At 69.6% G+C, this 57,495-nt stretch carries 49 protein-coding genes (2 of these 49 running past the window's edge); 34 read left to right on the plus strand and 15 right to left on the minus strand.

Annotated features, from left to right (window positions below; translation table 11 throughout):
- Positions 1-7,231: the 5' portion of a non-ribosomal peptide synthetase gene (locus M2351_RS15220; RefSeq protein ID WP_264656961.1), read on the minus strand. 374 nt of this gene lie to the left of the window's left edge; 7,231 of the gene's 7,605 nt are visible here — the first part of the coding sequence; it begins with the start codon at positions 7,229-7,231; the stop codon falls past the left edge of the window.
- 435 nt (positions 7,232-7,666) lie between these two features.
- On the opposite strand from M2351_RS15220, the gene M2351_RS15225 reads away from it, so the two are divergent.
- The 3 genes from M2351_RS15225 (at position 7,667) to M2351_RS15235 (ending at position 8,808) form a co-directional block, all read left to right on the plus strand.
- A complete protein-coding gene (locus M2351_RS15225; protein WP_264656962.1) occupies positions 7,667-8,086 on the plus strand; it encodes a PRC-barrel domain-containing protein in 420 nt (139 codons plus the stop codon).
- Between the two features lie 232 nt (positions 8,087-8,318).
- Entirely contained in the window at positions 8,319-8,579 is a 261-nt protein-coding gene (locus tag M2351_RS15230) for a GlsB/YeaQ/YmgE family stress response membrane protein (RefSeq protein WP_264656963.1), read from the plus strand.
- 4 nt (positions 8,580-8,583) lie between these two features.
- On the plus strand, positions 8,584-8,808 hold the full coding sequence (locus tag M2351_RS15235; RefSeq protein WP_264656964.1) for a hypothetical protein: 225 nt from the start codon (positions 8,584-8,586) through the stop codon (positions 8,806-8,808).
- 51 nt (positions 8,809-8,859) lie between these two features.
- On the opposite strand, the gene M2351_RS15240 is transcribed toward M2351_RS15235, so the two are convergent.
- A complete protein-coding gene (locus M2351_RS15240; RefSeq protein WP_264656965.1) occupies positions 8,860-9,264 on the minus strand; it encodes a four-helix bundle copper-binding protein in 405 nt (134 codons plus the stop codon).
- 150 nt (positions 9,265-9,414) lie between these two features.
- On the opposite strand from M2351_RS15240, the gene trxC reads away from it, so the two are divergent.
- Positions 9,415-9,858: a thioredoxin TrxC gene (gene trxC, locus M2351_RS15245; protein ID WP_264656966.1), complete on the plus strand. Its 444-nt coding sequence runs from the start codon at positions 9,415-9,417 to the stop codon at positions 9,856-9,858.
- Between the two features lie 8 nt (positions 9,859-9,866).
- On the opposite strand, the gene M2351_RS15250 is transcribed toward trxC, so the two are convergent.
- Positions 9,867-10,535, minus strand: a complete 669-nt coding sequence (locus M2351_RS15250; RefSeq protein ID WP_264656967.1) for a class I SAM-dependent methyltransferase — start codon at positions 10,533-10,535, stop codon at positions 9,867-9,869.
- 255 nt (positions 10,536-10,790) lie between these two features.
- Here M2351_RS15250 and glpD point away from each other — a divergent pair, with 255 nt between their 5' ends.
- From glpD to gltA, 11 genes are all read left to right on the plus strand, one after another.
- Positions 10,791-12,344 (plus strand): glycerol-3-phosphate dehydrogenase, encoded by a 1,554-nt coding sequence (gene glpD, locus M2351_RS15255; protein WP_264656968.1) that lies wholly within the window; start codon positions 10,791-10,793, stop codon positions 12,342-12,344.
- A gap of 59 nt (positions 12,345-12,403) precedes the next feature.
- Positions 12,404-13,519: an ABC transporter ATP-binding protein gene (locus M2351_RS15260; RefSeq protein ID WP_264656969.1), complete on the plus strand. Its 1,116-nt coding sequence runs from the start codon at positions 12,404-12,406 to the stop codon at positions 13,517-13,519.
- Between the two features lie 22 nt (positions 13,520-13,541).
- On the plus strand, positions 13,542-14,627 hold the full coding sequence (locus M2351_RS15265) for an ABC transporter ATP-binding protein (RefSeq protein WP_264656970.1): 1,086 nt from the start codon (positions 13,542-13,544) through the stop codon (positions 14,625-14,627).
- Positions 14,627-15,511 carry a carbohydrate ABC transporter permease gene (locus M2351_RS15270; protein ID WP_264656971.1) on the plus strand — a complete coding sequence of 295 codons (885 nt, stop codon included), beginning with the start codon at positions 14,627-14,629 and terminating at the stop codon, positions 15,509-15,511. The genes M2351_RS15265 and M2351_RS15270 overlap by 1 nt, the downstream gene beginning before the upstream one ends.
- Positions 15,512-15,528: 17 nt before the next feature.
- Positions 15,529-16,326, plus strand: coding sequence for a carbohydrate ABC transporter permease (locus M2351_RS15275; protein WP_264656972.1), 798 nt, complete (start codon positions 15,529-15,531; stop codon positions 16,324-16,326).
- Positions 16,327-16,342: 16 nt separating this feature from the next.
- A complete protein-coding gene (locus M2351_RS15280) occupies positions 16,343-16,624 on the plus strand; it encodes a DUF2160 domain-containing protein (protein ID WP_264656973.1) in 282 nt (93 codons plus the stop codon).
- Between the two features lie 59 nt (positions 16,625-16,683).
- The gene (locus M2351_RS15285) at positions 16,684-18,435 is read left to right on the plus strand and encodes an ABC transporter substrate-binding protein (protein WP_264656974.1); all 1,752 of its coding nucleotides are present in this window, start codon (positions 16,684-16,686) and stop codon (positions 18,433-18,435) included.
- A 140-nt stretch (positions 18,436-18,575) separates the two neighbouring features.
- A complete protein-coding gene (glpK, locus tag M2351_RS15290; RefSeq protein WP_264656975.1) occupies positions 18,576-20,069 on the plus strand; it encodes a glycerol kinase GlpK in 1,494 nt (497 codons plus the stop codon).
- Between the two features lie 16 nt (positions 20,070-20,085).
- On the plus strand, positions 20,086-20,856 hold the full coding sequence (locus tag M2351_RS15295; RefSeq protein ID WP_209764750.1) for an SDR family NAD(P)-dependent oxidoreductase: 771 nt from the start codon (positions 20,086-20,088) through the stop codon (positions 20,854-20,856).
- A 14-nt stretch (positions 20,857-20,870) separates the two neighbouring features.
- Positions 20,871-21,335 carry a flavodoxin family protein gene (locus M2351_RS15300; protein ID WP_264656976.1) on the plus strand — a complete coding sequence of 155 codons (465 nt, stop codon included), beginning with the start codon at positions 20,871-20,873 and terminating at the stop codon, positions 21,333-21,335.
- 105 nt (positions 21,336-21,440) lie between these two features.
- Positions 21,441-22,778 (plus strand): citrate synthase, encoded by a 1,338-nt coding sequence (gene gltA / locus M2351_RS15305; protein ID WP_264656977.1) that lies wholly within the window; start codon positions 21,441-21,443, stop codon positions 22,776-22,778.
- 44 nt (positions 22,779-22,822) lie between these two features.
- On the opposite strand, the gene M2351_RS15310 is transcribed toward gltA, so the two are convergent.
- Positions 22,823-23,689, minus strand: a complete 867-nt coding sequence (locus M2351_RS15310; protein ID WP_264656978.1) for an aldose 1-epimerase family protein — start codon at positions 23,687-23,689, stop codon at positions 22,823-22,825.
- A gap of 22 nt (positions 23,690-23,711) precedes the next feature.
- Positions 23,712-24,338 (minus strand): MarC family protein, encoded by a 627-nt coding sequence (locus M2351_RS15315; protein ID WP_264656979.1) that lies wholly within the window; start codon positions 24,336-24,338, stop codon positions 23,712-23,714.
- 211 nt (positions 24,339-24,549) lie between these two features.
- Here M2351_RS15315 and M2351_RS15320 point away from each other — a divergent pair, with 211 nt between their 5' ends.
- Genes M2351_RS15320 through M2351_RS15375 form a run of 12 tightly spaced genes read left to right on the plus strand, consistent with a single transcriptional unit; the run spans position 24,550 to position 35,660 of the window.
- Entirely contained in the window at positions 24,550-24,945 is a 396-nt protein-coding gene (locus M2351_RS15320) for a response regulator transcription factor (protein WP_264656980.1), read from the plus strand.
- Complete coding sequence (locus M2351_RS15325) at positions 24,945-25,583, plus strand: chemotaxis protein CheC (protein WP_264656981.1); 639 nt, start codon at positions 24,945-24,947, stop codon at positions 25,581-25,583. Before M2351_RS15320 ends, M2351_RS15325 begins: the two co-directional genes overlap by 1 nt.
- 39 nt (positions 25,584-25,622) lie before the next feature.
- On the plus strand, positions 25,623-27,593 hold the full coding sequence (locus M2351_RS15330) for a methyl-accepting chemotaxis protein (RefSeq protein WP_264656982.1): 1,971 nt from the start codon (positions 25,623-25,625) through the stop codon (positions 27,591-27,593).
- Between the two features lie 22 nt (positions 27,594-27,615).
- Positions 27,616-29,172 carry a chemotaxis protein CheW gene (locus M2351_RS15335; protein WP_264656983.1) on the plus strand — a complete coding sequence of 519 codons (1,557 nt, stop codon included), beginning with the start codon at positions 27,616-27,618 and terminating at the stop codon, positions 29,170-29,172.
- A gap of 3 nt (positions 29,173-29,175) precedes the next feature.
- A complete protein-coding gene (gene cheB / locus M2351_RS15340) occupies positions 29,176-30,288 on the plus strand; it encodes a chemotaxis-specific protein-glutamate methyltransferase CheB (RefSeq protein WP_264656984.1) in 1,113 nt (370 codons plus the stop codon).
- A 36-nt stretch (positions 30,289-30,324) separates the two neighbouring features.
- Positions 30,325-30,936: a HEAT repeat domain-containing protein gene (locus tag M2351_RS15345; protein WP_264656985.1), complete on the plus strand. Its 612-nt coding sequence runs from the start codon at positions 30,325-30,327 to the stop codon at positions 30,934-30,936.
- Positions 30,937-30,948: 12 nt separating this feature from the next.
- Entirely contained in the window at positions 30,949-31,806 is an 858-nt protein-coding gene (locus tag M2351_RS15350) for a CheR family methyltransferase (RefSeq protein WP_264656986.1), read from the plus strand.
- 11 nt (positions 31,807-31,817) lie between these two features.
- The gene (locus M2351_RS15355) at positions 31,818-32,237 is read left to right on the plus strand and encodes a response regulator (protein ID WP_264656987.1); all 420 of its coding nucleotides are present in this window, start codon (positions 31,818-31,820) and stop codon (positions 32,235-32,237) included.
- Positions 32,234-34,435 carry a chemotaxis protein CheA gene (locus M2351_RS15360; protein ID WP_264656988.1) on the plus strand — a complete coding sequence of 734 codons (2,202 nt, stop codon included), beginning with the start codon at positions 32,234-32,236 and terminating at the stop codon, positions 34,433-34,435. The genes M2351_RS15355 and M2351_RS15360 overlap by 4 nt, the downstream gene beginning before the upstream one ends.
- Positions 34,435-34,683 carry a hypothetical protein gene (locus M2351_RS15365; RefSeq protein WP_264656989.1) on the plus strand — a complete coding sequence of 83 codons (249 nt, stop codon included), beginning with the start codon at positions 34,435-34,437 and terminating at the stop codon, positions 34,681-34,683. Before M2351_RS15360 ends, M2351_RS15365 begins: the two co-directional genes overlap by 1 nt.
- Before the next feature lie 54 nt (positions 34,684-34,737).
- Positions 34,738-35,181 carry a type II RES/Xre toxin-antitoxin system antitoxin gene (gene parS, locus M2351_RS15370; protein ID WP_264656990.1) on the plus strand — a complete coding sequence of 148 codons (444 nt, stop codon included), beginning with the start codon at positions 34,738-34,740 and terminating at the stop codon, positions 35,179-35,181.
- Entirely contained in the window at positions 35,178-35,660 is a 483-nt protein-coding gene (locus tag M2351_RS15375; protein WP_264656991.1) for an RES family NAD+ phosphorylase, read from the plus strand. The genes parS and M2351_RS15375 overlap by 4 nt, the downstream gene beginning before the upstream one ends.
- Here the strand turns inward: M2351_RS15375 and M2351_RS15380 are convergent.
- From M2351_RS15380 to M2351_RS15400, 5 genes are all read right to left on the minus strand, one after another.
- On the minus strand, positions 35,653-36,051 hold the full coding sequence (locus M2351_RS15380) for a response regulator (RefSeq protein ID WP_264656992.1): 399 nt from the start codon (positions 36,049-36,051) through the stop codon (positions 35,653-35,655). The genes M2351_RS15375 and M2351_RS15380 overlap by 8 nt on opposite strands.
- On the minus strand, positions 36,048-37,916 hold the full coding sequence (locus tag M2351_RS15385; protein WP_264656993.1) for a sensor histidine kinase: 1,869 nt from the start codon (positions 37,914-37,916) through the stop codon (positions 36,048-36,050). The genes M2351_RS15380 and M2351_RS15385 overlap by 4 nt, the downstream gene beginning before the upstream one ends.
- Complete coding sequence (locus M2351_RS15390) at positions 37,897-38,538, minus strand: chemotaxis protein CheC (protein ID WP_264656994.1); 642 nt, start codon at positions 38,536-38,538, stop codon at positions 37,897-37,899. Before M2351_RS15390 ends, M2351_RS15385 begins: the two co-directional genes overlap by 20 nt.
- A gap of 392 nt (positions 38,539-38,930) precedes the next feature.
- Positions 38,931-40,082, minus strand: a complete 1,152-nt coding sequence (argE, locus tag M2351_RS15395) for an acetylornithine deacetylase (RefSeq protein WP_264656995.1) — start codon at positions 40,080-40,082, stop codon at positions 38,931-38,933.
- 187 nt (positions 40,083-40,269) lie between these two features.
- On the minus strand, positions 40,270-40,617 hold the full coding sequence (locus M2351_RS15400) for a hypothetical protein (protein WP_264656996.1): 348 nt from the start codon (positions 40,615-40,617) through the stop codon (positions 40,270-40,272).
- Positions 40,618-40,949: 332 nt separating this feature from the next.
- Here M2351_RS15400 and M2351_RS15405 point away from each other — a divergent pair, with 332 nt between their 5' ends.
- Complete coding sequence (locus tag M2351_RS15405; protein WP_264656997.1) at positions 40,950-41,534, plus strand: DUF2934 domain-containing protein; 585 nt, start codon at positions 40,950-40,952, stop codon at positions 41,532-41,534.
- 63 nt (positions 41,535-41,597) lie between these two features.
- Here the strand turns inward: M2351_RS15405 and M2351_RS15410 are convergent, their stop codons facing one another.
- The gene (locus tag M2351_RS15410) at positions 41,598-42,890 is read right to left on the minus strand and encodes a family 4 glycosyl hydrolase (RefSeq protein WP_264656998.1); all 1,293 of its coding nucleotides are present in this window, start codon (positions 42,888-42,890) and stop codon (positions 41,598-41,600) included.
- A gap of 174 nt (positions 42,891-43,064) precedes the next feature.
- Between M2351_RS15410 and M2351_RS15415 the strand changes: the two genes are divergently transcribed.
- From M2351_RS15415 to M2351_RS15430, 4 genes are all read left to right on the plus strand, one after another.
- Positions 43,065-44,396, plus strand: a complete 1,332-nt coding sequence (locus M2351_RS15415; RefSeq protein ID WP_264656999.1) for a GH1 family beta-glucosidase — start codon at positions 43,065-43,067, stop codon at positions 44,394-44,396.
- 223 nt (positions 44,397-44,619) lie between these two features.
- Entirely contained in the window at positions 44,620-46,770 is a 2,151-nt protein-coding gene (locus M2351_RS15420) for a glycosyltransferase family A protein (protein ID WP_264657000.1), read from the plus strand.
- 13 nt (positions 46,771-46,783) lie between these two features.
- Entirely contained in the window at positions 46,784-48,403 is a 1,620-nt protein-coding gene (locus M2351_RS15425; protein WP_264657001.1) for a DUF6212 domain-containing protein, read from the plus strand.
- 101 nt (positions 48,404-48,504) lie between these two features.
- Complete coding sequence (locus tag M2351_RS15430; protein ID WP_264657002.1) at positions 48,505-50,295, plus strand: ABC transporter ATP-binding protein/permease; 1,791 nt, start codon at positions 48,505-48,507, stop codon at positions 50,293-50,295.
- Between the two features lie 5 nt (positions 50,296-50,300).
- Here M2351_RS15430 and M2351_RS15435 read toward each other — a convergent pair whose 3' ends face one another.
- Positions 50,301-52,370 carry a tetratricopeptide repeat protein gene (locus M2351_RS15435; RefSeq protein WP_264657003.1) on the minus strand — a complete coding sequence of 690 codons (2,070 nt, stop codon included), beginning with the start codon at positions 52,368-52,370 and terminating at the stop codon, positions 50,301-50,303.
- A complete protein-coding gene (locus tag M2351_RS15440) occupies positions 52,367-53,731 on the minus strand; it encodes a GH1 family beta-glucosidase (RefSeq protein WP_264657004.1) in 1,365 nt (454 codons plus the stop codon). The genes M2351_RS15435 and M2351_RS15440 overlap by 4 nt, the downstream gene beginning before the upstream one ends.
- A gap of 116 nt (positions 53,732-53,847) precedes the next feature.
- Here M2351_RS15440 and M2351_RS15445 point away from each other — a divergent pair, with 116 nt between their 5' ends.
- Positions 53,848-55,212, plus strand: coding sequence for a GH1 family beta-glucosidase (locus M2351_RS15445; RefSeq protein WP_264657005.1), 1,365 nt, complete (start codon positions 53,848-53,850; stop codon positions 55,210-55,212).
- A 179-nt stretch (positions 55,213-55,391) separates the two neighbouring features.
- Complete coding sequence (locus M2351_RS15450) at positions 55,392-55,859, plus strand: MucR family transcriptional regulator (RefSeq protein WP_264657006.1); 468 nt, start codon at positions 55,392-55,394, stop codon at positions 55,857-55,859.
- 83 nt (positions 55,860-55,942) lie between these two features.
- Here the strand turns inward: M2351_RS15450 and M2351_RS15455 are convergent, their stop codons facing one another.
- Both M2351_RS15455 and M2351_RS15460 read right to left on the minus strand, forming a co-directional pair.
- A complete protein-coding gene (locus M2351_RS15455) occupies positions 55,943-56,980 on the minus strand; it encodes a polysaccharide deacetylase family protein (protein WP_264657007.1) in 1,038 nt (345 codons plus the stop codon).
- Between the two features lie 495 nt (positions 56,981-57,475).
- On the minus strand, positions 57,476-57,495 hold the 3' end of the coding sequence (locus M2351_RS15460; RefSeq protein ID WP_264657008.1) for an SDR family NAD(P)-dependent oxidoreductase. Its footprint extends 742 nt past the window's final position; only the last 20 of its 762 coding nucleotides appear in the window; the start codon falls outside the window, past its right edge; its stop codon occupies positions 57,476-57,478.

The following is a 57,495-nucleotide window of genomic DNA, read 5'->3' on the forward strand; positions in this document are numbered from 1 at the left end:
GCGCCTCGCCGCCGGTGACGAGGGTGCGCAGGCTGGGCAGTTCCGCCCCGCCGAACAGGCGCAGGTAGGTGGGCGTGATGTCGGCGACGGTGACGCGCCGCTCCGCCAGGAAGGCCCGCAGGCGGGCGGGCGACCCCAGCAGGTCGGCGGGCACGGGGCAGAGCGCCGCGCCGAAGGCCAGCGGCACGCCGATGTCCGACAGCGACACGTCGAAAGAGGGCGAGGCGAACATCAGCGTCCGGTCCTCGGGCGTCAGGCCCAGGATCTCGCCGGCGCTGAGCACCATGTTCACGTAGCCGGCGTGCCGGACCAGCGTCCCCTTGGGCCGCCCGGTCGAGCCGGAGGTGTAGAGGATGTAGGCGATGTCCTGGGGGCTGCCCGGCCGGCCCAGCCGGTGGGCGTGGGTGCGGCGGAAGGCTTCGGTCAGTTCCTCGGGCCGCAGGACGGGCGTGCCGGCCAGTGCGTCGGGCACCGCGACGCCATCGAGCGCCAGCAGCAGCCCGACCGACGCGTCGGCCGCCATGAAGGCCAGCCGTTCCGGCGGCAGGTCGGCGGCGAGCGGCAGGTACACGGCCCCCGCCTTCCAGACGCCGAGCAGCGTGGCCGGCAGGTTGGCGGAGCGGCCGGTCAGCACGCCGACGACGGTTCCCGGTTCCACCCCGCGCGCGGCGAGCGCGTGACTCAGCGCGTTCGCCTCCTCCTCCACCATGGCGTAGGTCAGGGTGCGGTCGGCGGCGATGACCGCCGGGCGGTCGCCCTGGCGCGCGCCGGGACGGTCGAGCGCCTGTTCGAACAGCTCGTGGAAGCGCAGGGCCGGGCGGGCGATGGCTGGGCCGTGGTCCCAGGCGGCGAGCCGGACCTCCTCGTCGGGGAGCAGGGCGGGCGGGGCCTCGTCGGCGCGGGCGGCGTCTTCGGCGAGCCAGCGCGCCCAGCCGGCCAGGGCGGCGAGCCAGGCCTCCGCCGTGTCCTTGGCGTAGAGCGCGGCGTTGACGTGCCATTGCAAGAGCAACCCGCCGTCCGGCAGGCCTTCGTGGATCAGCACCATGTCCTGGCCCGGCGAATGGCCGGTGCGCTCGTAGGCGACATCATCAGCCACGGTCGTCAGGCGGGCGAGGCGCAGGGCGGTGTCGGCGGGGCGGCTGTCCGGATTCTCGGTGACGGCGATGTCGAACAGCGGGTAGCGGGCGGGGTCGCGGTGCTGCGGCCGGGCCTTCCAGAAGGCCGAATACAGGCGCGCGAAGGGATAGCGCGCGTGCTCCAGCGCCTTGGCGAGGGCGGTTTGCGTGGCGCGCAGATCCGCGGCGAAGGGCGCGCCGGACACCGGGCGGACGGCCAGGGGCAGCATGTTGACGCCGTAGCCGACGACCTGCGCGTCGGCCGCCGTTTCCCGCGTGGAGGCGGTGGTGCCCAGCGTGAACTCCGCGCGCCCGGTGCGGCGCCGCACCTCGCGGGCCAGCAGGGTCAGCAGCACGGCGTGCAGGCTGGCCTCGTTGCGGCGGGCAAGCGCCTTCAGGCCGGCGGCGGTGGTGGCGTCCAGGCGGAGGTCGAAGCGGTGGCTTCCCGGCTCCGCGCCGGGCGCGCGCGGCGTGTCGAGCGGCCAGTCCGCGAAGGCGCCGTCGGGCAGGGCGGCCAGCAGGGAGTCCCAGTGGCGGGCATCGTCGGTGCAGGCGGGACCGGCCAGATAGGCCTGCTCCCGCGCGGCCATGGCGGCGAAGCGGGCGGTTGGCGGCGGCAGGCGGTCCCCGAGCAGAAGGGCGAGCAGCAGGGCCGTCAACTCCTCCAGCAGGATGCCGACGGAGCGGCCGTCGCCGACGCTGTGGTGCATGGCCAGCCAGAACAGGCGCTCGCCCGTGTCCTCCACGGCGACCAAGCCGGCGCGCCACAGCGGGGCGGCGCCCATGGCGAAGGGTTCCCCCTGGCGGCGGCGGATGTGGGCCAGCGCGGCGTCCCGGTCGGGGGCGCTGGCGGTCTCCAGGCCGTCGTCGAGCGTCGGGACCACGTGGCGGCGCAGGCGGCGGTCGGCGTCTTCCCGGAAGGCGGTGCGCAGCCCGTCGTGCCGCGCGACGAGGTTCGCCCAGGCGGCGGCCCAGCGCTCAGGCGCCGGCATGTCGCCTTCGACGCGGCGGATCACCGGAATGGTGAAGGGGCGGGTGTCGAGCCCCGCGGCCTCCGCCACCCAGAACTCCCGCTCGCCCTCGGTGGCGAGGTCATCCTCGATGGGGGCGGTGGCGGCGGGGGTGTCCGCGCCGCGCAGTTCCGCGACCTTGCGGGAGAAGCCGGCCAGCGTCGGGGCGGCGAACAGGGCACGGGCAGGAACCGCGACGTCGAGGTCCGCCGACAGCCGGTGCGCCATGGTTACGGCCAGCAGGCTGTTGCCGCCAAGCGCGAAGAAATTATCCTCACGGGCGACGTCGGTGCCCAGCAGGTCGGTCCACAGGGCGGCGATGCGCGTCTCCAGGTCGCCGGCCGGCAGGTGGCGGGCGGCCGTGCCAGGGTGCGGCTGGGCGTGGGCGAGGCGCAGGAGCGCATCGCGGTCGACCTTGCCGGCGGCGGTCAGGGGGATGGAGGTGACCGGCGTGATGCTGGCCGGCACCATGTAGACGGGCAGATGGTCGGCCAGGAAGGCGCGCCAGTCCTCGTCTTGCGAAAGGGAGTTGCCGTCGGCCGGGCGTACGAAGGCGCGCAGGGACTTGGTGCCCTCCGCCGCGCGGTCCAGCAGGACGACCGCTTCGGCCACGCCCCGATGGTCGCGCAACGCCTGTTCGATCTCGCCCAACTCGACCCGCTGGCCGTGCAGCTTCACCTGATGATCGATGCGCCCGCACAGGACGAGTTGGCCGTCGCAATCCCAGCGGCCGAGGTCGCCGGTGCGGTAGAAGCGGCCCCCCGCCGTCTCCACGAAGCTCCGGGCGGTCAGGTCCGGCTGGTTCAGGTAGCGGCGGGCGAGGCCAGCACCGCCCAGCCACAGCTCCCCCGCCACGCCCGGCGGCACCGGCGTGCCGTCGGGACGGCGCAGAGAGACGCGCGTGTTGGGCAAGGGCCGGCCGGCCGGGACGAGGGTGCCGGCGTCGGGGCGGATGCGGCCCATGGAGACGAGGATGCTCGCTTCCGTCGGGCCGTAGGCGTTCCAGAAGGCGATGTCGGCCGCGTGGTGGCGGGCGTCGTCGGCGTTCGGCGCCTCGCCGCCGGTCAGCAGGACGCGCAGGCCCCGGAAGGGCGTGTCCTGGCTGACCCGCAGATAGGAGGGGGAGTGGAAGGCGACAGTGACGCCGAGGTCGGCGTAATGGGCCTTCAGCGCCCAGGGATCGTCGCGCAATTCCTGCGAAATGGGGACCAGCGCCATGCCGTGCAGCAGGGCCAGCCCAAGCTCCCACAGGGAGGCGTCGAAGCCCGGCGTGGCGGCCAGTGACAGGCGGTCGTCGGAGCGCAGGCCCACCGCTTCCCCGGTCGACAGCACGGAATTGACCAGCCCGCCGTGCGGCACCGCGACGCCCTTCGGCTGGCCGGTGGTGCCGGAGGTGTAGATGATGTAGGCGAGGTCGCACGCCGTCCCGGCCACGGCCGGGCGGGTTGCGGCGCCGTCCAGGGAATCCGAGCGCAGCGTCGCCTCGACCGCCTGGGTGAGGGCCGGCGGCACGGGGTGGCCGTCCAGCGCGATCAGAATCCGGGCGCCCGCGTCGCGGGCCATGAAGGCCAGCCGCTCCGGCGGCAGGTCGTGGGCCAGCGGCAGGTAGGCGGCTCCGGCCTTCCACACGCCGAGCAGGGCGGCGGGCAGGTCCGCCGACCCGTCGGCCAGCACGGCCACCGGCTCCTCCGGCCCGACGCCGTGGTGGAGCAGGGCGTTGGCGATGCGGTTCGCCTGAGCATCCAGCGCGGCGTAGGTCTGGACGCCGTCGCGCGTGACCACGGCGGGGCGGTCGGGCTGGCGGTCGGCCAGGGCCTCGAACAGGGTGTGGGCGCGCTGTTCGGGGCGCGGGCGCTCCTCGCCATGCTCCCAGCGCTCCAGCAGCGCGGCCTCGTGCGGGAGCAGGGCGGGCAGGCGCGCGTCGAGGCGGGCGGGGTCGGCGGCCAGCCAGCGCGCCCAGGCGGCGAAGCCGGTCAGCCAGGCGCGCGCCGTGTCCTCAACGTAGACGTCGGGGTTCCAGAGCAGCATCAGCTCCAGCCCGCCCTCATCCTCCCCGGTCAGCGGTTCGTGGCTGAAGGCGAGGTCCAGGCCGGCGGCGGGAACGGCCAGCGCGCCGGGCAGCCGGCGCGGGGCGAAGGACAGGCCGGACTGCGGGTCGAGGCTGACGCGCGAGGGGTTGGCGGTCAGCGCGACGTCGAACAGCGACGTGCGCGACGGCGGGCGGGCGCCGGGATGACGTTGGCGGAACTCCCGTTGGATCAGGCCGGCGGGGTGGTCGGCGTGCTCCACGGCCTCCGTCAGGCTGGCCTGCGCGGCGCGCAGCTGCGCCGACAGGGTGCCCTCGGCGGCCGGCAGGATGATGGGCAGGAGGTTGACGAAATGGCCGACCGCGCCGTCGGTGCCCACGGGGCGGAGCGAGACGCCGGTGCCCAGGATCAGGTCGGCCCGGCCGGTGCGCCGCCGTGCCTCCGCCGCCAGGATGGCGAGCAGCAGGCCGTGCAGCCCCACTCCCTGCGCCTGCGCCAGCCGGGTCAGCGCCTGGACGGTGGCGGCGTCCAGCCGCTCGGTCAGCGGCGGGGCAGCCCGGCCGCTCGGCGCGTCGGGGCGGCGCAGGTCGGTGGGCAGCTCGTCGAAGGCCTCACTGCGCCGGTCGACCAGGGCGTCCAGCCGGTCGCGCCAGAAGGCGAGGTCGCGTGCCGCCCGGTCGGTGGCGAGGTAGCGCTGCTCGGCCTGGGCGGCGACGGCGATGCCGTGCCCAACCGGGGGAAGGTCGCGGCCGAGCAGGAGGGCCAGCATGTCCTCCTGCACCGTGCGGGCGGACAGGCCGTCCACCACGGCGTGGTGCAGCACGAACCAGAACAGCGTCTCGTCGCCGGATTCGATCCGCAGCAGGCCGGCGCGGGCCAGCGGCGGCGCGCCCAGCACGAAGGGCGTGGTGGCGTAGCCGGCGACCAGCTCGCGCGCTTCCTCCGGCAGGTGGTAGCGGTCGAAGCAGACGCGGGCCGACGGCGGCAACGCCTCCGGGGTGGCGGTGTGCCAGAGGACGCGACCGTCGCTGCCGGTGGCGAAGCCCGTGCGCAGCGCCGGGTGGCGGGCGAGCAGGGCCGTCCAGGCGGCCCGCCAGCGTTCCTCCTCCGGCACCGGGCCGCGAAGGGACAGCACGCGCACGATGTGCGACCCGGCGGCGGGAAGGCCGAGGCCGGCGGCGATCCAGAAATCCTCTTGCCCGGCGGTGGCGGGGCCGCCGTCCGTATCCGGCGCGTTCCCGTCGTCGGATTGGGCGGCATCCGACGCGATCCGGCGGGCTAGCGCGGCGACGGTCAGCGTCGCCAGGATGCTCTGCACCGGCACGGAAAGGCCAAGCGCGCGCAGGCGTTGCCCGACCTGGATGGCGAGCAGGCTGGTGCCGCCGATGGCGAAGAAGTTGTCGTCGCGCATCACCGGGCGGACGTCCAGCACCTCCTCCCAGACGCAGGCGATGGCGGTTTCCAACTCGCCGTCCGGGGGCGTCCCCTCAGCGTTGCCGCGATCGGTCTCAGCAGTGGCGGCGAGCGCCAGCAGGGCCTGGCGGTCGACCTTGCCGGCGGAGCTGATCGGCATGCGGGGAACGGCGCCGACCCGGGCCGGCACCATGTAGGCGGGCAGGCTGCCGGCGAGGAAGCCGCGCCAGTCCTCCGCCTGGGCGTCCTCCAGCTGCGGGCTCTCGACGAAGGCGACCAGCCGCCCCTTGTGCTGAAGGGCGGCGGCGCGGCGGACCTTGGGGTGGCGCAGGAGCGTGCGCTCGATCTCGCCCAGCGAGACGGATTGGCCGGACACCTTCACCATGTCGTCGGCGCGGCCGAGCGCCTCCAGCTCCCCATCCGCGTTCCAGCGGCCGAGGTCGTGGGTGCGGTAGGCGCGTCCGAAGCGCGTCTCCACGAAGTTCTCGGCGGTCAGCTCCGGCTGGTTCAGGTAGCCGCGCGACACGCCGCGACCGACGACGTGGATCTCGCCGATCTCGCCCGGTGGGACCTCGTTGCCGTCCTTGTCCAGCAGATGCACGGCGGTGTTGACGAAGGGCCGGCCGCTGGGCAGCGGGCCGTCGCCGTCCGGCATTGCCCGGTGCATGCAGATGGTGCCGCAGACCTCCGTCGCGCCGTGCATGTTCCAGTAGGCGAGGTGCCGGGCGTAGTGCCGCGCGTCGTCGGCGTTCGGCCGCTCCCCCGCCGTCAGGATCATGCGCAAACCCCTGGGCACCGCGCCCTGGAACAGGCGCAGGTAGGACGGCGTGAACAGGGCGATGGTGACCCCGCGCTCCTCCATCACCGCGCGTAGCCGGTCCGGATCGTCGATCAGCGCGCGGCTGGCGGGGACGTAGGCGGCGCCGGACAGCAGCGGCAGGCACAGTTCCCGGAATCCCAGGATGAAGCCCGGCGAGGTGGACAGCAGGATGCGGTCGGCGGGACCGATGCCCTGCGCCTCGATGTGGCCGGACGCCATGTTCACGCAGGCGTCGTGCTGGATCTGCACGCCCTTGGGCTGCCCGGTGGAGCCCGAGGTGAAGAGGATGACGGCGAGGTCGTGCGGCTTGGCCGTCCGGTCCGGCCGGTGGGTGTGGCGCGCGCGGAAGTCGTCGTCCAGTTCCTCAGGGCGCAGGACGGCGTGCGGGGTGGAGGAGGCGGCGTTTTCGGCCAGGGCCGCTTCGAGGTCCGGCGGCGGGATAAGGCCGTCCAGCGCGATCACCACGCGCATGCCCGCTTGGCGGGCCATGTTGGCGAGGCGCTGGCCGGGCAGGTCGGCGACCATCGGCACATAGACGCCGCCAGCCTTGAGGATGCCGAGGAAGGCCAGCGGCAGGTCGCCGGACCGTTCGGCCAGCACGCCCACCGGCTCCTGCACGCCGAGACCGAGACCGAGCAGGGCGTGCGCCACCGCGTTCGCCGCCGCGTCCAGGCCCGACCAGCTCACCACTTCCCGCGGGCCGATCACCGCCGGCGCGTCCGGCAGGCTCCGCGCAAGGATTTCGGTCCCTTCGTGAAGGCAACGGATCGGCCACGCCCTGACCGGACCAAAGCTGGCGGAGGTTTGCGCAGCATCGGCGGGACGCGCGGGGTTGGTGTCGGCCATCGAAATAATCCGGTAATGCTTGCGGCGAATCGTTATCGAGCGGGAAGTTCGATCCGCGATTTTACAAAAACGTCATACGCCTCCCAAAAAGGGAGTGTGCGCGTGAGAATACATCCGCGTAATCGGATGTCAACGAATGATACAACTAGTTGGAGATTTCACCGCGGCAACATATCCGATTAAGGACAAGAATGCAGAGAAACACACCTGCGTATGCACGGTGACGCCGGCCGAAAGACGCAAGACAAGACGGGCTACCCGTCGATCCAAGTGGACGACAATCATTAATTGCCGCCGCTCCCACCCGGCCTTATCCGATGGTCGGACAGTCCTGCCTAAGGAACGCGGCGGCAAAAAGGTGGTAGGGATGGAAGCGTCCTGGTCCGTCGTGCGTTGGTCTCAGCAGTGAATAACAATTCAGAGGGAGACCCCGAAATGAAAACCCTAATGACCGCTTGCGGACTCGTTGCCATGCTCGCCGCCGCTCCGGCTTTCGCTCAGAGCGCCACGCCGACCAACAAGACCACGGCGCCGTCGGTCGCTTCGACGGAAGGTGCCGTCGATCCCGCCATTGCCCGTATGAGCGCCGACCAGCTGAAAAACAAGGAAGTCTACGGCACCGACGGCAAGGAGATCGCGAAGGTCGAGGGCGTGGTCCGCAAGGGCAACGACACCTACGCCGTGCTGGACGTCGACCATCTGGTCAACATCAGCGACAAGGACGCGGTGCTGCCCATGAACAAGCTGCACATGAAGGGCGACAAGCTGACGGTCGACATGACCAAGGACCAGATGCAGGGCCTGGAGAAGTGGCAGAAGGGCAAGTATGAGGACATCAAGGGCGCCCTGAAGTAAGCGCGCCGCCGCCCAAGCGACGCTTTGGACGAGCCGGCCGGGCGGGGCATGTAGCTTCGCCCGGCCGGTTCCGTTCCGGGCAGGGCGCGAAAGCGCCGGATTTCACCGCGACAACCGTGAGCTTGGGGCTGGTCGCCTGTTGATGGGGTGAGGGATTGCGGGCCGGATGGCCGGCCCTGGCGGGCGCCGCACCGGGCGTTCCGCGCTGCCTTCGGGATGGGGAGACACGAAGATGGGTATCATTGCCTGGATTGTGCTTGGCCTGATCGCCGGATTCATCGCCTCGAAGATCGTGAACAAGACCGGCGAAGGCGTCGTGATGGACATCGTCCTGGGGATCGTCGGCGCGGTCGTCGGCGGCTTCATCATGAACGCGCTGGGCGGGGCCGGCGTGACCGGCTTCAACCTGTGGAGCCTCGTGGTGGCCGTGATCGGCGCCGTCGTCGTCCTGTGGATCTACCACGCGGTTGCCGGCCGCCGGACGGTGGCCTGACGCGATGGCGCCTGAATCCACGACGCCTGAATCAAGCACGGGGGTCTACCCGGAAATCCGCTTCGCGGACGGGCGGGTCTTCCACCGGGGCGACCCCGTCACGCTGGCCGACGCGCAGATCCTGTTGAACGACGGCATCGCCGACGGCGTGGTGGAGGTCGGGTCGTTCCTGCGCGTCGAGCCCGACCTTCTGATCATCGAACCGCCCGAGGCCGACCCCGGCGCCTGACCTCGGCGCTTGACCCCGGCGCTTGATTGGGATCCGGCCGCGGGGTTCGGTTCAGTTGCCGAGGCTCGGGATGGCCGCCCGGCAGGACTGCTCGCACCGCCGGCAGGTGTCCGCGCAGACGCGGCAATGCTCGTGATGGCCGGCGTGCTTGGCGCATTCCTCGGCACACCGCGCGCAGGCGGTGGCACAGGCCTCGATCATCAGGCGCAGGACGGGCACGTTGCCGCCGGTCCGGCGGGTCGCCAGCGCCCCCGTCGCCGCGCAAACGTCGGCGCAGTCGAGATCGAGCCTGATGCACTGCCGCAGCTGCTCCACCATGCCCTCGGCCAGACAGGCGTCGGCGCAGGAGGTGCAGGTCTGCGCGCAGGCGTAGCAGTCCTCGATGCAGCGGATCAGGGCGTCGTTCACGTTTCCCTTCACATCCGGATGCGTGCTGATCATGTCGCGCGCGTGCATGTGCCGGATCCTTTGTGGTGGTGTTCGATTGCCTATCCCAACTGCGCTACGGCGGGCCGGTTCCGCTTTGCGCCCGCGCGCTGTTGATCATTCGACGACGGTTCTTAGATCGTCGGAAGGCTGGCAAAAGCCGTTGCATGGAGCGGTGCGATGTCCGAAACCCTTCACGTTGCCTGCCCGACCTGCGACACGTTGAACCGCATGCCCCGGGAGCGCCTGGGCCAGGCGGGCAAGTGTGGCAGCTGCGGCAATCCGCTATTCTCTGGTGCGCCGGTGCCGATGGACGCGCGCCGCTTCGCCGTCCACGCCGAACGGGGCGACCTGCCGGTGCTCGTCGACTTCTGGGCGGCGTGGTGCGGGCCATGCCGGATGATGGCCCCCGTGTTCGAAAAGGCGGCCGGCGAGCTGGAACCCCATGTGCGGCTTGCCAAGGTGGACACGGAGGCGTCGCCGGACCTCGCCGCGCGCTTCGGCGTGCAAAGCATCCCGACGCTGGTCCTCGTTCACCACGGCCGCGAAATCGCCCGGACCTCCGGCGCCATGCCGCTGCCGGCCCTGCTCGCCTGGACCCGGCAGGCGCTTGCCGCCGTGTGACGCCGCGCTCACCGGTGGTGCGGGATGGTGTCCTCCGGCTGGCCCGCGGATGCGGCGGGCACCGCCGTCCCCTCGTACATGAAGGTCATGATTTTCGGGCCCGGCAGGTAGCGTTTCGTCAGGTCCGTGATGTGGAATCCGGCCGCGCGGATCAGATCGTCCATCCTGCGGTCCAGGTGGCAGCCGCCCGAACAGCGTGACCACAGCGGCGTCACGCGGTGCTGCCATCGCTGAACGCCCGGGGCTGGTGCAAGGCCATGCTCCACGAACCGCAACTCCCCGCCCGGCTTCAGGACCCGGCACGCCTCCCGCAGGGCGGCGGACGGGTCGGGTATGCTGCACAGGGACCAGGTCACGACCACCGTGTCGAAGCTCTCGTCCGCGAACGGCAGCCGTTCCGCGGTTTGCTCCACGAAGGTCACCGGCAAGGTCACCGGTCGTGACGCCGCCGCTGCGTTGCGCCGCGCCATGGCAATGAGTTCCGTAGAAGGATCGATTCCGACGACTTCGCCGGCCGCCGCGGCGTAGAAGGGCAGATTGCGCCCGGACCCGATTCCGATCTCAAGGACGCGCCCGCGTGCGCCCCCAACGACCCGGGAACGAAACTCCGCGAGCGTTTCCTGCCCCATGACCCAATCAATCAGCCGGGGAAGGATGCGATGCCGATACAGGTCCATGCGTCCGTGCCTCCGGATCTCCGGGATCATCCCGGTTTCCCGACAAATCTACGGCTGGACGGGGCCGGGTTCACCGGGCCGGGCGCAAAAAACCCGCGCCCCACCCACTCAGCGCTCCGCACCGCGCCCGCGAATCGGCTTTCAGGTTAGGTTCGCTTTTTTCGTATTGCAGCGCTGCGACCGGTCGATTATCGTTGAAAGCGAAAACAAAGGCGCGTACCGGACAAACGGACGCAACAAGCGGGGGAGGAGCCGATGGCCGAGGTCTACGACCTTGCCATCATCGGTGGCGGCATCAACGGCTGCGGCATCGCGCGGGACGCGGCCGGGCGCGGATGTTCGGTCTACCTGTGTGAGCAGAACGATCTCGGCTCCGGCACGTCGTCGGCCTCGACGAAGCTGATCCACGGTGGCCTGCGCTACCTGGAATACTATGAATTCCGCTTGGTTCGGGAGGCGCTGCAGGAGCGCGAGGTGCTGTGGCGCATGGCGCCGCACATCATCTGGCCGCTGCGCTTCGTGCTGCCGCACTTGCCGGGCCTGCGCCCGTCCTGGTTCCTGCGGCTGGGCCTGTTCCTGTACGATCATCTCGGCGGCCGCGACCGTCTGCCCGGCACGCGCGGCCTCGATCTGCGGTGCGATCCGGCGGGCCAGCCGCTGAAGCCGGGTTTCGCTCGCGCTTTCGAATATTCCGATTGTTGGGTCGAAGACGCGCGTCTGGTGGCGCTGAACGCGCAGGACGCGGCGGCCCGCGGTGCCACCATCCGGACGCGGACGCGCTTCCTGACCGCCACGCGTGCCGACGGGCTGTGGACGGTGACGGTGGAGGACGTGCGCAGCGGGCGCCGCTCCACCATCCGGGCCCGCGCGCTGGTCAACGCCGCCGGTCCCTGGGTTGCGGCCGTGCTGAACCAAGGCGTGCACGCCGGGGTGGACGCGCGCATCCGCCTTGTCCAGGGCTCCCACATCGTGGTGCCGAAGCTGTTCGACCACGACCGCTGCTACATCTTCCAGAACGCCGACAAGCGCATCGTCTTCGCGATCCCCTACGAGCGCGACTTCACGCTGATCGGCACCACCGACCGCGACTATGAAGGTGACCCGGCCGCCGTCCACGCGTCGGAGGAGGAGATCGCCTACCTCTGCGCGGCGGCCGGCGAGTATTTCGCCAAGCCGGTGACGCCCGCCGACGTGGTCTGGACCTATTCGGGGGTCCGGCCGCTCTACGACGACGGCGCTTCCACGGCCCAGGCGGCGACCCGCGACTATGTGCTGGCGGTGGATGCCCCGCAGGACGGCCCCCAGGACAAGCAAGCGGCGCTGCTCAGCATTTTCGGTGGTAAGATCACCACGTACCGGCGGCTCGCCGACGCGGCCATCGCCAAGCTGACGCCCTTCCTGCCCAAGCTGGGCGCGGCAGGGTCCGGCTGGTCCAGCGCCACCACGCTTCCCGGCGGCGACTTCCCGGTGGAGGGCTTCGACGCACTGGTCGCGGGCTTGAGACGGGAGTTTCCATTCGTGGCGCCGGCGCACATGCAGCGCTTGGCCCGCGCCTACGGCACGCGCGTTCGGACCCTGCTGAACGGGGCGACGCGGGCGGAGGATCTGGGGCGCGACTTCGGCGCCACCCTGACGGAAGCCGAGGTCCGCTACCTGATGGCCGAGGAATGGGCGGAGACGGCGGACGACGTGCTGTGGCGCCGCTCCAAGCTCGGCCTGCGGCTCGGCCGCGAGCAGGCAGAGGCGTTGGACGCCTTCATGGCGGAGGAGCGCGCCCGCCGGATGCGGGCCTCGGACGCGGCGGAATAAGTTCGCGCATTATCGGGACGTCGAAGAAGAACAACGGAATCGTTGGGGAGAGGGCGCCGGTGAGTCTGGTACTGGACAATGTCAGCAAACACGCCGGTGGGCACGTTCACATCGAGAACGTGTCGCTCACCCTGGAGCGGGGGTCGTTGAACGTCCTGCTGGGGCCGACCCTGTCGGGCAAGACGTCGCTGATGCGGCTGATGGCCGGGCTCGACGCGCCGAGCGCCGGGCGGGTGCTGGTGGACGGGAAGGACGTGACCGGCGTCCACGTCCGCAATCGCTCCGTCGCCATGGTCTACCAGCAGTTCATCAACTACCCCTCGCTGTCCGTGTACGAGAACATCGCCTCGCCCATGCGGGTCGCCGGCCGGCCGAAGGCGGAGATCGACCGGCGGGTGCGCGAGGCGGCGAGGCTGCTGAAGCTCGACAAGTACCTGGACCGCAACCCGGCGCAGCTCTCGGGCGGCCAGCAGCAGCGCACGGCCATCGCCCGCGCGCTGGTGAAGGACGCGCAGCTGGTCCTGCTGGACGAGCCGCTGGCCAACCTGGACTACAAGCTGCGTGAGGAGCTGCGGGAGGAGTTGCCGAAAATCTTCGCGGAGTCCGGCGCCGTCCTCGTCTACGCGACGACCGAGCCGACGGAGGCGCTGCTTCTGCGCGGCAACACGGCGACGCTGTGGGAAGGGCGGCTGGCGCAATTCGGCCGCACGCCGGACGTCTACCGCCGCCCGGCCAACCTGACCAGCGCGCGCGTCTTCTCCGACCCGCCGCTGAACAGCATGCGCGTGCACAAGCGCGGGCTGCAGCTCGTCCTGGCGACGGGGGAGCATGGGCTGGCGCGCGGCGTTTTGGCCGAGCTGCCGGACGACGACTACACCATCGGCTTCCGCGCCGACCACCTGTACTTGACGCGCCCCGACGCCGAGGCCATCGCGCTGACCGGCACGGTGGCGGTCAGCGAGATCACCGGCTCCGAAAGCTTCGTGCACATCGACCTGCCGCACTCCAACGAGCTGTCCGGCGGCGGTTCCGACCGCTGGGTCGCGGTGACGCGCGGCGTGCTGGAGGTGGAGCCGGGCGAGCGCATCGAATGCTTCATCGATCCCCGGCGCCTGTTCGTGTTCGGCCACGACGGCCGGCTGGCGGCGGCCCCGCCGCTGGTTCTGGCGGCCTGAGCGGGAGGGGAGAGGGGAAACCATGGCACGCATCGACCTTCAGAACCTCGGCCACAGCTACACGCCCAACCCGAAAAGCGACGCGGATTACGCGTTGAAGCCCATGACCCATGTGTGGGAGCAGGGCGGTGCCTACGCGCTGCTGGGGCCGTCGGGCTGCGGCAAGACCACGCTTCTCAACATCATCTCCGGCCTGCTGACGCCCAGCGAGGGCAGGGTCCTGTTTGACGGAAAGGACGTCACGACCCTGCCGACCGAGGCGCGCAACATCGCCCAGGTCTTCCAGTTCCCGGTGGTCTACGACACCATGACGGTGTACGAGAACCTGGCCTTCCCGCTGCGCAACCGCGGCCTGCGCGGCCCAGCGGTGGACGCGCGGGTGCGGGAGATCGCGGAGCTTCTCGACCTCACGCCCGACCTGACGCGGCGCGGGCGGGGCCTGACGGCGGACGCGAAGCAGAAGATCTCGCTGGGGCGTGGGCTGGTCCGGCCGGATGTCGCCGCGATCCTGTTCGACGAGCCGCTGACCGTCATCGATCCGCACCTGAAGTGGGAGCTGCGGTCGAAGCTGAAGGCGCTGCACCGTGCGCTCGACCTCACCATGATCTACGTGACCCACGACCAGACGGAGGCGCTGACCTTCGCCGACAAGGTCGTGGTGATGCACGACGGCCGCGTGGTGCAGATCGGCCGCCCGGACGAGCTGTTTGCGCGCCCCGCCCACGTCTTCGTCGGCCACTTCATCGGCTCGCCCGGCATGAACGTGCTGCCGGCGGAGGTCGCGGGCCGCGCGGCGAAGGTCGGCGGCCACGTCATCCCGCTGGGGCGCGCCTACCCGCCGCTGACCGGCGGCGAGAAGATCGAGGTCGGCGTGCGGCCGGAATTCGCGACGCTCGCCCCCGCCGGGGCCGGGGTGCCGGTGCGCGTCACGCGGATCGACGACCTGGGCCGCGTGCGCATCGCCAAGGTGGAGCTGTCCGGGCTGCCCATGGCCGCGACGGTGCCGGAAAGCCTGGCGGTCAACGGGGACGAGGCGTCGCTGATCGTCGATCCCGCCATGGTCCACGTCTATGCAAACGGTGCTCTGGTCGAAGGGGAGGCCGCCTGATGGACAAGCCCATCAACCAAGGGGCGTGGCTGCTGGTGCTGCCGGTCCTGCTGATCGTCGCCTTCTCGGCCATCGTGCCGCTGATGACGGTGGTGAATTATTCGGTGCAGGACACCTTCGGCAACAACCAGTTCTTCTGGAACGGCATCGGCTGGTACCAGGAGCTGCTGGACCCGACCACCGACCTCGGCGGCCGCTTCTTCGACGCGCTGTGGCGCAACCTGCTGTTCTCCTTCCTGATCCTGGCGATCGAGGTGCCGCTGGGCATCGCCGTGGCGCTGTCGATGCCGCGGGACGGCTGGCGGGTGGCGGCGACGCTGGTCGTCATGGCGCTGCCGCTGCTGATCCCGTGGAACGTCGTCGGCACCATCTGGCAGATCTTCGCCCGCGAGGACATCGGCCTGTTGGGCTGGGTGGTGAACCGGCTGGGCATCCCCTACAACTACACGGCGGACCCGCTGTCGGCCTGGGTGACCATCGTCGTCATGGACGTCTGGCACTGGACCTCGCTGGTGGCGCTGCTGTGCTACGCCGGCCTGCGGTCGATCCCCGACGCCTTCTATCAGGCGGCGCGCATCGACGGCGCCTCGCAATGGGCGATCTTCCGCAACATCCAGCTGCCGAAGATGCACCGGGTGTTGCTGATCGCCGTGCTGCTGCGCTTCATGGACAGCTTCATGATCTACACGGAGCCGTTCGTGGTCACCGGCGGCGGCCCCGGCAACTCCACCACCTTCGTGTCGATCGACCTCGTCAAGCTGGCGCTGGGGCAGTTCGACCTGGGCAAGGCGGCGGCGCTGTCCATCGTCTACAACCTGATCATCCTCGCGGTCTGCTGGGTCTTCTACACGGTGATGACCCGCATGGACGCCCAACGGAACTGAGCGGAGGGAGCTGAGCCATGCTGCGCGCGCGGATCGTCCTTGGCCTCTACATCGTCTTCCTGCTGCTGCCGATCTACTGGCTCGTCAACATGAGCCTGAAGACCAACACGGAGATCGTCAGCAGCCTGACGCTGTGGCCGCACAACCTGACATTCCGGAACTACGCGACGATCTTCACCGACCCGTCCTGGTATTCCGGCTACCTGAATTCGCTGAAATACGTGGCGCTGAACACGGTGCTGTCGATCGCGCTGGCTCTGCCGGCGGCCTACGCCTTCTCGCGCTTCCGTTTCGTCGGCGACAAGCACCTGTTCTTCTGGCTGTTGTCCAACCGCATGGCGCCGCCGGCCGTCTTCGCGCTGCCCTTCTTCAACCTGTATTCCGCCATCGGCCTGTTCGACACGCCGCTGGCCGTGGCGCTGGCGCACTGCCTGTTCAACGTGCCCCTGGCGGTGTGGATCCTCGAAGGCTTCATGTCCGGGGTACCGCGGGAGATCGACGAGACCGCCTATCTCGACGGCTACAGCTTCCCGCGATTCTTCGTGAAGATCTTCACGCCGCTGGTGGCGAGCGGCATCGGCGTCACCGCCTTCTTCTGCTTCATGTTCAGCTGGGTGGAGCTGCTGCTGGCGCGCACCCTGACCTCGGTGGACGCCAAGCCGATCGCCGCGACCATGACCCGCACCGTGTCCGCGGCGGGCATGGACTGGGGCCTGCTGGCCGCCGCGGGCGTGCTGACCATCCTGCCGGGCGCCTTGGTGATCTGGTTCGTACGCAACTACATCGCCAAGGGCTTCGCCCTGGGCCGCGTCTGAGGGGGAGGGCACCATCATGGAACATGTCGCCTGGATGGCCTGGACCTGGCAGACCGGGGTCTTCTTCGTCGTGATCGCGGCACTGCTGGCGCTGCTGACCACGCTGGCGGTGAACCGGCCGGAGATCGCGCGGGAGGGCGTGCTGGGCATCACGACGACGCGCGGCGACCGGCTGTTCATAACGCTGCTCGGCAGCGCCTTCATCCATCTGGCCTGGCTGGGTCTGGTCGGCCAGGACCTTCAGTACGCGACGGTCCTTGCGCTGCTCTACGCCGCGGCGGTGTTCCGCTGGGTGTGAGCGACGGGGGCACCGCCGGGAAGAGCGGGCTTCAACAAAGGGGTATGGGAGGAAACACGATGCGCAAATTGTGCCTGGCCACCGCATCCGCGGCGGCCCTGATCCTGGCTTCCGCGCCGGCCTTCGCCGACATCGATGCGGCCAAGCGCTGGATCGACAGCGAATTCCAGCCTTCGACCCTGTCGAAGGAGGACCAGCTGAAGGAGATGCAGTGGTTCATCGACGCCGCGAAGCCCTTCGCCGGCATGGAGATCAACGTCGTCTCCGAAACGATCACCACGCACGAGTATGAATCGAAGACCCTCGCCAAGGCTTTCAGCGAGATCACCGGCATCAAGCTGCGCCACGACATCATCCAGGAGGGTGACGTGGTGGAGAAGATCCAGACGCAGATGCAGTCGGGCAAGAACATCTACGACGCCTGGATCAACGACAGCGACCTGATCGGCACGCATTTCCGCTACAACCAGGTCGTGCCGCTGACCGACTGGATGGCGGGCGAGGGCAAGGACGTCACGCTGCCGACGCTGGACGTGGAGGATTTCATCGGCAAGTCCTTCACCACCGCCCCGGACGGCAAGCTGTACCAGCTGCCCGACCAGCAGTTCGCCAACGTCTACTGGTTCCGCTACGACTGGTTCCAGCGTCCGGACCTGAAGGCGAAGTTCAAGGCCAAGTACGGCTACGAGCTGGGCGTGCCGGTCAACTGGTCGGCCTATGAGGACATCGCCGAGTTCTTCACCAACGACGTGAAGGAGATCGACGGCGTCAAGGTCTACGGCCACATGGACTACGGCAAGAAGGACCCGTCGCTGGGCTGGCGCTTCACCGACGCGTGGCTGTCCATGGCCGGCAACGGCGACAAGGGCCTGCCCAACGGCAAGCCGGTGGACGAGTGGGGCATCCGCATGGAGGGCTGCCGCCCGGTCGGCTCCTCCATCGAGCGCGGCGGCGACACCAACGGCCCGGCCGCCGTCTACTCCATCGTCAAGTATGTGGACTGGCTGAAGAAATACGCGCCGCCGCAGGCCGCCGGCATGACCTTCTCCGAATCCGGCCCGGTGCCGGCCCAGGGCAACGTCGCGCAGCAGATCTTCTGGTACACCGCCTTCACCGCCGACATGGTCAAGCCCGGCCTGCCGGTGATGAACGCCGACGGCACGCCGAAATGGCGCATGGCCCCGTCGCCGCACGGCTCCTACTGGAAGGAGGGCATGAAGCTCGGCTACCAAGACGCCGGCTCCTGGACGCTGATGAAGTCCACCCCGGTGGACCGCCGCAAGGCGGCGTGGCTCTACGCCCAGTTCACCATGTCCAAGACCGTCAGCCTGAAGAAGAGCCACGTCGGCCTGACCTTCATCCGCGAAAGCGACATCTGGGACAAGAGCTTCACGGAACGCGCGCCGCAGCTCGGCGGCCTGATCGAGTTTTACCGCTCGCCGGCACGCGTGCAGTGGACCCCGACGGGCGTGAACGTGCCGGACTACCCGAAGCTGGCGCAGCTGTGGTGGCAGAACATCGGCGACGCGTCGTCCGGTGCCAAGACCCCGCAGGCGGCCATGGACGCGCTGGCGGCGGCCCAGGATTCGGTGCTTGAGCGCCTGGAGCGGTCGGGCGTGCAGGGCGACTGCGGGCCGAAGATGAATAAGAAGGAGTCGGCGGAGTTCTGGTACGCCAAGGCTGAGAAGGACGGCAACATCGCCCCGCAACGGAAGCTCGCCAACGAGAAGCCGAAGGGCGAGACCGTGGACTATGACGAGCTGATCAAGTCCTGGCCCGCCAACCCGCCGAAGAAGGCGGCGATGAAGTGATGGTATAACCCTCTCCCCCCTGGGGAGAAGGCAGGGTGAGGGGGTTGCGCTGTTGCCGAACGTACCATAGCGCGCAACCCCCTCACCCCAACCCTCTCCCCAGGGGGGAGAGGGAGAAAAAAGAGCGAATAGGGGGAGCCATGCCCGACGCCGGTCACGTCCTTGCCATCGACCAGGGCACCACGTCCACGCGCGCGATCGTCTTCGACCGGCGGGGCCTGCCCGTCGGCGTGGCCCGGCGGGAGTTTCCGCAGCACTATCCGGCCGACGGCTGGGTGGAGCATGACCCGGAGGACATCTGGCGCGACACCGTTGCCGTGCTGCGCGAGGTCGTCGCGGAGGCGAAGCTGGATGCCTCCGCCATCGCCGCCATCGGAATCACCAACCAGCGCGAGACGACCGTCGTCTGGGACCGCCGCACGGGCGAGCCGATCCACCGCGCCATCGTTTGGCAGGACCGGCGCACCGCCGACACCTGCCGCAAGCTGGTGGAGGAGGGCTGCGGGCCGCTGGTGCGGGCGAAGACCGGTCTGCTGATCGACGCCTATTTCTCCGCCACCAAGGTTGCCTGGATACTCGACCACGTCTCCGGCGCGCGGGATCGGGCGGAGCGCGGGGAGCTGTGCTTCGGCACCATCGATAGCTTCCTGCTGCACCGGCTGACCGGCGGGCGGGTGCACGCGACTGACGCGACCAACGCGTCGCGCACCATGGTCTTCGACATCCACCGCCAGGACTGGGACGACGAGCTTCTGGCCCTGTTCCGCATCCCCCGCGCCATGATGCCGGAGGTGCTGGACAGCAGCGCCGAGTTCGGGGCGACCGAGCCGGACATCCTGGGCCGTTCGATCCCCATCACCGGCATCGCCGGCGACCAGCAGGCGGCGACCTTCGGGCAAGCCTGCTTCGAGCCGGGGATGGTCAAGTCCACCTACGGCACGGGCTGCTTCGCGTTGCTGAACACCGGCGACAAGCCGGTGGAGTCGCGCTCCAACATGCTGACCACGGTGGCCTACCGGCTGGACGGGCGGCCGACCTATGCGCTGGAGGGATCCATCTTCGTCGCGGGGGCGGCGATCAAGTGGCTGCGCGACGGGCTGGGCATCATCACCCACGCCTCGCAGACCGACGATCTGGCGACGCGCGTGCCGGACAGCCACGGGGTCTATCTGGTGCCGGCCTTCGTCGGGTTGGGCGCCCCGCATTGGGATCCGCACGCCCGCGCGGCCATCTCCGGCCTGACGCTGGACGCCGGGCCGGCGCACATCGCCCGCGCGGCGCTGGAGGCGGTGGCCTTCCAGACGCGCGATCTGCGCGACGCCATGGTGTCCGACTGGCCGGCCCCGGCGAAGGCCCTGCGCGTGGATGGCGGCATGGCGGCCAACGACTGGCTTTGCCAGTTCCTGGCCGACATGCTGGACCTGCCGGTGGAGCGGCCGGCGGTGATCGAGACGACCGCGCTGGGGGCGGCGAGCCTCGCCGGTCTGAAGGCCGGTGTCTACAGTGATCAGGCAGCGCTGGCCGCGGCGTGGCGGTGCGACCGCCGATTCGAGCCGCGGATGGAGGGGGCGAAGCGCGCCCGGCTCTACGAGGGCTGGCTGGACGCCGTGCAGCGGGTGCGCCGTGGGCGCTGATCGGGGAGCAATCGGAATGAACCTGGGCGAGGATCTGCGCGGCAAGCGCGTGCTGGTGACCGGCAGCAGCCGGGGGATCGGGGCGGCGGTGGGCGCCGCGCTGGCCGGGCTGGGCGCCCGGGTGGCCCTGCACGGCTCCGGCGCCAGCGACGCGGCGGCGCGGCTGGCGGCGGACCTGCGGCGCAGCGGCGCCGATGTCCACGCCTTCACCGGCGACTTCCGTGACCCGCGCGCGGTGGAGTCCGTGGTGGATTCGGCGGTGGAGGCGTTGGGCGGGCTCGACATCCTGATCAACAACGCCGGCACCATGGTGGGCCGGATGCCGCTGGGTGCGCTGGACGACCGCTTCCTGGACGAGGTGATCGACCTGAACCTGCGCTCCGTCGTCGTCGCTTGCCGGCGTGCCTTGCCGGCGCTGAAGGCGGCGGGTGGTGGCGTGATCGTCAGCACCGTGTCGATTTCCGCAAAGACGGGAGGAAGCCCCGGATCGTCGCTCTACAGCGCGTCGAAAGCCTTCGTGTCGACCTTCACGCGCTCGCTGGCGGCGGAGTTGGCGCCGGACCGCATCCGCGTCAACGCCGTGTCACCGGGCACCATCGACACCGACTTCCACCAGCGCTACTCCTCCCCGGAGAAGCTGGCGGCGACGGCCGCGCGCATCCCGTTGGGCCGGCTCGGCACCGCGGAGGACTGCGTCGGTGCCTATCTGTTCCTGGCGTCCGACGCGCTCAGCGCCTACATCACCGGGCAGGTGATCGAGGTCAACGGCGGCCAGTTGATGGTGTGATGCTTGATAGTGTGATGCCCAGGCGTCTTCTCGTCGTCGCGCACGCGCCGTCGGCCAACACGCGGGCCTTGCGGGACGCCGTGCTGCGCGGCGCCCGCTCCCCGGACGTCGACGGCGTGGAGGTCGTGGCCAAGCCGCCGCTGGAGGCTGGGCCGGACGACGTGCTGGCCGCGCAAGGCATCATCCTCGGAACGCCGGAAAACCTTGGATACATGAGCGGCGCGCTGAAGGACTTCTTCGACCGCGTCTACTACCCCTGCCTGGAGCGCACGCAGGGGCTGCCCTACGCCCTGTTCGTCCGGGCGGGGCACGACGGCACGGGAACCTGCCGCGCCGTGGCCGGGATCGCCACCGGCCTGCGCTGGCGCGCGGTGCAGGAGCCGCTGGTCTGCCGCGGTCCCCAGATGGCGGAGTTCGAGGCACGTTGCGAGGAACTGGGCCTGCTGATGGCGGCCGGGCTGGAGGCGGGGATCTTCTGACCCCCTCTACCGGAGGTCCTATTGACGGCGCCCGTAAAACATCCAGTCTCCTAGGGCAACAGCGCCTCCGAACGAAGGCGCATCGAACGGTGGAAGGAGGAGTGGATGGACAGCAGCAAGGGGCCGTGCTGGCATGGCGAGGTGAAGTCCGTCGGGACCGTCACGGTGACCGACGACACCACGGGCAAGTCCGTGAAGCTGCCGTTGCTGGAAGGCACGGAAGGCCCGCGCGTCATCGACATCCGCAAGCTGTACGCCGAGACCGGCTATTTCACCTTCGATCCCGGCTTCACCTCGACGGGGAGCTGCGAGTCGGCCATCACCTACATCGACGGCGACCAGGGCATCCTTCTGCACCGCGGCTACGCCATCCAGGATCTGGCCGAACACTGCGACTACCTGGAGGTTTGCCACCTGCTGCTGAACGGCGAACTGCCGAACCCGCAGCAAAAGGAGGAGTTTTCCCGCACCATTACCTACCACACGATGGTGCATGAGCAGTTGGCGAAGTTCTACAGCGGCTTCCGCCGCGACGCCCACCCGATGGCGGTGATGTGCGGCGTGACCGGCGCCCTGTCGGCCTTCTATCACGACTCCACCGACATCTTCGACCCGAAGCAGCGGATGATCGCCGCGCACCGGCTGGTCGCCAAGATGCCGACCATGTCGGCCATGGCCTACAAGTATTCGGTCGGCCAGCCCTTCATGTACCCGCGCAACGACCTGTCCTACGCGGAAAACTTCCTCTACATGACCTTCGGCACGCCCTGCGAGCCTTACAAGGTCGACCCGATCCTGTCCCGCGCCATGGACAAGATCTTCATCCTGCACGCCGACCACGAGCAGAACGCCTCCACCTCCACCGTCCGTCTGGCCGGCTCGTCGCACGCCAACCCCTTCGCCTGCATCGCGTCCGGCATCGCGGCGCTGTGGGGCCCGGCGCACGGCGGCGCCAACGAGGCGGTGCTGAACATGCTCGACCAGATCGGCTCGGTCGACCGCATCCCCGAGTTCATCAAGCGCGCCAAGGACAAGAACGACCCGTTCCGCCTAATGGGCTTCGGCCACCGCGTCTACAAGAATTACGACCCGCGCGCCAAGATCATGCGCCAGACCTGCTACGAGGTCCTGGACGTGCTGGGCATCAAGGACGAACCGCACCTCGCCATCGCGATGGAATTGGAGAAGATCGCGCTGGAGGACGAGTATTTCGTCGAGCGGAAGCTGTACCCGAACGTCGACTTCTATTCGGGCATCATCCTGAAGGCGATGGGCTTCCCGACCAGCATGTTCACCGTGCTGTTCGCGCTGGCCCGCACCGTCGGCTGGATCTCCCAGTGGAAGGAGATGATGGAGGATCCGCAGCAGAAGATCGGCCGCCCGCGCCAGCTCTACACCGGCCGCCCCGGCCGCGCCTTCGTCCCGCTGAACAAGCGCGGGTGAGGTCTATTCCCCCTCGCCCCGGAGGGGCGAGGGGGAATGCACTGTCATCCCACCGTCAACCGATAGCTCAGTTCGCGCATGTCGCCGGGGGCGAGATGCATCAGGCCGGGCTTGTCCACGAACGGGCCGTCGAAGCCGACCGGGGAGGCGTGGCCGCGCCAGGGCTCGATGCACAGGAAGGGCGCGCCGGTCGGTTTCGACCAAATGCCCAATTCCGTGAAACCCTCCCACGACACGGTGACGGTCTGTGCGCCGGGCGCCTCGAACCGGACGGAGCGGCTGGCGGGCTGGTCCAGGATCACCGCATCGGCCGTGAACAGGTCCTCGTTCAGCGGCAGCCGGCGGCCCTGGATCGGGGTGGGCTCCGGTGTTGGCGACAGCAGGCCGCCGTCCACACGGCGGATCGGCGCCGGTTCGTCCTTTTCGAACACCAGCGCGTGCGCCTCCTTGGGCACGCCGTCCGCCAGCGGCCAGCGGAAGGCCGGATGCGCGCCGACGGAAGCCGGCAGGACCTCCGTCCCCGGATTGGTCAGCGTGTGCCGGACGGTCAGGCTGTTCCCGTCCAACTCGAAGCTCAATTCCAAGCGGAAGGCGAAGGGGTAGAGCGCGCGCGTCTGCTCGTCGTCGGACAGCGACAGCCGGCAGGAGGCCGGGCCGGTGTCCTCCCAAACGAAGCGGCGGTCGCGGGCGAAGCCGTGCTGCGTCATCCGGTAGGACGCACCGTCGTGCAGAAGCCGGTCGTCCTTCAGCCGGCCGACGATGGGGAACAGCACCGGCGCGTGGCGCGGCCATTCCGGCCCCGCCTGCCACAGCAGTTCCACTCCGTCGGCGGTGCGCAGGGAGCACAGTTCCGCGCCGTCGGCCTTGATCGTCGCGCTGAGGCGTCCGTTGTCGATTGTGTGGCGGTCCATGAAGGCCTGTCTCCCGAGGATGTCAATGCGGCGGGTAGATGGCGGTGATGCCCTCGATCATCGTCTGCGCGGCCAGCGCCGCAAGGACGATGCCGAGAACGCGGCTGACCGTGTGGATGACGGTTCGCCCCAACAGCTTGTTCACCGCGTCTGCGATGATCAACAGCGCGGTGACGCTGCCGATCGCCACCGCCGCGGCGGCGAGCACCATGCCCTGTCCGCCAAGGGTGCTCCCGTAGCGGTCCATCAGCAGCAGTGTGGAGGTGATGGCGCCCGGCCCGGCGATCAGCGGGATCGCCAGCGGGAAGACGGCGAGGTCGTGCGCCTCCTCCTCCGTCCGGGCGTCGTCGGCGGTGCGCTCCTTGCGCTCGGCGCGGCGCTGGAACAGCATCTCGAAGGCGATCCAGAACAGCAACGCGCCGCCGGCGATGCGGAAGGCCGGCATCCCGATGGACAGCGCGTTCAGCACGATCTCGCCCAGATAGGCGAAGAAGACGATGATCGCGAAGCTGATCAGCGTGCCGCGGAGCGCGATGGTCCGCTTGCGCGCCCCGTCGAAGCCGCGCGTCAGGCCGAGGTAGATCGGCACCAGCCCGATCGGGTCGACCACGACCAGGAACACGACCAGCGCGCTGACGAAATCCTCCACGGGATGAACTCCGGATGAAAGCGTCGACGTCCGCATTGACGTCCGACGCCCCTGTTAGCAAATGGAAGGGATGTCCGCCACGGCGCGCTTGGTCCGGCCTCGAACCGCAAAGGGGAGGGTCCTACGCGGGAATCCGTGCTGGCGTGCGCCGTAGCCGCGGTTATAATCGGCACAAGTTTCGAAAATTTGTCCCCTCTCCGGAGCCCAGGCTTTGAGCAAGACCGTAATCGTCGTCGACGATAGCAAGCTGTCCCGCATGCACGTCCGCGGCATAATACTTCGGAACAAGCCGGATTGGACGGTCGTGGAGGCCGCGAACAGCGCGGAGCTCTACGAAAAACTGGACGAAAGTGATATCCGGATCGCCATAATCGATTTTAATATGCCGGGCGACAATGGGCTGGAGGCCGCCGCCCGCCTGCGCGAGAAGCGGCCCGACATCCACATCGCCATCATCACCGCGAACGGCCAGGACGCCGTCGTGTCCGGCATCCGCGCGCTTGGGGCGGCCTTCATGCCGAAGCCGCTGGACGAGGAGCAGGTGGCGCGGTTCCTGGCGGTGTCCGATTTGCCGCGCCGGCAATCCTCCGCCGACAAGGCGGGCTGATGCTGCAGCGACTGGACGAGTTGGAACGGGACGCCCTGGCGGAACTGGGCAACATCGGTGTCGGCAAGGCCTCCACCGCGCTCAGCCGCATGGTCGGCGGCACCGTGCTGGTCTCCGTCCCGAACGTGGAGATCGTGCCGGGCGACCGGCTGGTCGCCGCGCTCGAACAAGCGCTGCCGGGACCGCTGGTCGCCGTGTCGGAATGCCTGTCCGGGACCTTCCGCGGTTCCGCTATCCTCCTCCTGCCGGAGCGCAGCAGCCTGCCGCTCGCCAGCGCGGCGCTGCCTCCGGACGTGCCGAAGGAGGACGCGCAGGAGCTTGAGGCCGAAGCCCTCGCGGAGGTCGGCAACATCGTGCTGAACAGCTGCCTGTCGCTGATGGCGAACCTGTTGGGGACCGGCATCGGCACGACGCTGCCGTCCATTCTGCGCGGCCCGGTGGCGCGGGTGCTGGAGGGGTGCGGCGTCGAGACCGGCGCCGAGACGTCGGCCATCCTGTTCCAGGTGACCTTCCGGCTGGAGTCGCAGGACCCCGCCGGGGCGATCGTGGGCGGGGAGATCGTGCTGGCGCTGGACGCCGAATCCAGCGCCGAGCTGAAGGCCATCATCGGGCGCTACATCGGGCGCATCCTGAACTAACCAACAAACTCCGGCTCACGGGGCGAGGGGCAAGGCATCATGGCACTGGTCAAGAAGAAGCAGATCGACACGGCGCGCACCGTCCGCGACGTGGAGCCGGAGAACGGCAGCGGTATCGTTGCGGACGTTCCCGTTCTCGATGCCGCCACGGCCGATCCAGCCGATCGCCGCGCCGCCGAGGCGCGGCGGCGGGCCCGCGCGGGCAGCCGCCGGCGCAAGGCGGCGGAGGGCATCGCCGCTGCGTCGAACGAACTGGCCAGCGGCGTGGCCCAGGCCGCTGCCGCCGCCGAGGAATTGCGCAAGGCCATGGAGCAGGTCGCCGCCGGTGCGGAGGAGGCGGCCAGCGCCACCCAGCAGTCGCAGCGGATGATCGACCGCGCCGCCCTGTTGATCGGCAAGGCGCGCGGGAACGCGGAATCGGCGCTCGCCCGCGTCGAGGTCCTGCAGACGCTGGTCAAGGACGTCAGCGCCCAGATCCTGGGATCCGTGGAAGGGCTCGTCCGCGCCGCCGCCCGGCAGGAAGTCGCCGTCGCCTTGGTCCGCGACCTGGAACGGCAAGCGGGGCAGATCGGCACCATCGTCGGCGGCGTGGCCGCCATGGCCGATCAGACCAACCTGCTGGCCCTGAACGCCGCCATCGAGGCAGCCCGCGCGGGCGACGCCGGCAAGGGCTTCGCGGTGATCGCCGACGAGGTCCAGGCGCTCGCCGAACGGTCGGAACGGTCGGCTAACGACATCCAGCGGATGGTCGTCCAGATCCAGGACGCCGTCGGGGCCATCGTGTCGGGCATCGTGGCGTCCGCGGACGCCGCCAAGGCCGAGGTCGCGCGCGGCCGGACCATCGCGGCGCAGCTCGACCGCGTGCGCGGCGACATGGGCGCCATCGCCCGCGGTGCGCAGGAGACGATCAAGGCGGCCATCGAGGCCGACGTCGCCACCCGCGAGGCGCAGCGGGGGGCCGAGAACATCGCGTCCGCCGCGGAGGAGCAGGCCGCCGCCAGCGAGGAGGCGCTGAAGACCGTCGGCCAGCAGGCCGAGGCGCTGGCGCAGAGCGGGCAGGCCGCCGGCCAGCTGTCGGAACTGGCGGACGACCTGTCCGGCACCACCGACGTGCGCCGGGCCGCGACGGAGCTGGCCTCCTCCGCGGAGGAACTGTCGGCTTCGATCGAGGAGATCAACCGCGCCGCCGCCCAGATCATGGCGGCGATTTCCCAGATCGCCCGCGGAGCGCAGACCCAGGGAGCGGCGACGCAGCAGTCGAGCGCCGCCATCGCCGAGGTCGAGGCCAGCGCCCGGCTGAGCCAGAACCGCGCCGAGGACGCGCTCCAGCGCTGCGGCGCCATGGAAAGCCTGCTGGGCGAGACGCAGGCCATGGTCGGCGCGCTCGCCGCCGGGGTGCGGCAGACGGTGGACGCCAACCGCGGCACGGTGGAGCGGATCGGGGACCTGGAGCAGGTCGGCCGGCGCATCGATAAGGTGGTGGACGCCATCTCCATCATCGCCATCCAGACCGGCATGCTGGCGGTCAGCGGCTCCATCGAGGCGGCCCGCGCCGGGGAGTTCGGGCGCGGCTTCACCGTCGTCAGCACCGACATCCGCAACCTCGCCCGCGACAGTTCGGAAAACGTGGAGCAGGTGAAGGACATCGTCCGAACGATCCAGGACCAGATCGGCCGCGTGCGCCGCGACATCGAGGAGATCAGCGGCGCCGCCGAGCAGGAGGCCACGCGCCACCTAGAATTCGCGGCCAGCCTCGCCTCCGCGGTGGGGGAACTGCGCACCGTGACCGATGGCAGCCGCGAGATCATGGAAAGCGCCGCGGAGGTCCAGCGCGCCGTCGCCGAGACGCAGAAGGGCGTGGAGCAGATCGCCGCCGCCGCGACCCAGGCCGGGCTGTCCGCCAACGAGGCGGCGAAGGCCGCGCGCGAGCAGGCCAAGGGGGCGGAGGAACTGGCCGCCGCCATCGAGGAGATCGCGGCCATGGCGGACGAACTGCAGGGGGCCGGCTGACGGCCCGCCGGGGAGACGGCCCATGGCGGCGATCATGAGGAAGGACGGAACGCGTCCCTTCGTCACCTTCGTTCTCGGCGAACTGGCCCTGGCCATCCCGATGGACGAGGTGCTGGAGGTCCTGCGCCCGCCGGAGGTGGTGCGGGTTCCGCTGGGGCCGGCGAGCCTGGAGGGGCTGGCGCGGCGCCGGGGCGTGGTGCTGCCGGTCATCGGCCTGCGGCGTATCCTGGGCCTGGATGGCCCGGACGGTGATGGCGCAGACGGCGATGGTGCGGACAGGGGCAGCCGCTTGCTGGTGGTTCGCCATCGCGGCCAGCCGGTCGGCCTGCTGGTCGACCGCATGACCGGCCTGTCCAGCGTGGGGGACGAGCGGATCGCCGCTGTGGACGAGGCCGCGGGGGCCGACATCGACGGGGCGTTCCTGGCCGGCGTGATCCGCGCGAGCGCGGAGCAGGCCGGGGCGCTGATTCTCGACACCGGTCCGGTGATCGAGCGGCAGTTCGCGGATCTCGGCCGTGTCGGCGGCGGGGGACTGGCCCTGGGCGAGGCGCCGCGGCCGGCGTCTCCGGCCGGGGAGGTCGTGGACGAGGAACGGCTGGTCGTGTTCGACGTCGCCGGGCAGGACTTCGCGCTGCCTGTCGCCGCGGTCCAGGAGATCGTCGGGTTCCCCGACACGGTGACCCGCGTGCCGCGCGCCCGTGCGCATCTGCTGGGTGTGACCAGCTTGCGCGACACGCTGCTGCCGCTGGTCGGCCTGCGGGAACTTTTCCAGCTGGCGGAGGGTGGGGAGGACGGTTGCGGGGCACGGGTGGTGGTGGTCCGGACGCCGGAGGGGCTGGTCGGCGTGGTGGTCGACGGGGTGCGTGAAATTTTGCGGATTTCGCGTGGGCGGATCGACCCCGTTCCGGCGTTGTTGGCGCGGGAAGCGGAATTCGAAGACGTCGCCGGCATTGCCCGGGCGGACGGCGGCCGCTTGATCTCGGTCCTGTCGGCAGACCGCCTGTTCCGCCATGGAGCGGCGCTCGGCACCGGCGCGCGGGGAGTGGGCATGGAGCGTAAAGACGGGGAGCGTAAGGACGGTGCGGCCACGGTGCGGACGGAGGCCTTCGTGGTCTTCCGGCTGGCCGGCGCCGAATACGGGCTGCCGGTCGCGGCGGTGCAGGAGGTGCTGCGCCGGCCGGACGCGCCGACGCCGCTGCCGAATGCGCCCGACTTCGTGCGGGGCGTGATGCCCCTGCGCGGCGGTGTGCTGCCGCTGATCGACCAGCGCCGCCTGCTCCGCCTGCCTGCAGGCGGGGAGGGCGCGCAGGCGCGGGTGGTCGTCATCGCCGCCGGTGCTGCGCGGGCGGGGCTGCTGGTGGATGGCATGACCGGGATCGTCAACGTGCCGGTGGATCGCATCGACGCGGCCCCGGTCGTGTCCCAGGCGCAAAGCCGGCTCATCCGGCGCGTCGCCGCGCTGGACGACGCGTCCCTTGGGCAAGGGGCGGCCGCGGAGGGCCGCCGCATGATCCTGCTGATGGATCCGCAAGAACTGCTGGACATGGACCAGCTGACCGCCCTCCTCGCCGTGGCCTGATCGATGCCCCGAGTTCTGGTCGTTGACGATTCCATCCTGATGCGCCGGCGCATTGCGGGCATCCTGTCGGACGCCGGCTTCACCGTGGAGACCGCCGCCGACGGGGTCGAGGCGCTGGCGCGCGTGGCCGAGTTCGACCCGGACGTGGTCACGCTGGACGTGACCATGCCGGGCATGGACGGGCTGACCTGCCTGAAGCGCATCATGGTCGAACGGCCGAAGCCGGTGGTCATGGTCTCCGCCCTGACCGCGGAGGGGGCTGACGTGACCTTGGAGGCGCTGCGGCTGGGCGCGGTGGAGGCTGTGCAGAAGCCGTCCGGCTTCGGCGCCATCGGCCGCATCGCCGAGGAGCTTGTCGACACGGTGCGTGCCGCCGCGTCGTCCCGCCCGCGCCGGGTGCAGGGACTGCGCGAGCGCCTGCGCCTCGCCCGCTCCCTGATCGCGGGGGAGGACTTCGCCGCTGAGCCGGCGTCCCCGGCCCCGGCCAGCGTTGTGCCGCCCGATTCCGGAACCGGCCTTATACTGGTGGGCGTGTCGACCGGCGGGCCCAGCACGTTGGAAGACATCCTGCCCGCCCTACCCGGCGATTTCCCCTGGCCGGTGCTGGTGGCCCAGCACATGCCCGCCAACTTCACCGGGGCGCTCGCCCGGCGGTTGGACCAGATCTGCGACCTGTCGGTCGTCGAGGCCGCGTTGCCGACACCGCTGGAGCCGGGCACAGTCTGCATCGCGCGGGGCGGGGCCGACCTCCAGGTCGTCCGCCGCGGCGGCCGGCTGATGGCCCAGCCCGTGCCCATGGCGGAGGAGCGGAGCTGGCATCCCAATGTGGACCGGATGGTCGAAAGCGCGATGCGCGCCCTGCCCGCGACCCGGCTGGTCGGGGTCCTGCTAACCGGCATGGGCTACGACGGTGCCGCCGCCATGGCCGAACTGCGCCGGCGGGGCGGTCGCACCATCGCGGAGTCGGAGGAGAGCGCCGTGGTGTTCGGCATGCCGCAGGAACTGATCCGCCGCGGCGGGGCGGAAGTAACCCTGCCGTCCGACCGCATCGCGCAGCACCTCGTGCGGTGGATGAGGGAACTGTCCCCGGCGGGCCACCGTGGCCCGAAGGTCTGAACGCGAAACGCGTTGTACTGATAAGGATTTCGGATCATGGCCCTGGTGAAACCGCGCAAGCCGGTGGAACCGATTCCGGCGGAGGACGGCGGCGACCCCCTGCTGCGGCTGGAGGATGCCGATCCGGTGCGGCGGCGCGCGGCGGCCCACGCGCTGGGCGGCCGCGCCGACGCCGTGGACGCGCTCGCCAGGCGATTGCCGCGGGAGGAGGACCCCAGCGCGCGGGAGGCGCTGCTGACCGCGCTGGTGCTCACGGGGACCGCGGAGGCGGCGCGCTCGATCCTGCCGCTGCTGGCGAGCGAGGATGTCGGCCTGCGCAACGGTGTGATCGAAAGCCTTCAGCAGATGCCGGCGGCCGTGGTGATGCCGGAGGCCGCACCGCTGCTGCGGTCGGACGACACCGACCTGCGCATCTTCGCAGTGCAGCTTGTCGGCCGTCTGGCCCACCCGGACCGGGTGCCGTTGCTGATCGGCGTGCTGGAGCGGGATCCGGAGGTGAATGTCTGCCTCGCCGCGGTGGAGGCGCTGATGGAGATCGGCCGGCCGGACGCCCTGCCGGCGCTGGAACGGCTCGCCGTGCGCTTCCCGGATGACCCGTTCGTCGCCTTTTCCGTCGATGCGGCGCGCCGCCTCTTTTCCGGGCCGTGAATGTCCGATCGAATGTCCGATCCTGCCGATAACAACGACGCGGGACTGAGCCCGGCGGACTATGAGACCTTCTGCACCTACTTGCGGGAGCGGACGGGCCTGTCCTTCACCGAGGCCAAGCGCTACTACGTGGACCGCCGCGTGGCCGAGCGCATGGCCGCGGTCGGCGCGGAAAGCTTCCGCGACTACCTGAACCTTCTGCGGTTCCAGGCGTCGGGCGAGGAGCTGCAACTCCTCGTCAACGTGATGACCGTCAACGAGACCTACTTCTTCCGCGAGAAGTACCAGCTCGACTGCCTGGTCAACTCCGCGCTGGACGAGGTGGTGCGCGCGCGCCGGCCCGGTTCCCGCGTGCGCATCTGGTCGGCCGGCTGCGCCACGGGGGAGGAGCCCTACTCGATCGCCATCATGCTGCTGGAATACTGGAAGCGGGTGGACGAGTTCGAGATCGAGCTGTACGCCTCCGACATCGACAGCCGCGTGCTCTCCCGCGCGCGCGAGGGCATCTACGAGGAACGTGCGCTTCACGCGGTTCCTAAGGAATTGGTGGCTAAGTACTTCACACAGCTCGATTCCCGCCGCTGGCAGATCATGGAGGAGCTGCGGGAATCCATCGACTTCTCGCTGGTGAACATCGCCGACCCGAAGCAGGTGGCCGCATTCCATTCGTTCGACGTGATCTTCTGCCGCAACCTGCTGATCTATTTCGACGACCTGGGCCGGCGGCAGGCGGCGGCGATGTTCTACGAGGCGCTGTCGCCCTGCGGCTTCATCGCGCTGGGCCATTCGGAAAGCATGAGCCGCATGTCGTCGCTTTTTGTGCCGCGCCGCTTTCCAGACGCTATTCTGTACCAGAAGCCCCAGACATAAGGAGGCCGGCGGTGAGGGACCTAGGGGATAACGACAGACGCCGCGTGCTGGTCGTGGACGATGCGGCCACCGTGCGCGCCTACAGCCGGAAGGTGCTGGAGGCCGACGGATTTGTGGTGGACGAGGCGGTCAACGGCATCGACGGGCTGGAGCACGCGCTCGCCAACCCGCCGGACCTGCTGATCGTCGACATCAACATGCAGAAGATGGACGGCTACGCCATGCTCCGCCGCCTGCGGCAGGAGCCCGCGCTGCGCGACGTGCCCGCCGTCATGATCAGCACCGAATCCAAGGACAGCGACCGGGAGAACGCCCTGCTCGCCGGGGCCAACTGGTACTTCATCAAGCCGGTGCGCCCCGACGACCTGACCGTGGCGGCCCGCCTGCTGACCGGGCGGGGCACGGACCAATCCGGAGGCCAAAGCTCATGAACGAGCTGTTCGACCAGTTCGTCCTTGAGGCGCGCGACCTTCTGGACGCCGCCGGGGCCAGCCTGCTGCGGCTGGAACGCGATCCGGCGGACTCCGCCGCCATCAACGACCTGTTCCGCGCCCTGCACACCCTGAAGGGTGCCACCGGCCTGTTCGACATGGCGCCCTTCACGCGGCTCGTCCACGCCGGCGAGGATGCCCTGATGTCGGTGCGGGAAGGGCGGGCGGCGATCAGCGGTGACCTCGCGGACCGGCTGCTGCAACTGCTGGATCTCGGGGCGGCCTGGGTCGACCGGCTGGAGGCGGAGCAGGTCCTGCCGAACGGCGCCGAAGCCATGGCGCGCGAGCATGAGACCCTGCTGCGGGCCGCCCTGGGCGGGACGGACGCAGGCGACGCCGCTCAGGACGCCGCCTTCGCTTGGGTGGAGGACCTGCCCGCGGCGGAGGGGGAGCGGCTGGGCGGCCGGACCGTGACGGCGGTCACCTACGAGCCCAACGCGGACTGCTTCTTCAGCGGCGACGATCCGCTGGATCTGTGCCGGCGGATTCCCGACCTGCTGCATCTGAGCGTCGAGCCGGTCGGGCCCTGGCCGTCCCTGGCGGAGTTGGATCCCTACCGCTGCGCGTTGCGCTTCCGGGCGCTCAGCGGCGCGGCGAAGCCGGAGGTGGAGCGGCTGTTCCGCAGCGTGCCGGACCAAGTGCGCATCGTCACCGTCAAGGCCAAGCCACGCGCCGCGGAGCCGCCGCCGAAAGGCGGCGTGGAGGAGCTTGCGGGCGCGATGCTGCGCGAACAGGGGCGCATCCTGGCCCTCGGCGGCAGCGCGGCCGAGATCGAAGGGCGACAAGGCGCGGTCGTCCGGGCAGTGCGCAACATCCTGACCGCGCTCGGCCGCGACAGCGATGTTGCGGCACTGGAGCGTGCGGCGAGCAACCCGGAGGGGTTGCGCCGCTTCGTGGAAGGGCTGACGGAAGCCCCCGCGGCACCGGTTGCCGACGTTCCGGCGCTGACCCCGGCGGTTGCGCCGGCTGGCCGCCGTGCCCTTCGGGTCGACGCCGAGCGCATGGATCGGCTGATGGCGCTGGTCGGTGAACTGGTCGTGGCCAAGAGCCGACTGCCTTACCTCGCCCGCGAGGCGCAGGAGGGGCAGCGCGCCGACACCCTGGCGCAGGGAATCAAGGAGGCTCAGGGGCAGATCGATTCCATCGTCGCGGAGTTGCAGGACGCCGTGCTGCGCCTGCGTGTGCTGCCGCTGTCCCGCGTGTTCGAGCCGCTTCCCAGACTGGTGCGCGAGGCGGCCCGGCGGCTCGGCAAATCGGTGGAACTGGAGCTGTCCGGCGCGGAGACGGAAGCCGACAAGGACGTCCTGGACATCCTGGGCGAGCCGCTGCTGCACCTCGTCCGCAACAGCCTGGACCATGGCGTCGAGCCCCCGGACGCGCGGCGCGCGGCGGGAAAGCCGCCCGGTGCGGTGATCCGCGTGCGGGCCTTCCAGGATCGCGACGGGGTGGTGGTCGAGGTGTCGGACGATGGCGCGGGCATCGACGCGGACGCCGTCCGCCGCAAGGCGGTGGAGCGCGGCCAGATCACGGCCGAGCAAGCGGCGGCGATGGAGGATGCGGACGCCCTGCGGCTGGTGTTCCTGCCGGGGCTCAGCACGGCCGAGGGCGTGACCGACCTGTCGGGCCGCGGCGTCGGCATGGACGCGGTGCGTAACGCGGTGGAACAGGCTGGCGGACGCGTGGAGATCGCCTCCACCCGCGGCGCCGGAACGACCATCCGGTTGGTGTTGCCGGCCACCATGATGATCACCCGCGTGATGGTGGTGGAGGCCGCCGGTGCGCTCTACGGGATCCCGGTCACGCTGGTCTCGGGCATGCAACGCGTGGCCCGCGACGCCATCCGCCGGGTCAAGCACGCGGAAAGCGTGGTCCTGAACGACGCCGTGCTGCCGCTGCTGCGCCTGCGCCGCCTGCTCGGGCAGGCGGAGGATGAGCGCGCGGGGGGCAGCGAGGCGGTGCTGGCCGTCGATCTCGGCGGGCATCGGCTTGCCCTGGTCGTCGATGCCTTCCGCGAACGGGCCGACGTGGTTTTGAAGCCAATGACCGGCGTCCTGGCGCGGCTGCGCGGCTATGCCGGCACGGCGGTGCTCGGCGACGGGCGCCTGCTGCTGGTCCTCAACCTGCGGGAGCTTGTGTGATGCCGATCCGCTTCGAAGGCGAGACCGCCCGCTTCGACGGCGCCTGCACCGTGGACGAGGCCATTCCGCTGGCGGAATGGATGGAGGCGACGGACGCTCCCCGCGTGGACTTGGGAAATTGCACGGGTCTGCACACGGCGCTTCTCCAGGTACTGATGGCCGCGGGCGCGACGGTGGCGGTGGACCCGGAAGACACCTTCCTGAAGACGTGGGTGGCGCCGCTGCTGCGGAATGACCGGTCGTCTTGACGCGCCTGCCGCAAGATGCCACCTTCTAAGCGGCATTTTGTGTAAGAGGGTGCGATGTCGGGCTATGACGCCGCTCTGTCGGACCGCCAACGGGCGCTCACGGCGGTGATCCTCGGTTTGGAAGACGCTCCGGCGGACGAGATGGCGGTGGTGCGTCTGGTGCGCGGTCGGTTGCGAACGCAAGCCATCGGCGCGTTGCAGGCGGCTGGCCTCGACGCGAAGTCCCTGACGCGCATCATTCCCCGCCGCACGCTGGAGCATCGCCGCCAGAAGGGCGAGGCGCTGTCGCTGGAGGAAAGCGAGCGCGCCTATCGGACCGCCAGCATCGTCGCTCTGGCCGAGGCGGTGTTCGGCAACCGTGACAAGGCGCTGGCCTGGCTGAACGCGCCCAAGCCGCGGTTCGACGATGAGGCGCCCATGGACCTCGTCGACACTGAGATCGGCGCCCGCTTGGTCGAGGAAGCGCTGATCCAGATCGACGAAGGCTATTTTGCGTGAGGCTCTGGCGCATCAGCAATCATGCCGACCTGCAGGGCATTGGGGGCTTACGGGCGTCCGCCCGCTGGCACAACCGGGGGCGCCCGATCGTCTATCTGGCCGAATCTCCGCCGGGCGCCCTGATCGAGATCCTGGTGCATCAGGACATTCCGTCGCCGGCGGCGCTCCCGGACCGCTATCGCCTTTTGACGGTGGAGGTGGACGGCGACGTCGTGCCCTCGCCCTGTCCCCCGTTGCCGCCCGACTGGCCGGGACGTTCCGACCGTACGAGAGCCATCGGCGACGCGTGGCTGATGCAGGGCGCCTCGGCCCTGCTGCGGGTGCCCAGCGCCATCATGCCCAACGTCCACAACGTGCTGCTGAATCCGCTTCATCCGGACAGCGCCAAACTGCGCGTCACCGAGGTTAAGGACGTACCTTACGACCCCAGGCTGTTCAAGCTGGTTCCAAGCCGGGCGGACGAAGGGGGCGTCAGCTGAACAGTTCCATGGTGTCTGGGGTCTTCTCCGGCGTCCGGCCGTCGAGGATGGCGCGGACGACCTCCACGGCGGCGGTCAGGGTGGCTTGGGAGAAGGGCTTGGGCAGGCAGCCGATGCCGTATTCGCGGCTGGGCTCGACCTCTTCGCGGTAGGACGTGACGAAGAGGCAGGCGATGCCGTCCGCGGTCATCTGACGGGCGGCGTCGATGCCGCTGGAGCCCTGGGACAGGTGGATGTCCACCAGCGCCAGATCCGGCTTGACCTCGCGCGCAAGGGCGATGGCCTTTTCCGAGGTGGCGGCCGGACCGTGCACCTCGTGCCCGGCCGATTCCAGGTAGAAGGCCTGTTCCATGGCGATCAGGACTTCGTCCTCGACGAGCAGGATCTTCATCCGTTGATCTCCGCCGGACTGTCTTCAAGCATCGTGTTCCGCGGCTCCCCCACGGTCAGCACGATCCGGAAGGAGGTTCCGCGCTCCACGGGCAACCGGCTGACGGTCGCGTCGATCTGGCCCGTGAGGCTGGTGATGAGGCGCATCCCCAGGCTGCGCGTCTTGCGCATGTCGAAACCGTCGGGCAGGCCCGGACCCTGGTCGGACACGATCAGCTCGGCGGCCATCTCAGGGGGGGCGCCGGTCTTGCGCAGTTCCACCAGGATGTTCGCCGGCTCGGCCCCGCGGTGCTTGATGGCGTTCGTGATCAGCTCGTTGGCGATCAGGCCCAGTGGGGCCGCCTGGTCGATCGGCAGGTCGATGCGGTCGGCTTTCACCGCGATGGCGCCCAGCGTGGCGCCGGACGCCCGCGACAGGTCGGTGCACAGCTCGTTGAGGTAGCTGCCGAACTCGATGGTCTGGAACTGCTCGGTCTGGTAGAGGCGGCTGTGCACGCGGGCGATGGCGTCGATGCGCGCCCGGGCGTCCTGGAAATGCGCGCGCTCGGTCGCCCCCGGAAGGCTCATCGTCTGCAGGGTCAGGAGGCTGGAGACGAGCTGGAGGCTGTTCTTCACGCGGTGGTTCACCTCGCGCAGCAACGTGGACTTCTGGCCCACAAGCTTGCGCAGCGTCGCCTCCATCGACTTGATCTCGGTGATGTCGATGTGCATCAGCACCGCACCTCCGAACGGGCCGGCGGCCATCGGGGCGGCCAAGCACCGGTACCAGCGCGGGCCCCCCGCCGACAGGCCGGGATATTCGATCGACACCGGCGCGCCGCCCAGCAGCAGAAGGCCGCGCAGTCCCTCGATCAGGGCGTCGGCGTGCTCCGCCCCGCCGGCCTGGGTCGAGGCGCAGGCCTCCAGGTAGTTGTCGCCGATGATGGAGCCATCGCCGAGGAAGCCGGCGCCCGGCCCGCCCTCTGCCCAGGCTTTGTTGACGGAGATAATGTGGCCGCCGTGGTCGAGCACTGCGATGTGCGCCGGCAGCGCGTCCAGCGTCGCCTTGGTCTGCTCGGCCAGCTGGCGCATGGCCAGCGCGTTGGCCTTCAGCTCCTCGCGGGTGCGGCGGCGCTCGGTGATGTCACGCAGGATGCCGGTGATGAAGCTGCGCCCCTCCGATTCCCAGCGGGCGAGCGAAACCTCCAGGTCGATGCGCGAGCCGTCGCGCCGGCGGCCGATCAACTCGATGGGGGCTTGGCGGTCGACGGCGTCGCGGTCGACCAGGCTGGACCAGTCCGGGGAGCCCTCCGCCAGGACGAGGCTCACGCTCTGCCCGATCAACTCGTTGGGGCGGTACCCGAACTGCTGCGCCGCAGCACCGTTGGCCCATTGCAGGACGCCGCGGGTGTCGGTGGTGACGATCGCGTCGGGGGCCGTGTCCACGATCGCCCGGTAACGGGCGTCGCGCTGCTCGCGCAGGACCCGCTCGCGGTTGACCACCGCGGTCACGTCGGTGACCTGGATCACGCAATAGCGGGCGCCGTTCGCTGTCATCGGGCGGATCAGCACGTTGTGCACCATGCGCCGGCCGTCGGCGCAGCGCAGCGGGAACAGCACCGGGTTCAGGGTGTGCGACAGGACGCTGGGGGCACCGGTGTCCAGCACGTCGCGGATCGCCGTGTGCAGGCGCGAATCGCGAAGTGCCGGAAGCGCGTCCACCAGTTCCTGCCCATGGATCGTCGTCGACGGCACCCCGGAGGCGGCCTCCATCCATCCGTTCCAGAACTGCACGCGGCCATGGCGGTCGAGCACGACGATACCGACGTCGAGCGCGTCCAGAATGCTTTCCTGCCAGGGCAGCCGCTTAACGTCCGTCGGTTCCATGGGGTGTCCCGGAGGCGATGCGTTCAATGAATCCATGGATGAGGCCCTTCAGGGACTCCAGAGACGACAACCCCATCATGAGGGCGATGTAGCCCCGGATGCTGCGGCTGCGGATCAGGAAGTCGATGTAGAGAAACATCACCAACTCGTCGGCGTTCGACGCGCCGTTCTCAAAAATCCGGTCGCTGTCGCCGCGCAGTACGCTCGGCAGCGAGATGTCCAGCCGGTCCTTGAGCGTGTTGGCCATCACGACCAGACAGCCGTTCAGGATGATGTTTCCGATCTCCGCCAGCGCGTCCTGTTCCAGGTCGACGATTTCCTCCAGGCTGAGCGCGCTGCCCAGCACGGCGCGCGCCAGTTCCAGGCTGTTGGTTTCCGGGAAGATCAGCAGCGCCCGCCCCGAGAATGAGCCTTGGAAGGACTGCTCGACGGCGACCAGGCCCGACCGTTCGCGCGTGGCCAGGAAATGAGCGGCATCGGCGCGGCTGACGATCTCCACCGAAGGCACCGACAGCAGCACCTGGTCGGTGACCATCCGGCTGAGATGGGTGGCGGCGCGCCCGACCCCCATGTTCACCAGCTCCGTCAGCGCATCGCGCTCCAGGTCGGTCAGTTCAACCATGCACCGGCGCTCCAAGTCGTCCCGAAATGGTCTGCCCGTACGGGACCGTCCCGCCGCGCCAAGTATCTCGACATTTTGACCAATTTTGGACAGGAAGGCTGTAAAAAATATTCCCGTCAATGGCATATGCCGAATATGGGAGACCTATAGCCATATAGGCGTGGCCCGGTTGTACATGCAACGCGTGTCAGGTTTCATTGGGCTTGCCTTGCCTGTTTACAACGTTTGTGCACGCGTTCTTGTGATGCTCGCCCGGGCCGGAGAGCCTCGCCGGGATGACGGTTGGAAACGGCGGCCGGGACGGGAATGATCCCCAACTCTTCAGGCCAGAACGACGGGACGCCGCCTTGCGCGGATGGGCTGCCGCCATTTCGGCGCAGCCCGCCATGCCATTACGCCGCAAGGCGACCGACGAGATCCTTTATGAACCTTTCGCAGGCGGTGACCTGGGCAACGTCGATGTACTCGTTCGGCTGGTGCGCCTGGTCGATGCTGCCCGGCCCGCACAGGACGGTGGACAGGCCCGCCGCCTGGAACTGCCCGGCTTCCGCGGCGAAGGACACCATGCCGGTGTCGTTGCGACCGGTCAGCGCGTGGCACAGCTGGGCGGCCGTCCCCGCCGGTTCCGGCGCCAGTCCAGGAACGCCGGCCAGCTGCTCGGTGCGGATGTCGCAGTCTGGGCTGATGCGCCGTATCCGCGCCAGCAGCCGGTCGCACTCCGCCGCGAAGCGGTCGCGGTAGCGTGTCCAGTCGTCGCCGGGAAGCGGGCGGATGTCCCACAGGAAGGAACAGTGGCGGGCGGTGATGTTGGGGGCAGTGCCGCCCTCGATCGTGCCGACGTGGAGAGTCGTGAAGGGGGGATCGAAGCCGCAGGTGGGATCGGACGCGGCGATGTTCTCCTCCGCCATGTCGGCGATCAGGGAGACCAGCCGTGCTGCGACCATCACCGCGCTGACGCCGCGGTCGATCTGCGAGGAGTGCACCTCGTGCCCGGTCACCGTCGTCCGCAGCACGTAGCAGCCTTTGTGCGCCAGCACCACGCCCATCGACGTCGGTTCCCCGACGATGACCGCGCTGGGGCGCGGCAACTCCGCGGCCATCCGCTCGATCATCGCGGGCGCGCCGAGGCAGCCGACCTCCTCGTCGTAGGACAGGGCAAGATGCAGGGGGCGCTTCAGCTTGGCCGCCAGCATCTCCGGCAGCAGGGCCAGCGCCACGGCCGGGAAGCTCTTCATGTCGGCGGTGCCGCGCCCGTACAGGCGGCCGTCGCGTTCGTTGAGCGTGAACGGGTCGGTGTCCCAGGGTTGCCCGTCCACCGGCACGACGTCGGTGTGGGCGGAGAGCACGACGCCGCCTTCCTCCGCCGGTCCGATCGTCGCGAACAGGTTGGCCTTGCTGCCGTCCGCGCTGGGGACCACGCGGCTTTCGACGCCGTGTCCGGCAAGATGATCGCGGACCCAGTCGATCAGCGCCATGTTCGACCGGCGCGAAACCGTGTCGAACCCGACCAGCCGGGCAATCATCGCCTTGGAATTTTCATGCACCCTGGAAGATCCGTCCTGGAACCCGATCCGTATTCGAACCGGTGTGATATTCTTTAGACCCTAAACACTGGCCCCTGTACCCCCCTTTGTCAAATGCGACATCCCTGCAGCGCGGAAAACGCCGCAGGGATGTTGCGAATTGCGGGGGCGGGGCAGGAGCGGGGGTAATGGTCCGACGGCCGACGGGTCAGGCGGCTGTCCAGACCTTTTCCGTTAGGACCGTGCGCACCAGGGTCAAGGCGCTTTCCGCGCTCTCCCGCCCGTCGAGCTTGGAGGCCAGCGCCTCGATCTGCGGGGCGGGCATGGTGGAGCGCAGCCGGCGCACGGTGTCGGTCAGGTGGCGCTTGGCGAAGCGCGCTTGGTTGCCCCGTTCGGACAATTCCTGGAAGGCCTGCCGCCGCGTCGCGGCGTCGCGCCCGGCGCTGGCTGCGGACGCCCGCTCGGCCGCCGCCGTTAAGTCGTTGTTCGCTTGAAGATACTTGGTGATCGCCTCGGTGAGGATCCGGTTGGCTTGCATCAAGGGATCAAGGGACATGCGATGGACTCTTTGCCTTTTGTGATGGCGCCGGGTCGGGGCGGCCCAATGCCCAGTTGGTTTGCTGAAAATTAAATTCAGTGAATGCCGATATTCAACCCGGCGAAGTGTCCTATGCGGACCGGGTCGCGATCCCTGGGTGCCGCCTTCGCCCTCCCGACCTACCACGTGTCGCCGCATCTGGAGTGGCGAGAATATAGGACCATATGATTTAAGGAACGGTTTTTTTGTATGCTGTCGTCTGTCACATAGACCGGGAACTCAGCGGCACAGCCGTCGTTTTTCTCAAGCGTCGTGATTTCTGCGGCCAAAGCCCAATTGGAGACTGAAGAATGCAAGGCGATCGCGAGGAACGGATCCGCCGTCGCGCCTACGAGATCTGGGAGCGCGAAGGGCACCCGGAGGGGCGTGGTGAGGCTCATTGGGCGCAGGCTTGCGCCGAAGTCGATGCCGAAGACAAGGCGTCGATCGTCGAAAAGGCGGTCGACGCCGGTGCCAACGTGGTGACCAAGGTGGTGCGCCGCACCAAAAAGGCGGCCACGGAGGCGATCGGGGCCGGCCTGAACGCCGTCGTGGACGTGGTGGAGGAGGCCCTGGCCCCGAAGAAGCCGCGCGCCCGCAAGGCCAAGGACGAGGCGGGCAAGGCCGAAGCGGCCCCGGCACCGGCGGCGGAGCCCGCCAAGCCGGTGGAACCTGCCAAGGCGGCCAAGGCCGGCAAGAAGAGCCAGCTTCCGGTTCCCGAAACCGGCACCCGCGCCCTGGCCAAGACCGAGGACATGGAGAGCGCCGAAAAGACGGTGAAACCGGCGCGCGGCAAGCCCGGCAAGTCGGTGAAGCCGGAGGCCGACAAGCCGGAGGCGGCCGCGAAGCCCCGCCGCAAGTCGGCCGCCGGGCAGAACAGCGAAGTGGCCCATTGAGACGAAAAGCCCCTCTTCCCGCACCGGGAGAGGGGCTTCGTTTATGCCGTCACACGCGCGACGTCATAGGCAGGGCCGGATGTAGGGGCGGTTCGCCTCCCACAGCTCGTCCAGGATCCTGACGGCGGCGTCGGTGGAGTTGACCACCGGGTCGATCAGCAGCGCTTGAAACGCCAACTCCTTCGAGGCATGCACCGCCGCTTCGACGGTAAGCTGCTGCACGCTCGCCTGGACTGCCAGCAGCTTGGCGATCGGGTCGGGCAGGAGCCCCAGGGAGATGGGGTGGACGCCGGCCGCGTCGGCCAGCAGCGGCACCTCCACGGCCAAGTCCGGCGGCAGGTTCGGGATGACCCCCTGGTTGAGGACGATGCCCGATTCGATGAAGCGCTTCTGGTTGTGCAGCACGCCGGCGATCACCTGCACGGCCCGCTCGCCCCAGGACGGCTGGGTCCAGTCGTCGGGGATCGGCGTGGTGCCGGCGATGACGCCGTCCATCAGCCCGTTCAGGATGCCGCGCCCGCGCTCATCCTCGGCAAAGTCGAATCCGTGCTCCCCACCCTCCCAGCCGTAGGGGAGGTATTCGCCCATATGGTCGTCGCTGCAGGTCGGCCACAGGCCGAAGGCGTGGAACATGCGGCGGGTCAGCGGGGTGAAGGCCGGGTCGTGCGTCTTCTCCTTCTCGCGCAGCAGCGGGTAGAGGTCGCGGCCAGTGGCCCGATCCCGGATGTGCATCAGCCATTGGAAATGGTTCAGCCCGGCGCCCCAGATATCCACGTCCTTTTCAGCCATCCCCAGAATCTGGCAGACGAACCAGCGCGCCAGGAAGACGCCGTGGCACAGGCCGAGCGTCTTGACCTTGGTGTGCTTGGCGAGGCCCAGGACAACGCGGCTTTCCGGATTTGACAGGTTGATGAACAGCGCGTCGGGGCACAGCTCCTCCACGTCGCGGGCGAAGTCGAAGATCAGCGGCAGTGTCCGCAGCGTGAAGAACAGTCCGCCGGGGCCGCCGTTCTCGCCCAGCGTGTGGCGGATGCCATGCTTCTTCGGAACCTCGAAATCCAGCTTCCACAGCCGGTTGCGGTCGATGGCGACGGAGTTCACGACGAATTCCGCCCCGGCCAGGGCGGCGCGGCGGTCGGTCGTCTGCTCGATGATGATGCCGGCCCCGCCCTTGGCGTTGAGCACGCGGGCGAGCGCCGCCATGCGCTCCAGCGCGACCGGGTTGGTGTCCACCAGGGTCAGGGTGCTGCCGGACAACTCGCGCGTCGTGAACAGGTCGCGGTACATGCTGAGCCCGAAGGCCGCGCTGCCGGCGCCCAGGAAGACGATTTTGGTGGTTTTGGGTGTTGAGAGCATGGAGCGCCTCCCATCGGCGGGAAGGTGGCCTACCGCCGTGGGGCAAGTATACTCTTGTTAACCCGAAGAGACTATAACCAAAGAACAGAACAAAGGCGGCCGCGCCTTCTGCGCCGCAACATCGCGGGTGCAGCATAACACTTTGGCAGCATGAAATTGTCAGGGAGTCTCGCCATGGCACCCTTTACCTTTCCCCGGGATTTCCTGTGGGGCGCCTCCACCGCCGCCTACCAGATCGAGGGGGCCATCCATGAGGACGGCCGCGGTCCCTGCGTGTGGGACACCTTCACCGCCGCCGGGCGCATCCAGGACGGCAGCAGCGCCGCCGTCGCCTGCGACCATTACCACCGCTGGGCGGAAGACATCGCGCTGCTGAAGGCGGCAGGCTTCAACGCCTACCGATTCTCCATCGCTTGGCCGCGCATCCTGCCCACGGGCACGGGTGCCGTGAACCGGGCGGGGCTGGACTTCTACGACCGGCTGGTGGACGCGGTGCTGGAGGCCGGCATCCGCCCCATGGCCTGCCTGTATCACTGGGACCTGCCGCAGCCGCTGGAGGATCGGGGTGGCTGGCAGGGGCGGGAGATCGTCGGGCCATTTGCCGACTACGCGCGCATCGTCACGGCGCGGTTGGCCGACCGGGTCAAGGACTGGATGATGCTGAACGAGCCCAACGTGGTCGCCACCCACGGCTACGGTACGGGGGAGCATGCGCCCGGCCACAAGCTGGGCGAGGTCGGCATCCTGCGGGCGCTGCACCACCAGAACCTCGCCCAAGGGGCGGCGTTGCGGGCCATCGCGGCGGAGCATTCCGGGCTGACGCTCGGCACCGTCATCAACCTCCAGCCCTGCCGGGCGGAAAGCGACCGTCCGGAGGACGTCGCGGCGGCGGCGCGCTGGGACGCGGTGTGGAACCGCGTGGCGCTGGACGGCGTGATGCGCGGCAAAATCCCCGACCTGATGGCCGAGCGGATGAAGGACTTCGTCCTGCCCGGCGACGAGGAGGCGATCCGCTACCCCATCGACCTGCTGGGCATCAACTATTACTCGCGCATGACCATGAAGCACGAGGCGGGGCACCCGTTCGACGTCTGGTGGGGCGACGCCCATTGCGACCGCTGGACCGCCATGGCTTGGCCGGTGCAGCCCGACGGGCTCTACGACCTGCTGATGGAGTTCAGGCGCGACTACGGCAACCCCGCCGTCTTCGTGGCGGAGAACGGGGCGGCCTACGACGACGTCGTGGGGCCGGACGGAGCGGTCCATGACGCGGAGCGGGTGGCCTTCCTGCGCGACCATGTGGCGGAGGTCGGCCGGGCGCTGCAACAGGGCTGCAACGTCAAGGGCTACCTGTGCTGGAGCCTGCTGGACAACTTCGAATGGGCCTTCGGCCTGAGCAAGCGCTTCGGCATCGTGCGCGTCGATTACGACACGCTGAAACGCACGCCGAAGGACAGCTACCGCTTCCTGAGCGGGGTCGCGAAGAGCGGGCAGCTGCCGGCGTGAGGTCATAGGATGAAGGCACGGGCGGCGGTCCCCGTGCCTTCGCGCCGGGCGTTTCTGCGGCAAAAAACGCTTATGTCCAAAGCGTTTAGGCTGCCTCCGAAAATGGCGCAGGACTTTGCAACGAATCTATAAATAAAACGCGGCCGCGCATCCCGGAATTATCACATCCGGCGCAAGCGTGGGCGGCGCTAATCAGGATGCGGTGCCACTGCTGCGTCCGGTCATGTCAATAGTAAGTACACACATCGTTGCGCCGGAAGATGATCCCGAAGAGATACGGGCGGCGATCATTGTCCCGACCTACAAGCACTCGGGGCTGCTGGCGGAGGCGCTGGACACGGCGCTTGCCCAGGACACCGATTTCGCCTACGCGGTCGTGGTCGTCAACGACGGTTGCCCTTTTCCGGAAACCGACCGCGTCTGCCGGGAGTTCGCGGCGTCGCATCCCGGCCGCGTCTTTTACCTGAACAAGCGCAACGGGGGCCTGAGCGCCGCGCGCAACAGCGGAATCGCCTTCGCGCTCGACGCCTTTCCGGCGCTGGAGGCGGTGTATTTCCTCGATTCGGACAACCGCATCCGGCCGCACCTGCTGCAACGGATGCTGGATGCCCTGCGCGCGTCCGGGCCGGAGGTCGGCTGGGCCTATCCGGACGTCGACAAGTTCGGCTTCTTTGAATTCTGCGACATGTCCGGCTCCTATTCGCCGCTGGAGCATCTGTTCCGCAACGTCAGCGAGGCCGGCAGCATGGCGTCGCGCCGCCTGCTGGACACCGGCGCGCGGTTTGACGAATCGATGCGCCAGGGCAGCGAGGACTGGGAGTTCTGGCTCCAGGGGCTGGAGCGCGGCTTCCACGGGGTTCACGTCCCCGGCACCGGCTTCGGCTACCGCCGGCGCGGCGAGAGCATGCTGACCGAATCAGAGCGCGACTACCGCCCGATCCTGACGCACATCCAGGGCCGCCACCCGACGCTGTTCTCCGTCAAGGCCATCGCACGGGCGGAGGCCGCCGTGGGCCGGCGCTATGCCGTGTTCCTGCCGGATCGCGCCGTCGTCCGCTGCACCACCGACCCGGCGTTGGGCGTCGAGGATCTGCCGCTCGCCGACTTCGTGCGCCGCGCGCTGCGCGCGCCGGAGCGGCCGGAATACGCGGCCTGCCCCGGCCAACTGGTGGCCATGGACAGCACCCTCTACGCGCTTTTGGAGCGGCACAAGCTGCTCCAGGGCGTGCTGTGGACGCTGGAGCGCGCCAGCCTCCAGGCCTCCCTGGTGTATGGGCGCGTGACGGTCGAAGAGTCGCAGGATGGGGGCGTCGCCACGACCTGGGCCGGCGTCCCGGTCGGGCTGGAGGACACGGTGCCCGCCCCGCTGCCGTCGGGCGGCGCGGAAATCGTCGCGCTGCAAACGCGCACGCTGCTCGATCTCGTGCGGCGCCAGCCGACCGGAACGCCCCAGCTGGAGCGGGAGCACAACAAGCCCTGCGCGGAGGCGCACTTGCATCTGCGCCTCGCCGTGCCCGATCCGATCGTCCCGTCCTGGACCGTGGACGCCGCGCTGGTGTCGCTGTACGACACGCTGGCCCGCCAGTGGTCGATCAAGGCGGTCGGCGGCTGGGCCGCAGCCCCCATCGACCGCTATCGGGCCGGCGTGGCGACCCCGCGCGACATCTATTGGACGGTGCACCAGATGCCAACCGCCCTGCCGCTGCTGCGGGACGGGCGCCAGGCCGCGCTGGTGGTCGAGCCCGGCTGCCCGCGCAAACACGACACCGCCCTGCGCATGGCCAGCTGGCTGCGCGAGCGCGGATACCGGCCGCATCTGGTCGCCATGGGGACCGGCAAAACCGCCTGGACGCTGGAGGCCGCGGACACGCTCGACACCGTCATCCCCTTCCCGATGCCGCTGGTGTTGCCCGAAAGGCCGCTGACCCGGCGGGAGGCCTATCTGGGCACGCCCGTCCGCGATTGGGATCACGACGAGGAGGATTTGGCGGTCGGCACGCTCGCCGCCTTCGACCTCGTGGTCACGGTGCAGCATGGGCCGGCCCACGGGCTGATGGGGCGGCTGCGCAAGCTGGGTGTCACGACCTGGGCCCTGCTGGGGCTGCCGGAGGACGGCCGGACCGCCGCGGACGTCGTGAACGGCTGCGCCGCCTTTGAGCACGCCTACCAGACCATCGTTCCGCTCGACGCGCGCAGCTTCCGCCTGTGCCAAGCCCTGGCGCTGCCGCTCGACAAGCTGCGGCGCTGGGAGCGCGCGATGGGCGAGGGGAGCGACCCGGATTGGGACGCCTGCCCCGCGCTTGCCGAGTCCTTGCCCACCACCACCAATCTTGCGCCCACCTTTTCCGCGCCCACCCCGCCGCCTTCCGCCTGAGACAGGAGCCACCATGAAGCTCTCCGCGCCCGCGTCGCTCTTCGCCTCGCTCTACGACGGAACCCCGAAGGTCATCGTCCTGCATCGGCCGGCCGTTCCGGCCGGGGAGGGGCCGAACCCGGACGGGGTGGGTGGCGTTCTGCCGTTGCGGACGCTGCATCTGGTCCGGCACGACGGGGCCTATCTGCTGGCGGCGCCGGGTGCGGGGGAGGGCGCCGGTGAGGCGGAGCCCCTGCGGACGCTGGCCATCCCGCCGGCGACCGTCTGGTGCCTGTGGTCGCGCGACGAGGCGGCGAAGGCGGATGCGGAACGGCTGCTCGCCTGGTGGGAGGAAGCAGGCGGTCCGGGCAGCGCGCCGTTCCACGTCACCGGCGGTCCGGCGGAGGTGCAGGGCGCGCTTCTGGAGCGGGCCTTCGATGCGATCCGCAGCCTGCACCGGCGCAATCACGACCTTCAGCGCAACTTGTCGACCCTGCGCGAGGAGTGGGGCGTGGGATCCCGCCTGCCGCCGGAGACGACGGAACTGCTCGACAACCTGCGCCTCTCCCCACCCCGGCTGCTGTTCGCCACGCCGCGGCCCGTCGCCGCGATGCCGGTGCCGCTGCGGCACGGGCGCAGCACCGGGGCGCCGCTGGAGATCGTCCAGCGTCTGCCGCTGTGGGCGCGCGGGCTGGTCGGCATCGACTTGCACCTGGACCGTGCGCCGAAGGGCAGCGGGACCTTCGCCATCACCCTGCACGCCATCGACTCCGGCCGGCTGGTCGCCGATTGGCGCGTGCCCTTCGCGGCGGTGCGCGACGGCTGGCTACCCTTGCGCCTGCCCGCCGCCTGCGAGCGGATGGACCGCATCCTGGAACTGCGCGTCGGCGCCATCGGGGTGGTGACGGAGGCGCCGCGCCTGTCGCTCGCCCCGGCCGGGCTGCTCGACGAATACGCGGTGGCCCCGGCGGCGCGCGTCGGCGGTCAGCCGGGCATGCTGGCCCTGCGGCTGTGGGGCGGCCTGCCGGGGCTCGGCTACGGCCCGGCGGAGCACATGGCCGAACATCCCTTGCCCGCCCGCATGGTCTGGCCGCTGACCGAGCCCGTCCTGGCCCAGGTGCGCAAGAGCATCGAGCACAAGGCGACCTTCCCCTGGTTCGGCTTCCTGCGCGGCGGGCGCATCCTGCTGCACCCGCTGTACGGCGTGACCGCTGCCGCGCACATCCCGCTGGAGGAGGTGCCGGGCGCCATCGCCGTGCGCGGCCACGCCGTGATCGAGGACCCGCGCTGCCGCACGCCCATCGCCTGCAAGCTGGTGGTGGCGGCGCCGAACGTTTCCGCCGAGGACGCGCAGCGGGAGGAGGGCATCCTCGCCTCCAGCGGCTGGGTGGTTCTGGACGCCCCGCGCCGGACGCTCGGCCTTGCCGCGGCGCTGGCGGCACCCTGGCAAGGGCCGATGACGCTGCACCTGTTCACCACGATCCCGGACGGCAGCCACGGCCTGTATGCCCGGACAGTCTTCCACGACTTCGAGATCGAGATCGACGGCTCCACCGCCTGGGCCTCACCGGCGGCTTTGCCCGCTGCCTCGGACCTTGGTCCACGAGACGGCGATCGGGACGGCGACCGCACCGGGTCGGCGAACGGTCAGTAATACGAATAAAAAGACGCGCGCTCTCTTTTTAGGCAATCTGTTGGTAATAACCTGTTCGTTAGTATTGGGGGTCTGCACAACCGGTTGGGGCGGGACGAACCATGCCGATCACGGACAGGAGCCCGGCGCCGTCCGGTTTTACCCGACGGTTCATCGACCTTGCCGGCGGATACTGGACCGGTGAGAAGAAATGGACGGTGCGCCTTCTGACTGGCGCGCTGGGCCTGCTGACCGTCGGCCAGGTGGTCGTGCCGATCCTGATCAACCTGTGGAGCCAGCGCCTGTTCGACGCGCTGGAGCAGCGGTCGATGGACCGCTTCATGACGATGATCGCCGCGGTCGGCGGCATCATCCTGTTCAACATCGCCAACACCATCCTGCACCTGCGCGTGAAGCGGCGACTCCAGCTCGGCTGGCGGACATGGCTGACGGACAGGCTGCTGAACGACTGGCTGTCGCGCGGCCGGCAGCACCAGGTGACCTACCTGCCGGGCGACCACGACAACCCCGACGGCCGCATCGCAGAGGATATCCGCATCTCCACCGAGGTGGCGATCGACCTCGGCCTGTCGCTGTCCTACTGCGCGATGCTGCTGATCAGCTTCACCAACATCCTGTGGATGCTGTCGGGCGCGCCGGAGGTGACGGTGCTGGGGCTGACCTTCCACGCGCACGGCTACCTTCTCTACATCGCGCTGCTCTACGCCGCCGTCGGCACGACCATCGCGCTGGTGATGGGGAAGCCGCTGGTGAACGCGGTGAACCGGCGCCAGGGACACGAGGCGTCCTTCCGCTTCGGCCTCGCCCGCGTGCGGGAGAACGCGCAATCCGTCGCCCTGCTGCACGGGGAATCGGGGGAGCGCAACCGGCTGTTCGGCCTGTTCCAGGGCGTGCGCCGGGGCTGGATCGGCCAGACGCACGCGCTGTCCAACATGATGATCTTCAGCGCCACCTACTCGGTGCTGTCGTCGGCCTTCCCGATCCTGGTGGCCGCCCCCAGCTACATCGCCGGCCACATCTCGCTGGGCGTGCTGATGCAGACCGCGCAGGCCTTCCAGCAGACGGTCGGCGCGCTGTCCTGGCCGATCGACAACCTCGCCCGCGCGGCGGAGTGGAAGGCGTCGGTGGAGCGCGTGCTGGGCCTGCACGAGGCGTTGCAGCGCCTGGACCGCGAGATCGGCGGGGAGGGGACGGAGCGCATCGTCGTGGACCGCACCGACGACGAGCGCTGGCTGTCCTTCACCAACCTGTCCATCGCCGACCCCGACGGCCGCCGCGTGCTGGAGCCCTTCACGCTGGAGATCAGGCCCGGCGAACGGGTGCTGATCTCCGGCGATCCGGCCGCCGCCGTCCGCCTGTTCCGGGCCGTGGCGCGGGTCTGGCCCTGGGGAAGCGGACGCATCGCCCTGCCGGCCCACACCCGCGTCTTCTTCATGCCGGAGCGGCCCTACCTGCCGCACGACACGCTGCGCGCCGCTCTCAGCTACCCGGTCGGGCCGGAGATGGTCGGCGACACCGCGGCGCGGGCGGCGATGGAGCGGGTCGGGCTGTCGCACCTGATCCCGCAGTTGGACGAAACCGACGCCTGGGACGAGATCCTTGCGGTGCCGGAGCAGCAGCGGCTGGGCTTCGCCCGCCTGCTGATCCGCAAGCCCGACTGGATTTTCGTGGAGGACGCCACCGACAGCCTCGATCCCGTCAGCGAGGAGGCGATGCTGCGGCTGGTCGACGAGGAGTTCCCCAGGGCAACCCTGATCACCATCGGCAGCCACGCCGGGCTGGAGGCGCACCACCGGCGCAAGCTGGTGCTGGATCGCATCGGCGATTCCGTCCGCCTGCGCGAGGAGCTGTGCGGCGACCGGGAGCGGATGGCCGCCGCTGTGGCGGATTAGGGCTCCTATGTGATGCCGATGGCGCTGAGGAACCGGTCGCGGTCCAGGCGCGGATCGGGGGAGGGCGGGGCGGCGTCGAGCGTAGCGAGCAGGGTGCGCACCCGCTCGTCGAAGCCGGGCAGGCCCTTTTCCGCCAGGATCTGCACGAAGACACCCCCGCCGCAGCGGAACAGGCGCCCCTGTGTGCCGATGGCCAGAATTCCGGGAGCCGTGCCGCGCCGGACCGCGTCGTCGGTGCCCGCGGTCAACGCGATCTGGTCGAGAAAATAGTGCAGCCGCCGCTCCGCCGTCCAGGAGACGAGGAAGCGCCGGACGCGCTCGAACAGTGCGATGACGGAAGGCTCCGGCAACAGGACCAGCAGGCCGCCGCCCACGCCGTCGTAAAGGCGCGCCAGGTTCTCCGGAAAATATTGCAGGGCCAGCGGGCGTTCGGTGGACAGCAGCTCCAGGAAGGCCGCGGGGTCGGCCAGCACGCAGGCGTCGATGTCGGCCACCAGCAGCGGGGCATGGTAGAGCGCCATCAGGCGCGGAAGCCGCAGGAAGCGGGCGAAGGTGTAGAAGGTGGTGCGCGCCGCCCCGTCCAGGCCGGCCGGAGAAACCTCGGAACTCCAGCCCAGCCGGACCCGCCGCAGTCGTTCGCTCAGCGCAGCGACGTAGCCCGGCGTGTCGGGGGCGGGATCGACGATGTGCAAGTGGACGGCTTGCGGTCCCGCCGCGAAGCGGTCGACGGAGGCGAGGAACAGCGGCCCGAAACGGCGCAGGTAGCCATCGTCGCAGGAGGCGATGACCACCGGGCCGGCACCAGGCTCCGCCGTGGCTTCCAGAACGAAGGTGTCTTCCGATCGGGACAGGGCGTCGGGGGCGAGCGCGTCCACGCGGCGGGCGAACTCGTCCTCCGGCGACACGTGAACCAGGAAGGGGAGGTGGGGCCGTGCCTCCGCGAACAGGCGCCGCGCCGTGGCGGTGTCGCCGGCGCGCGCGGCCAGGGAGCCTTGCAGGAACAGCGACCAAGCGTGCAACTCGGCGTCCGCGTCGCGGAAGGCGGCAACGACCGGCGGCAGCAGGGCCGCGACCCGATCCGCCCGCCCGGCGGCCAGCAGTCGGTTGCACAGGCGCACGAGGTGGTAGTAGGCCGCCTTCCAATGGAAGCGCCCGCGCCGCCCGAGCCGGGCCATGGCGACGAGCGTGTCGGTCAGCCCGTCCAGCCGTCCGGCCGCCTCGAACAGCTCGGCCGTGCGCTGCCAGGGGGTCGGGTCACCGGGTGTCAGCGCCATCAGGCGCCGGAAGGCGGCCAGCGCGCCGTCACCGTCGCCGGCCTCGCCCAGCGCCGTGGCAAGCTGGAGCAGGCGGTCGGGGCGGTCGGGGGCGAGCGCGGCGTGGCGGCGCAGCAGTGGCACGGCCTCCACGGCGCGGCCGCCCTCCACCAACGCGGCGCCGAGGTTCCCGGCCGCGTCTTCGAAGGACGGAGCGACGCGCAGCGCGCGGCGATAGCCGGCGACCGCCGCGCAGGCCAAGCCGCGCGCCTGTTCCGTGCGGGCGAGGTTGAACAGCGCGCCGCGGTCGCCGGGGGCGCAGGCCAGCGCCGCGCGCAGTTGCCCCAACGCACCGCTGGCGTCGCCCAACCCCTCCAGCGCCGCCGCGAGGTTCACGCGCGCGTCGGCGAAGTCCGGACGCAGCGCCAGGGCGTCGCGGTAGTGAGTGGTGGCCTCGGCCGTGTCGCCGGCCTGCCGCAGCACGTTGCCCAGGCTGAAAAGGGCGTCCGCGCTGGGTTGGAGCGCGATGGCCCGGCGCAGGCTGGCGGCGGCCTCATCCAGGCGACCTTCGGCGCGCAGCGCGCGGGCGATGTTGGCGTGGTAGGCCGGGGCGCCGTCGCGCCGCGCGATGGCGGCCTCGATCAGCGCGATGGCGCGGGCGTTCCGCCCGGTCTGCGCGCACAGCACGCCGTAGAGGTGGAGCGCGTCGGGATGGTCGGGCAGGGCGGCGACGGCCGCGGCGTAGAGCGGCTCCGCCTCGGCCAGCCGCCCGGCCTGGTGCAGGGATGCTGCTTGGCGGAGGAGATCCAGGGGGTCCGTCACGCCCCGCTTCTCCCCAAAGCACCACCGATCAGCGCCGCGTACCAGCGGGCGGACTCCTTCGGCGTGCGCGTCTGCGTGGCGAAATCCACATGCACGATGCCGAAGCGCGTGCCGTAGCCGGCCCCCCATTCGAAGTTGTCGAGCAGCGACCAGACGAAATAGCCGCGCACGTCCGCCCCGTCCCGCCGTGCCTCGGCCATTTGCGCGATGCAGGCGCGCAGATAGTCGATGCGGGCGGTGTCCATCACGACGCCGCGCTCGTCCGGCGCCTCCAGCGTCTTGGTGCCGTAGCCGTTCTCCGTCACGTAGATCGGCAGGCGGTAGCGGGCGGTGAGGTCGAGCAGCGCCTCCCGGAAGGCCTCGGGCTGGAGCGGCCAGCCGATGTCGGTGCGCGGCATGTCGGCCGGCGGCGACCCGAAGCCGCAGCCCCAGACCATGGACGGGTCGGCCTTGGCGAACAGCGGCGCGTAATGGTTCAGGCCGAACCAGTCCATGGGCCGCGCGATGCGCGCCATGTCGCCCGCCTGGACGTAGGGTTCGATGGCCCGGGCGATGCGCGGCGGGTAGTGGCCGAGGATCTGCGCGTCGGGGAAGGCCAAGTTCCACAGCTCGTTGAACAGGGCGGCGCCCTCGACGTTCTCCGGCGAATCGTCCTCCGGCCGGCAGGGCTGGTAGCTGTGCACCGCGCCGATGGAGGCGCTGGGCACAAGGTCGCGCAGCACATCCACGCCGGCCCCGTGGGCAAGGTTGACGTCGTGGATCACCTTCAAGTGCTCCCCCCGGTCGGCGACGCTGGGCGCCCCCCAGCCGAGCGCGTAGCCGAACAGCGTGAAGACGGAGAACTCGTTGAAGGTGGCCCAGCACTTCACCCGGTCGCCGTAACGCTTGGCGCAGAGCACCGCGTAGTCGGCGAACCAGCCCGCGCTGTCGCGATTCGCCCAGCCGCCCTGGTCCTGCAAGGCCTGCGGCAGGTCCCAGTGGTAGAGGCAGGCCCAGGGCTCGATCCCCGCCTCCAGCAAGCGGTCGATCAGCCGGTCGTAGGAGTCGAGGCCCAGGGGGTTCACCGGCCCCCGCCCACGGGGCAGCAGCCGCGGCCAGGCGATGGAGAAGCGGTAGGCATCCACGCCCAGCCCCTTCATCAACGCGACGTCCTCGCCGTAGCGGTGGTAGTGGTCGCAGGCGACGTCGCCGGTGTCGCCGTTGTCGACACGTCCCTTCAGGCGGCAGAAGGTGTCCCAGATGCTGGGGCCGCGCCCGTCCTCGGCCGCCGCGCCCTCCACTTGGAAGGCGGAGGTCGAGGCGCCCCACAGGAAATCGGCGGGAAACCCGAGTGCGCTGGCGCTGGGGGACGGGCTGGTCATCGCTGGACGCTCCGCTGAAGGCTCCGGCCTCCATTATGCCTGTTTCTTCAGCGCCTCGCCAAAGGTACTATTGCGAACGGAGTGGCCAATGGAGTAGCCGCGTGCGGGAGGGTGCCATGAGCGAAGACAGCGTTGCCCTTGCGGAGTGCGAAGCGCCCGCCCCCCTGCGGCCCGACTTCGTCTGGGGCGTGTCGACCTCCGCCTATCAGATCGAGGGCGCGGCGGCCGAGGACGGGCGCGGCCCCAGCATCTGGGACACGCGCTGCCGGACAGCGGGTGGCGTGGTGAACGGCGACACCGGCGATGTCGCTTGCGACCATTACCACCGCTACGCCGAAGACGTCGCGTTGATGAAGGGGCTGGGCGTGGATGCCTACCGCTTCTCCGTGTCGTGGCCGCGCGTCCTGCCGCGCGGGCGTGGGGCGGTGAACCCCCTGGGCCTCGACTTCTACGACCGGCTGATCGACACGGTCCTGGAAGCGGGGATCGAGCCCTGGCTGTGCGTCTACCATTGGGACCTGCCGCAAGCCCTCCATGACCAGGGCGGCTGGGCGAACCGGGATTGCGTGGGCTGGTACGCGGATTACGCCGCGCTGCTCGCCCGCCGCTACGGCGATCGGGTGAAGCGCTGGATCACCTTCAACGAGTTCTCCGTCTTTACCCTGTTCGGCTACGCCATTCCCTGGGCGGCCCCCGGCATCACCGACCGGGAGCAGCACCTGCGTGCCATCCACCACGTGAACCTCGCCCACGGGGCCGGGGTGGACGTGATCCGCGACCTCGTGCCCGGCGCCTCCATCGGCGCGGTGCACAACCGGCAGCGCGTGCTTCCCGAAGGCGGCCGGCCGGAGAACGACGAGGCGGCGGCGCTGCTGGACGAGCACTGGAACCTCGCCTTCTGTGATCCGCAGTTGCTGGGGCATTACCCACCGCGCGTACAACGTGCGATCGAGCCCTTCGTCCGGGCCGGCGACATGGCGCGAATCGCGCGGCCGATGGACTGGTTCGGCCTCAACCACTATGGTCCGATCTTCGCGAAAGTCGACCCAATGACGACTTGGGGCTATGGCTGGGGGGAAACCCCGCCGGACTCTCCAACCTATGGGGTTGGCTGGGCGATCTTCCCGGACGCGTTCCGGGACGAGCTGCTGGAGATCACGCGCCGGTACCGCATGCCGATCGTGATCACGGAAAACGGCTGCGGCGGCAGCGATTCGCCCGACGAATCGGGGGCCATCGACGACCAGCACCGAATCAATTACCTGCGGATCTATAACGGGGCAATGCATGAGGCGATTCGCGCCGGAGCCGACGTGCGCGGTTACTTCGTCTGGTCCCTGCTGGATAATTTCGAGTGGGGCAGCGGCTACGGCAACCGCTTCGGCGTCGTGCATGTCGACTTCACGACGCAGAAACGCACGCCCAAAGCATCGGCCCGCTGGTACGCGGACCTGATCAGGCACCAGCGTTTTCGCGGCTGAACCGGACAGCATTTCGCCGCCGCGGCGCACTATTGCCGTTCGACTGGCATGCGTCGGCGCGTGTCCTGCGTGAAACACATTACACAATTGCATGTTTATGTCGATGGACAGGCTTGCGCATCGCGCATCACTTTGCACATCCTCTCCACTGGATCATTCGTCCTCAAAGGAAAACAAACATGCAGAGCAGCGACACCGAAGGGTCGGAGATGTCGAACACGGATTTGGTTGCGATGACCGGCAAGATCGTCGCGTCCTATGTCCGTTCCAACCAGATCGCCGTGAATGATCTTCCGAATCTCATTCGGGTCGTTCACCAGAGCCTCGCCGGCACCGGCCGCCCGGTCGAGCAGGAAGTCGTCGAGCTTCGCCCGGCCGTTCCGGTCAAGAAGTCGGTGAACCCGGACTACATCGTCTGCCTTGAAGACGGCAAGAAGCTGAAGATGCTGAAGCGCTATCTGCGCACGGCCTATGGCATGACTCCGGACGAATACCGCCGCAAGTGGGGCCTGCCGGCCGATTACCCGATGACGGCGCCGAACTACGCCGAACAGCGCTCCGCCTTCGCGAAGTCGATCGGCCTCGGCAAGAAGGCCGCCGCCCCGGCCAAGCCGACCCGCCGCGGTCGCGCCAAGAGCGCGGCCTGACGCGTCCTACCGTCGGCCTGACCCCTCTCCCCGGTCGGGGGGAGGGGCGATGACCCGGCGTCGCGCGCTTATTTCTGGGCGCCCTATTTCTGGGCGATGCGCGGGGTGGCGAGGCTGTTCAGGCTGCTGATCCATTCCGACAGCGTTACGAATCGGCAGCCGCGCGTGCGCAGCAGCGCGATGGCTTTCGGCAGCGCGTCGGCGGTGGCGTTGTAGGTCATGTGCATCAGCACAACGCTGCCGATGGTTCCCGTCGCCTCCAACTGGGCCATGATCTTGTCGGCGTCGCGGGTGAACCAGTCGCGGGTGTCGACATTCCACAGGGCGGGGCTCATGCGCTCTCCCTGGAGAACCTTCAGCGTCTCCTGGTTGTAGCGACCGGACGGCGGGCGGAACAGCACGGGATCGGCGCCGGCGGTCGACAGGATCCGGTTCGTCTCCGCGACCTCGTTGCGTTGCGCATCGGCCGCCAGGTTGCGCATGTTCGGGTGGGTCAGGCTGTGGTTGCCGACCTCGTGCCCTTCCTGCACGATTCGCTGGATGATGCCCGGATGGCGGATGGCGACGTTCCCGATGGGGAAAAAGGTCGCCCGCACATGCTCGTTGCGCAGGATATCCAGGATGCGCGGCGTCACCGACGGGTGCGGGCCGTCGTCAAACGTCAGCGAGCACAGGTTCCAGCGGCTGGCCTTCAGGGCGCCGACGTCGACCTGGGCGTCACTGCCTGGCACAATGGCGGCGAGCCGCGACAGGCGCGATGCCTGCCGTTCGATCTCCACCATCTCGCGGCTCTGGTCGGGTGTGTAGGTCACCACGCCGTTGCCGTCGCCATCTTCCATCGCCGGAGGCGGGCGATCACCGGTGCTGCCGGCCGGCGCGTCCACCACGAGGCAGCTTCCGCCGCCACCGACGATCCGGCGGCACACGAAGTTCGGGTCGAGGTCGGGCAGGGGCGCGGCCAGCAGTACATAGCCGTCGTCCGGCACACCGGGCTTCAGAGGCGCCACACGCGGCACAAGGTCCGCGACCATGTCCGGCTGCCGGCGCACGATGGCCTTCCACGCGATCCAGGCGTCCACCTCCTTGCGGTAGGTGCCGAACTGGAGGGCTTTGGTGGACACGGGCGCTGGAGCTTCAACCGGTTGGGACGGCTGGTCGCGGCGGATCGTCGTGACCGTCGCCGCGGCCGGCAACGAGGCGTGCACGGCCGGCGCCCGCTCGGCAGCGCGGGCAGCCGCCGGTGCCGCCAGAATGGCCGCCGCTGCGACAACAAGCGTCGCGATGAACGGGCTGCGGTCTGGTAAAGAACGGCGATCCCGTCCGGACACCGAACCGAACAGCGGAGAAACGGACGCGCCCTTGCCTGATTTCATCTGCGATCGACCATCGTGATCGCCGCATTGTGGTCAGATTCGGGCGATACCCCTTATGAGATAGAGCAAATTTTCCGCGGCCTCCACAGCGATCCGCGTTCAGGCTCACTTGTCACGGGATGGCAGCAATGTGCGGCCGACAGAATTTTCCATAATGTTCCTTATGGGATTCTTGGTCCCGCCCAAGGCGGGCGGGCCGCACGCGGCGGCCCAGCCCTTTTTATCCCCGACGTGCCGCAATGCTCACTGCGGTGCCATCCGGA

This window comes from Azospirillum canadense (assembly GCF_025961225.1).
Taxonomy (GTDB): Bacteria; Pseudomonadota; Alphaproteobacteria; order Azospirillales; family Azospirillaceae; genus Azospirillum; species Azospirillum canadense.

Coding starts and splice junctions, on each gene's coding strand:
- M2351_RS15225 (WP_264656962.1), top strand. CDS start 7,667: ATGAAAACCCTAATGACCGCTTGCGGACTCGTTGCCATGCTCGCCGCC.
- M2351_RS15230 (WP_264656963.1), top strand. CDS start 8,319: ATGGGTATCATTGCCTGGATTGTGCTTGGCCTGATCGCCGGATTCATC.
- M2351_RS15235 (WP_264656964.1), top strand. CDS start 8,584: ATGGCGCCTGAATCCACGACGCCTGAATCAAGCACGGGGGTCTACCCG.
- M2351_RS15240 (WP_264656965.1), bottom strand. CDS start 9,264: ATGCACGCGCGCGACATGATCAGCACGCATCCGGATGTGAAGGGAAAC.
- trxC (WP_264656966.1), top strand. CDS start 9,415: ATGTCCGAAACCCTTCACGTTGCCTGCCCGACCTGCGACACGTTGAAC.
- M2351_RS15250 (WP_264656967.1), bottom strand. CDS start 10,535: ATGGACCTGTATCGGCATCGCATCCTTCCCCGGCTGATTGATTGGGTC.
- glpD (WP_264656968.1), top strand. CDS start 10,791: ATGGCCGAGGTCTACGACCTTGCCATCATCGGTGGCGGCATCAACGGC.
- M2351_RS15265 (WP_264656970.1), top strand. CDS start 13,542: ATGGCACGCATCGACCTTCAGAACCTCGGCCACAGCTACACGCCCAAC.
- M2351_RS15270 (WP_264656971.1), top strand. CDS start 14,627: ATGGACAAGCCCATCAACCAAGGGGCGTGGCTGCTGGTGCTGCCGGTC.
- M2351_RS15275 (WP_264656972.1), top strand. CDS start 15,529: ATGCTGCGCGCGCGGATCGTCCTTGGCCTCTACATCGTCTTCCTGCTG.
- M2351_RS15280 (WP_264656973.1), top strand. CDS start 16,343: ATGGAACATGTCGCCTGGATGGCCTGGACCTGGCAGACCGGGGTCTTC.
- M2351_RS15285 (WP_264656974.1), top strand. CDS start 16,684: ATGCGCAAATTGTGCCTGGCCACCGCATCCGCGGCGGCCCTGATCCTG.
- glpK (WP_264656975.1), top strand. CDS start 18,576: ATGCCCGACGCCGGTCACGTCCTTGCCATCGACCAGGGCACCACGTCC.
- M2351_RS15295 (WP_209764750.1), top strand. CDS start 20,086: ATGAACCTGGGCGAGGATCTGCGCGGCAAGCGCGTGCTGGTGACCGGC.
- M2351_RS15300 (WP_264656976.1), top strand. CDS start 20,871: ATGCCCAGGCGTCTTCTCGTCGTCGCGCACGCGCCGTCGGCCAACACG.
- gltA (WP_264656977.1), top strand. CDS start 21,441: ATGGACAGCAGCAAGGGGCCGTGCTGGCATGGCGAGGTGAAGTCCGTC.
- M2351_RS15310 (WP_264656978.1), bottom strand. CDS start 23,689: ATGGACCGCCACACAATCGACAACGGACGCCTCAGCGCGACGATCAAG.
- M2351_RS15325 (WP_264656981.1), top strand. CDS start 24,945: ATGCTGCAGCGACTGGACGAGTTGGAACGGGACGCCCTGGCGGAACTG.
- M2351_RS15330 (WP_264656982.1), top strand. CDS start 25,623: ATGGCACTGGTCAAGAAGAAGCAGATCGACACGGCGCGCACCGTCCGC.
- M2351_RS15335 (WP_264656983.1), top strand. CDS start 27,616: ATGGCGGCGATCATGAGGAAGGACGGAACGCGTCCCTTCGTCACCTTC.
- cheB (WP_264656984.1), top strand. CDS start 29,176: ATGCCCCGAGTTCTGGTCGTTGACGATTCCATCCTGATGCGCCGGCGC.
- M2351_RS15345 (WP_264656985.1), top strand. CDS start 30,325: ATGGCCCTGGTGAAACCGCGCAAGCCGGTGGAACCGATTCCGGCGGAG.
- M2351_RS15350 (WP_264656986.1), top strand. CDS start 30,949: ATGTCCGATCCTGCCGATAACAACGACGCGGGACTGAGCCCGGCGGAC.
- M2351_RS15360 (WP_264656988.1), top strand. CDS start 32,234: ATGAACGAGCTGTTCGACCAGTTCGTCCTTGAGGCGCGCGACCTTCTG.
- M2351_RS15365 (WP_264656989.1), top strand. CDS start 34,435: ATGCCGATCCGCTTCGAAGGCGAGACCGCCCGCTTCGACGGCGCCTGC.
- parS (WP_264656990.1), top strand. CDS start 34,738: ATGTCGGGCTATGACGCCGCTCTGTCGGACCGCCAACGGGCGCTCACG.
- M2351_RS15380 (WP_264656992.1), bottom strand. CDS start 36,051: ATGAAGATCCTGCTCGTCGAGGACGAAGTCCTGATCGCCATGGAACAG.
- M2351_RS15385 (WP_264656993.1), bottom strand. CDS start 37,916: ATGGAACCGACGGACGTTAAGCGGCTGCCCTGGCAGGAAAGCATTCTG.
- M2351_RS15390 (WP_264656994.1), bottom strand. CDS start 38,538: ATGGTTGAACTGACCGACCTGGAGCGCGATGCGCTGACGGAGCTGGTG.
- M2351_RS15400 (WP_264656996.1), bottom strand. CDS start 40,617: ATGTCCCTTGATCCCTTGATGCAAGCCAACCGGATCCTCACCGAGGCG.
- M2351_RS15405 (WP_264656997.1), top strand. CDS start 40,950: ATGCAAGGCGATCGCGAGGAACGGATCCGCCGTCGCGCCTACGAGATC.
- M2351_RS15410 (WP_264656998.1), bottom strand. CDS start 42,890: ATGCTCTCAACACCCAAAACCACCAAAATCGTCTTCCTGGGCGCCGGC.
- M2351_RS15415 (WP_264656999.1), top strand. CDS start 43,065: ATGGCACCCTTTACCTTTCCCCGGGATTTCCTGTGGGGCGCCTCCACC.
- M2351_RS15420 (WP_264657000.1), top strand. CDS start 44,620: ATGTCAATAGTAAGTACACACATCGTTGCGCCGGAAGATGATCCCGAA.
- M2351_RS15425 (WP_264657001.1), top strand. CDS start 46,784: ATGAAGCTCTCCGCGCCCGCGTCGCTCTTCGCCTCGCTCTACGACGGA.
- M2351_RS15430 (WP_264657002.1), top strand. CDS start 48,505: ATGCCGATCACGGACAGGAGCCCGGCGCCGTCCGGTTTTACCCGACGG.
- M2351_RS15440 (WP_264657004.1), bottom strand. CDS start 53,731: ATGACCAGCCCGTCCCCCAGCGCCAGCGCACTCGGGTTTCCCGCCGAT.
- M2351_RS15445 (WP_264657005.1), top strand. CDS start 53,848: ATGAGCGAAGACAGCGTTGCCCTTGCGGAGTGCGAAGCGCCCGCCCCC.
- M2351_RS15450 (WP_264657006.1), top strand. CDS start 55,392: ATGCAGAGCAGCGACACCGAAGGGTCGGAGATGTCGAACACGGATTTG.